A 57,291-nucleotide genomic window follows, 5' to 3' on the forward strand; every position below is an offset into this window, starting at 1 on the left:
GGTCGGCCGGCTGGTGTTCACGGAGAACGCCCTGCCCGCGATCCGCCCGGTGAACTACGTGCTCGACGGCCGCGACATCATCGTCAAAGCGTCTCCGGAAACGTGGATCAGCAGGCTTGCCGGCTCGGTCGTCGCCTTCGAGGTGGATCAGATCGACCCGCGAAGTCACACCGGTTGGAGCGTGGTGGTACTCGGCAAGGCGGAGTTCGTGACCGACATCGACCAGCTCGTTCGGCTCAGCGACCCCAACCACCGGCCCTGGGCACCTGGCAGACATGACCGCTGCATGCGGCTGCGGGCGGCGGAGATCACCGGCCGGAGACTGGCGCTTGCCGCCTGAACCAGGTCAGGCGAACGGGCGCACCTCGACACCTGCCTCGGCAAGCGCCTCACGCACCCGCCTTGCGAGTTCGACGGCTCCCGTGGTGTCGCCGTGCACGCAAAGCGACCGTGGCCGCACGGTGAGGACGGTCTCGTCGATGGCGGTAACCGTGCCGTCTGTGGCCATCCGTACGCTGCGCTTGACCACCTCGTCCGGCTCATGCAGCACGGCTCCCGGCTCGCGGCGGGAAACCAGCTTGCCGTCCGGACCGTAGGCCCTGTCGGCGAAGGACTCCGGCACGGTGGAAAGTCCGGCATCTTCGGCCTGCCGCAACAACTCCGACTCGGGCAGGCCGAGCAACGGAAGCCCCGGGTCGTAGCGGCGGACCGCCTCAACGACGGCGGCGGCCTGTTCCTCGTGGGTTACCACTGCGTTGTAAAGCGCGCCGTGCGGCTTGACGTAACGCACCTTCGACCCGGCGATCCTCGCGAACCCGTCGAGTGCGGCGATCTGGTAGATGACGTCGTTGACCAACTCGTGCGGGTCCATGTCGATGAAGCGTCGACCGAAACCGGCCAGGTCGCGGTAGCCCACCTGGGCCCCGATCACCACACCCCGCTCGGTGGCCTGCTCGGTGACCCGGCGCAGCACCGACGGATCGCCCGCGTGGAACCCGCAGGCGACGTTCGCGCTGGTCACAACGTTCAGCAGAGCCTCGTCGTCGCCGGAGAACCACGCGCCGAATCCTTCGCCGAGGTCGCTGTTGAGGTCGATCACCACGTCAGCCACACACCAAGCGTAGTCTCATCTCGTGCCCGAAAGGCACGGTCGAGGCCGGCGGCACGGCGGCGCAGCACGCTCGTGCCACCGGCGTCAGGAACTACTTGATGCGCTCGTAGGCGGGCAGCGTCAGGAAGTCGGCGAACCGCTGCGCGAGCGCGACCTCCTCGAACAGTTCAACGGCCTGGCCCAACAGATCGGCGGGGATCACGTCGGCGAGTTCGGAACGCACCTGCCCGAGTACCGAACGCACCAGTTCCTCGGTCACCTGCTCCCCGGTGTCCAGCCGCACCCCGTTGCGGACCCACTGCCACACCTGCGAACGCGAGATCTCGGCGGTCGCGGCGTCCTCCATGAGGTTGTGGATGGCCGCGGCACCGTTGCCGCCGAGCCACGACGCGATGTAACGCACACCTACATCCACGGCGCCGCGCAGCCCGGCCTTGGTGGCGCTACCTTCCGTCGCCTCGATGTCCAGCAGTTGCTCGGCGGTGACGTGCACGTCCTCACGCAACCGGTCGACCTGGTTCGGCTTGTCGCCGAGCACCTTGTCGAACTCCTCGCGGCACAGCGCCACCATGCCCGGGTGCGCCACCCACGACCCGTCGAAGCCGTCGCCTGCTTCCCTGGCCTTGTCGTCGCGGACCTTCGCGAAGGCCTTTTCGTTGACCTCCGGGTCCTTGCTGGGAATGAAGGCGGCCATGCCACCGATCGCGAAAGCGCCCCGCTTGTGGCAGGTGCGCACGAGCAGTTCGGTGTAGGCCCGCATGAACGGCGCCGTCATCGTGACGCTGTTGCGGTCGGGCAGCACGAACTTCTCGCCCGCGTCCCGGAAGTACTTGATGATGCTGAACAGGTAGTCCCAGCGGCCCGCGTTCAGCCCGGAGGCGTGTTCGCGCAGTTCGTAGAGGATCTCCTCCATCTCGAACGCGGCCGGGATCGTCTCGATCAGCACGGTGGCCCGGATGGTGCCGTGGTCGATGCCCAGCGCACGCTCGGCGTGGGTGAACACGTCGTTCCACAACCGCGCCTCGAGGTGGCTTTCCAGCTTCGGCAGGTAGAAGTACGGCCCGCTGCCGCGCTGGAGCAGTTCCTTGGCGTTGTGGAAGAAGTACAGACCGAAGTCGACCAGCGCTCCGACGGCTTTGTGGCCACCGATCTCGAGGTTGCGCTCGTCGAGGTGCCAGCCGCGCGGGCGAACCACGATGGTGGCGTGCTCGACGTCGTCGCGCAGCGCGTAGTGCTTGCCGCCGCTGTCCAGTTCGATGGTGCCCCTGATCGCGTCGGAAAGGTTCACCTGACCGGACACGACATTGGCCCAGTGCGGAGTGTTGGCGTCCTCGAAGTCGGCGAGCCATACCTTCGCGCCCGAGTTGAGCGCGTTGATCGTCATCTTGCGGTCGGTGGGGCCGGTGATCTCGACCCTGCGGTCGCGCAGGGCGGGCGGCGCCTCGGCGACCTGCCACTGCGACTCGCGGATCTCGCTGGTCTCCGGGAGGAAGTCCAGCCTGCCGGTGCGCTTGGCCTCCTCTCGCCGGTGCGCGCGAGCCTCGAGCAGCTTGTCCCGCGTCGCGGCGAAGGCGTCGTGAAGATCGGCGAGGAACCGCAGCGCTTCCTGCGTCAAGACCTCGTCGCCACGCTCGACGGCAGCGCCGAGCACGCGAACATCAGACATGCGAACACCCCAAAATAACGATCGTACTGTTTTATATCTCGGACTATAGTTTCTACATTGCGGAAGCTCAACGCGAGAGGAGTCAGTGTGGCGGCCGAGAGATCAACTGGCGGCGGCGTGCAGTCGCTCCAGCGGGCGTTCGAGCTGCTCGAGCGGCTTGCCGACACCGGAGGTGAGGCGAGTCTCTCGGAGTTGGCGACGTCCTCGGGACTACCCATGCCGACGATCCACCGGCTCATCCGCACCCTCGTCGCGCTCGGCTACGTGCGGCAGAACGCCAACCGCCGCTACGCGTTGGGAGCACGGCTGATCCGGCTCGGCGAGAACGCGAGCCTGCAGTTCGGAACCTGGGCGCGGCCGCTGCTGACCGAACTGGTGGAGGAGGTCGGCGAGACGGCCAACCTTGCCGTGCTCGAACGCGACGAGGTGGTGTACGTCGCACAGGTCCCCTCGCGCCACTCGATGCGCATGTTCACCGAGGTGGGTCGCAGGCTGCTGCCGCACGGCACCGGAGTGGGCAAGGCCATACTCGCCCACCTGCCCGCCGACGAGGTGCGGACGCTGCTGGAACGCACCGGGATGCCTTCCTACACCGAGCACACCCACACCGACCCGGACGCGTTTCTCGATCACCTGGGCATGGTCGCCAAGCAGGGCTACGCACTCGACGAAGCCGAACAGGAACTCGGTGTTCGCTGTCTCGCGGTACCCGTGCTCGGCGCCCCGACCCCCACCGCCGTTTCGGTGTCCGGCCCGGAGGGCAGGCTCACCGATGACGTCGTTGAGCGCATCGCACCGATCGTGCGGCGCATCGCGGCCGAGCTGTCACAGCAGCTCTCCGCCCGCGACCTCACCGCGTGACAGCCACGCACTGCGTGGCTTTCAGTCGAGCAGCGCGTCGACGAAGGCCGCTGCCTCGAACGGCGCGAGGTCGTCGGGTCCTTCACCGAGGCCGACGAGCTTGACCGGGACCCCCAACTCGCGCTGTACCTGGAAGACGATGCCGCCCTTGGCCGTGCCGTCGAGCTTGGTAAGCGCGATCCCGGTGACGTCGATGACCTCGGAGAACACCCGTGCCTGGGCGAGCCCGTTCTGTCCGGTAGTCGCGTCGAGGACGAGCAGCACCTCGTCCACCTTGGCCTGCTTCTCAACCACCCGCTTGACCTTGCCCAACTCGTCCATGAGTCCGGTCTTGGTGTGCAGCCTGCCCGCTGTGTCGATCAGCACTGCGTCGGCTTGGGCGTCGATCCCACGCTTCACGGCATCGAACGCCACCGAGGCAGGGTCAGCTCCTTCCTTGCCACGCACCACCTCGGCGCCCACCCGCTCCGACCAAGTCTGCAACTGGTCGGCGGCGGCGGCACGGAACGTGTCGGCCGCCCCGAGCACCACGCTCCTGCCCTGCGACACCAGCACCCTGGCGAGCTTGCCGGTCGTGGTGGTCTTACCGGTGCCGTTGACGCCGGCGATCAGCACCACCGCGGGCTGCTTCGTACCGTCCACCGTGTGCGGGAGCGCACGCACCGCGCGATCGGAGTCGGTCCCCAGTGCTTCGGTGAGTACTTCGCTCAGCAGCGCCCTCGCATCTTCAGAGGTACGGACACCGCGCGCGGACAACTGGGCGCGCAGCCGCTGCACGATCTCGGTGGTGGTCGACGCACCCAGATCCGCGACAAGCAGTGTGTCCTCGACGTCCTGCCAAGAGTCCTCGTCGAGGTCGCCCGCGCCGAGCAGGCCGAGCAGGCTCTGTCCCAACGCGGAGCGGGACTTCGAAAGCCGCCCCCGTAGCCGTTCGATACGCCCCTCGGCGGAGGGCACCTCCTCGGGTTTGGGCTCCGGCGGCGCGGGGGTTGCCTCCGGCTCCGGTGCCGGTCTCGGCTGCGGCAGCGTCCGCTCCTCGGGCAGCGTCTGCTCCTCCGGCAGGCCGACATCGACCACGCCCCGCCGCGATGCGTCCCTCGGCACCGCCGCGTCGTCGCCGATTCCTGGTTCACCGTCGGTTTCGGTGCGCTCCTCGACCGGATGCCGGGGTGGTGGCTCCTCCCCGCCAGGGGCGAGCGCTATGCCGCCGCCCGCCTGGTAACGGCCTCCCCTCGGCTTCTCCTCCCGCTCGCGCTCGAGGCTGATCCTGCGGTTACGCGCGATGATCAGCCCCGCGACCAGCGCCACCACCACGACGGCGGCAACAGCGATGACGATCCACATCAAGGTGTCAGACACGGTTGCCATCCTCGCATCCGTCGTCGTCGCAGGCAGCGTGCCCCTGATCGGCGCGGTGAAGGGTCCACCTCGGATACGAATTTCGCGGCAAAGATGCACCGAAGCCTTGCGCGGCGCCCGCACTGTGGACTAGACCACTGCCGTGGTAGCTGGCAGCGTGGCCCTGCGGGTCGTCGGACTCATCTCCGGAACGTCGGTCGACGGCATCGACGTAGCGGTGGCGGAGTTCTACCGCGACGGTGACCAGTTGGTGCTCGACCCGCTCGGAGCGCTCGAGTTCGATTACCCGGCGGACCTACGCGAGGAGCTGCACGCCGCGCTACCACCGTCCGGCTGCGACGCCTACACGCTGACCAGGCTCGACACGCTGGTCGGCCAGGCTTTCGCCGAAGCGGCCGACACCGGGGTGCGCAGGCTCGCCCTCGGCCGAGCACACCTGGTCGCCTCACTCGGCCAGACCCTCTACCACTGGGTTGAGCGCGGCACCGCACTCGGCACGCTGCAACTGGGCCGACCCGCCTGGATCGCCGAACGCACCGGCCTGGCGGTAGTGGCCGACCTGCGGGCAGCCGACATCGCGGCGGGTGGGCACGGTGCGCCACTGGCCGCCACGCTCGACGCGCTGTGGCTGCGCACACACGCCGAGGAGGCGGCGAGGCCGGTGGCCGCCCTCAACATCGGCGGCATCGCCAACCTCACCGTCGTTCACCCCGACGGCTTTGTACTGGCCTACGACACCGGGCCCGGCAACGCGCTGCTCGACGCCGCCGCTGCCGAGGTGACCGGCGGGGCACAGCGAAGCGACCTCGGCGGCGCACTCGCCACGCGCGGGCGTGTTCGCCCGGACCTGCTACGACGCCTACTGGCGGAGCCCTACTACTCGCTGCCGCCGCCCAAGTCGACAGGCAAGGAGGTCTTCCACTCCGGCTACCTGCGCGAGGCCACCGAGGGGCTGCCGCGCGTCACGGGCCCCGACCTGCTGGCCACGCTCACCGAACTGACCGCGGCGACGATCACGGCCGAATGCGGCAGGCATGGCGTCACCACCGTGGTGGCCTCCGGTGGCGGCCTACGCAACCCCGCGCTGGTCCGCGCGCTCGGTCGTGACCTCAACCTCGTGCCCAGCGACGAGTTGGGCCTGCCCGCCGACGCCAAGGAGGCCTACCTCAGCGCCCTGCTCGGGTGGCTCACCTGGCACGGGTTGCCTGCCAACCTGCCGAACGCGACCGGAGCACGTGGCTATCGGCTGCTCGGCAGCATCACGCCCGGGCTGTCACCGCTGGACCTGCCTTCGCCTTCGCCGCCCGTGCACCGGTTGCGGGTAGTGCGTAACGTTTCGACACGCTAGGAGATGCCAATGCGCGCACTCGATCTCGCGATCATCGCGGTCTTCCTGGTGGGCACACCGCTGCTGGGGATCGCGTTGAGCGGAAAGCAGCGCACATCCACCGACTATTTCGTCGGCAGCAGGCAGGTGCCGTGGTGGGCGGTGACGTTCTCCGTGGTGGCGACCGAGACCTCCACGCTGACCGTCATCAGCGTCCCCACCGTGGCCTACCTCGGCAACGTCACCTACCTGCAGCTGGCGATCGGCTACCTGATCGGCAGGGTGCTGGTCGCGTTCGTGCTGTTGCCCAGGTACTACACGGGCAACCTGGTCAGTGCCTACGGCTTCCTCGGCAAGCGGTTCGGCAACGGGCTGCAGGGAACGGCCTCGGTGACGTTCCTGGTCACCAGGCTGCTTGCCGACGGGGTGCGGCTGTTCGCCACCGCCATCCCGGTCAAGCTCGTGTTGGCTGGGCTGGGGATGGACGTGCCGTACTGGGTGATCATCGCGGCGATCGCGGTGTTCGCGGTGATCTACACCTATCTCGGCGGCATTCGGGCCGTGATCTGGGTCGATGTCGTGCAGATGGGCATCTACGTGCTCGGCGCCGTGGCCGCGGTTGTGGTGCTGGCGGGCAAGCTGCCGGACGGCTGGCTGGCGAGCGCCTTCGACGCGGGTAAGTTCCAGTTCTTCGACTTCTCGCCGGACCTGCTCACCAACCCCTACGCCTTCGGCACCGCCGTCGTGGGTGGCGCACTGTTCGCGATGGCCTCCCACGGCGCCGACCAGTTGATGGTGCAGCGACTGCTGGCCTGCCGCACGGTCAGGGACAGCCAGAAGGCCGTCATCGCCAGCGGCGGTGTGGTCTTCGTGCAGTTCGCGCTGTTCCTGCTCGTCGGCGCCATGCTGTGGTCGTTCTACCGTGGCGCGAGCCCGGAGGCTCTCGGCCTGGCAGCGACCGACGAACTGTTCCCCAGGTTCATCGTCGAGCAGTTGCCGTCGGGGCTTTCCGGACTGCTCATCGCCGGCATTCTTGCCGCCGCCATGAGCACGATCTCCTCGTCGCTCAACTCGCTGTCCACTTCGACCGTGAGCGACATCTACCAACACGTGACGAAGCGGCGGCTACCCGACGAGGTGGTGCTCAGCAGGGCGAAACTGTGGACGCTGCTGTGGGCCGGGGTGTTCGTGCTGTTCGCCTCAATGTTCACCAGCACCGAGCAACCGGTGGTGGAGGTGGGGCTGAGCATCGCGAGCTACACCTACGGCGCACTGCTCGGCGCCTTCTTCCTCGGCATCGTGGTGAAGCGGGCACGGCAGGCCGACGCCATCGTGGCCTTCGGCTGCACGATCGCGGTTTCCGCCACCTTCGTACTGGGCATCGAGTTCACCGTGGACGGAGAGCCGACCTCGCTGGCCTTCCCGTGGTACGTGCCGCTCGGTGTGCTCGTGACGTTGCTGGTGGGTGGGCTGCTGTCGCTGCGTCACTCCTCTCCCGACCCCAAGACACGACAACCGCAACACCAGGAGGCGGCCTAGAACCGGGCTAGACGCTCACCGCGTCGGCGACCGAACCGACGAACCTCGCGCGGCCGTCGGGCTGCCACTCCACCGGCACCCCCAGCCGCGTGGGTGGCCTGCGCAGCGACTCGGGAAGGTCCTCGCCGGAAACCCGCGCCAGCCGCGTCCACCTGCGGCGGATCTCGCCGAGGCGCTGCGCACCGGCGAGCAACTGGTCCCATTCGGGCACCGGGATCGCGGAGGCGGCACCGTCGAGCACCGCCTGGTCGGCGGTGGCCCAGGTGATGGGTGAGGCGTCGAAACTCCACCAGCGTCCGCTCCACGGCGCAGCGACGAAGCCGTGCAGCACGCACGGGATGCGCTGCCCGGGAACGAAATGGGTCTGCTCGCGGGCGTGGAACGTGACGAGGCGGTAGGCGAACTCGGGCGTGGCCGCTGGATCGCGGGAGATCTCGCCGAGCACCAGCATCCGCACCGTGTCGTCGGCCTGCTCCATGACCATGCCGGGAGCGAGGGGTCCACCGCGGAAGGGTTTGGTCGCGTTGCTCGCGATGAGTCCTCGCACGAACAGCAGCAGCCCGACCAGCGCGGCCAGCACTCCGAGCAGTATCCCCCACCAACCGCCGTCCACGATGGACCACGCACCGAGTGCCATCAGCCCGCACCCAACCACGATCCCGATCGCGAGCCACATCGCGCGCCGGTACACATTGGGGCTACTTTCCCGCAGGTGGACAGGGTCGATCGGGGCGTCGAAGTACCGTCGCGGGTCACCCGCGGGCCAACCGTCGTCTGCCATGCAGGGCATCTTGGCAGAACAGCGGCCGCCACGGGACCCTCCCGAACAGATCGCGAGTCCCCCGCCCATGCCCGCGAGTCCCCCGTTCCTGCCCGCGAGTCCCCCGTTCCTGCCCGCGAGTTCTGCGTTCCGATCTGAACGCACGCGCGTTGCCCGGCCGGTCGGGTGGGCCCTAGGCCTCTCACCCCGAACCCGACGCCGGAGCGCAGAACTCGCGGACGACAGCGGGGGACTCGCGGACGACAGCGGGGGACTCGCGGACGACAGCGGGGTCAGGCGGCCGGGGTCGGCTGCTCGTCGTCCTTGCGCAGCCGTTGCGAGATGACCTGCGTGATGCCGTCGCCCTGCATGCTCACGCCGTACAACGCGTCGGCGATCTCCATCGTGGGCTTCTGGTGCGTGATGATGATCAACTGGGAGTTCGCGCGCAACTGCTCCAGCAACCCGATGAGGCGTCGCATGTTGGTGTCGTCCAGCGCCGCTTCGACCTCGTCCATGACGTAGAACGGCGACGGCCTCGCCCGGAAGATCGCCACCAGCATCGCCACCGCGACCAGCGACTTCTCACCGCCGGACAGCAACGACAGTCGCTTGACCTTCTTGCCAGGCGGGCGCGCCTCGACGTCGACCCCGGTGGTGAGCATGTCGTCCGGCTCGGTGAGCACCATGCGGCCCTCGCCGCCGGGGAACAGCACGGAGAACACGGTCTCGAACTCGCGGGCCACATCGTGGTAGGCACTGGCGAAGACCTCGAGGATCTTGTCGTCGACCTCCTTGATGACCGTGAGCAGGTCCTTGCGGGTCGCCTTGAGGTCCTCCAGCTGTGTGGAGAGGAACTTGTACCGTTCCTCCAGCGCGGCGAACTCCTCCAGCGCGAGCGGGTTCACCTTCCCAAGCAGCGCCAGGTCCTTCTCCGCCCGCTTGGCCCTGCGCGCCTGGGTGTCGCGGTCGTAGGGAATGGGCTGCGGCGCCATGACCGTCTCACCGCGTTCCTTGGCCGCCTCGTACTCGGCCAGTTCTCCGGCACCTGGAGGCACGGGAACCTCCGGCCCGTACTCGGCGACGAGGTCGTCCAGCCCGATCCCGAACTCCTCGGTGATCTTGGCTTCGAGTTGCTCGAGCCGCAGCCGCTGCTCGGCGCGCAGCACCTCGTCGCGGTGCACGGCGTCGGTGAGCTTCTCCAACTCGCCGGTGAGCTCGCGTACGCGTGAGCGCACCTGGGCGAGCGCGGTCTCCCTGCTTTCCCGCCTGCGCTGCACCTCGTCGCGCTCTTCGGAGGCAAGCCGCAGCGACACCTCGATGCGTTCGAGCGCGATCTCCCCGCCGTTGACGACGGCGGCTGCGATCTCCGCTCCTCGCTTCCTCGCGATCCTGGCTCGCTCGGCCCGCTCACGCGCCTGGCGCTCGGCCTCGGCGGCCCGGCGCAGCGAGTCGGCCTTGCCCGCGATGCCGCGTGCCCGCTCCTCCGCGGTCCGCAGCGCGAGCCGGGCGTCGACCTCCTCCTGCCTCACCTCGCTGAGCGATTCAGCGGCCTCGTCGCGTTCGGTGGTGTCAGGATCCTCGTCGACCGGTTGGTCCGAGACGGCCGCCAGCCGTTCCTCCAGCTCGTTTAGCTGGGTGAGGATGTCCTCCCTGTTCCGCTCCACCTTCGCACGCTGGTCGCGCAGCCGTTCCACTTCGGACTCCGCGGAGCGGGCCGCCTGTCGCAGGCTGCTGAGCCGTTCCGAGGAGCGCGCCTTTCGCACCTTGGCCTCGTTCAGCGCCTCCTTGGCCGCTGCCACCTCCGCCCTGCGATCCTGCTGGTCGGCGCGCGCGCCCTCCAACTCGGCCGCGGTGCGCTGCAGAACGCGCTCGGCCGCGGCGAGCCGGTCCTGCGCCTCGTCCACCGCGGCCTGGACCTCGATCACGCTCTCGTCCTTGGCGGAACCGCCCACCGCCCAGTGCGCTCCGAGCACATCGCCGTCCCTTGTGACGGCTGTGACTTCCTGGTGCTCCCGCACGAAGGCGCGTGCCTGGTCAAGCGAGTTGACGACAGCAACCCGTTCCAGCGCGCGCTCAACCGCGCCCCGCAGCGCGTCGGGGGCCTTGACCACGTCGCGAGCCCAGCGAGCACCGTCCGGCAGCGCAGGCCACCCCGCGGGAGCCGCCGCTTGCTCACCGCCGACGAGCACTCCCGCCCGCCCGGATTCGGTTTGCTTGAGGTGCCTGAGCGCGGCAACGGCGTCCTCACCGCCCTGGACCGCCACCGCGTCGGCGACCGGGCCCAGCGCCGCCGCGAGCGCCACCTCGTAGCCCGCGTCGACAGTGAGCAGGGCCGCGACGGAACCCAGCAGCCCAGGCAACTCGTCGGCGGCGGCGAGTAGTGCGCCCGCGCCGTCCTTGCGGTTGAGCCCCATGGACAGGGCGTCGACGCGGGCACGCTCGGAGGCGATGTCCCGCTCAGCGGCGCGTTCGGCCTTCACCAGTTCCTCGACCCTGGCCTTGGCCGCGTTGTTCGCCTCGACGGCACGGTCGTGCCGTTCGCGCAGCCCCGCGTCGTCCGACTCCTCGACGCCACCCTCCGCACGGGCGCGCTCGAGTTCCTCCGCGGCGGTCTCGGCTCTGGCCATCGCCTCGTCGATGCCGCTGGTGAGTCGCTCGATCTCCTCGGCAGTGGCGGCGCTCTTGCTGCGCAGCGCCTCTACCTGACCGCTGAGTTTGGCGATGCCCTCACGCCGGTCGGCGATGGCGCGTACGGCTGCCATGTGAGCCCGCTCGGCGGCCTGCACCACACGCTCAAGGTGCTCGCGCCGCTCGATCGTCTCCGACAGCACCGCCCTTGCCTGCGCCACCGCCTCGTTCAGCTCGTGTTCGCGCTCGGCGGCCCGCTCCGCCTCGGCGAGCAGTTCCTCCGGGTCGCGCCCGGAGCCCCCGGTCTCGACCTCCGAGGAAAGGTGCCGTTGCCGCTCGAGGGCCAGCCGCACCGTGCCGCGCAGCCGCTCGGCCAGCGCCGACAGCTTGTACCAGGTGTCCTGTGCGGCGGTGAGTTGCGGCGCGTCCTCAGCGAGGGCGTTCTCGAGTTCGGTCTGCTCGGACGTGGCCACTTCGAGGGCCTGCTCCACCTCGGCGCGGCGAGCGCGGGCGGCCTTCTCGTCGGCCTCCTCCTTCTCGATATCCCTGCGCTGGGTGACCAGGTCGTCGGCGAACAGGCGGAGCTTGGCGTCTCGCAGTTCGGACTGCACCACCTGCGCCTTGCGGGCGATCTCGGCCTGCTTGCCCAGCGGTTTGAGCTGGCGGCGCAACTCGGCGGTGAGGTCGTTGAGCCGGTCCAGGTTGCCCTGCATGGCGTTGAGCTTGCGCAGCGCCTTTTCCTTGCGCTTACGGTGTTTGAGTACGCCCGCCGCCTCCTCGATGAAGGCACGCCGGTCCTCGGGCTTGGACTGCAGGATCTCCGAAAGCTGGCCCTGCCCGACGATGACGTGCATCTCCCGGCCGATACCGGAGTCGGACAGCAGCTCCTGGATGTCGAGCAGGCGGCAGGAGCTGCCGTTGATCTCGTACTCGCTGGCGCCGTCGCGGAACATGCGGCGGGTGATCGACACCTCGGTGTAGTCGATGGGCAGCGCGCCGTCGCTGTTGTCGATGGTGAGGGTCACCTCGGCACGGCCGAGCGGCGCGCGGCCCGAGGTTCCGGCGAAGATGACGTCCTCCATCTTGCCGCCCCGCAGGTCCTTGGCCCCCTGCGTGCCCATTACCCAGCGCAGCGCGTCGAGCACGTTCGACTTGCCCGAGCCGTTGGGCCCGACCACGCACGTGATGCCCGGCTCGAACCGCAGGGTCGTCGCTGACGCGAAGGACTTGAAGCCCTTGAGCGTCAAGCTTTTCAGGTGCACGCGGCGTAGACCTTCCCCTCACGACTCCCGTTGCCGATCGAGGCGATGCTACCCGGGTGCGCGATGAGGTCGCGGTAGCCGGGCTCCGGGCGCGCCTTCACACCACCCCAGCGGTCACATCCGCCCCAGCAGTTCCACAGGGGACGCTTTCGCTCACCCGTTCGGACTACCGGAAGCAGGAAGTCAGCGTTCCACGAAGCCGTCGAGACCGCCCTTGGGGGCCGACCATTGCTCGGCGACGTGGTCCACCTGCCCTGGCGTGTCCGCCGACCTCAGCAGCGCGAGCAGTTGTTCACAACGGTCCTTGCTGCCCTCGGCCACGACCTCAACCCTGCCGTCGGCGAGGTTGGTAGCGCTGCCGACCAGCCCGAGTTCGAGCGCGCGACTGCGCGTCCACCAGCGGAACCCGACGCCCTGCACCTTTCCGTGCACCCAAGCGGTGAGGCGGGCCGCCTGCTGTTGCTGCACCACGTCCCCATCGTGCCGTACCTCGGCGACGCTGTGTGCACGGCCCGGCACCCGGCCCGCTCCTCGGTGACCGGCCGGTGATAATGTCCGCGCGAAGTGCGCCGGTTGGTCCAACCGTCAGCGACTCCCGAAGGAGCATTGCATGGCCCAGTCGCCAGGGTCGCAACCCCGCCCAGAGGTAGCACCTCCGAGCGAGCCCGAGGGACGGCTTTCCCGCACCGGCTACCTTGCCCTCGCCGTGAGCGGGCTCGTCGTTGTCACCGCCCTCGCCGCCGTCGCGCAGGTCCTCGCCCCGCAGGACTCGCCCGCCGAGGACCGGATGACAGCCCAGACCGGTCGCACCGACAACTCCGGTGCGACCGGAGGCGCTCAGGTGGTTCCTGGAGAGGCGGTGCCGGGGCAGACGACCGTGCTGGTCGACGGCGTTGCCGTTAGCGGCACCATGCCCCCCACCACCACATCTCGGACCACCACGGTCAGCGACAGTCCGGATCGCAAGACCCGCACGAGTGAGCAGCCGCCGCCGAGCAGAACCTCGCAGCGGCCGACGTCCAGCGGCGAGAACACCACGATCCCGCCCACGAACACCAAGCCGACGACGACCACAACGACCACAACGCCGTCGCCGACGTCCAGCGAAAATACATCGCCATCGAGTGGCTCGGGGAGCAGCACCTAGGAGACTTCGGGTAGCTGAAAGCCGCCCGCTGCTGTCACCCTCGCCGGTTTCGGCTTAGGCAACCGCATGACACCCCTTTAGCTTTCAATCTTCCCGCTAACGTCTGAGGCAAACAGAAGTTTTGCGTTCTCAGATATATCATGGGAAGTACTACGCATAAGGGGGTCCGTCGTGGACGAGCCGAGCACCGAGTTGCTGGAGAGCTACGCCCGGCTGCTCGATCTCGTACGCAGCGGAAAGGCCGACACTCGTCCTGCCCTCAGCCAGCGCACCGGACTCGGACGCACCGCCATCACCCAACGCACCAGCACCCTGCTGGACGCCGGTCTACTCGAAGAGGGCGAGCTGAACCCGTCCACGGGTGGCAGGCAGGCAAGAACGCTTCGCTTCCGCAAGGACGCGGGGCGCATCCTCACCGCGGAACTGGGCGCCACGAGCTTCACAGCCGGAGTCACCGACCTGATGGGAACTGTGCTGGCCAAGCGGCACCGCGACTGCGACATCGCGCAGGGACCCGACCCGGTCCTCGATGAGGTCGAGACCGTGCTTGAGGACCTGCTGCGCGAGGTCGGCGGCCGAAGTGACGAGGTATGGGGCGTCGGGATCGGCCTGCCGGGTCCGGTGGAGTTCGCCACGGCGCGGCCGTCCGAGCCGCCGATCATGCCGGGCTGGAACAACTATCCAGTCCGAGAACGATTCATCCGGCGCTACAACGCCCCGGTGTGGGTGGACAACGAGGTGAACCTGCTGTGCCTCGGCGAACTGCGCACCCCCGGCGCCGTCGCGGAACTCGGAGACCTGCTCTACGTCAAGATCGGGACCGGTATCGGCGCGGGCATCAGCAACGGCGGCAGGCTGCACCGAGGCGCACAGGGCTGCGCGGGGGACATCGGTCACGCCGCCGTCTCCGACGACAGCTCGATCGTCTGCCGCTGCGGCAAGACCGGCTGCCTCGAGGCGGTCGCAGGCGGTGCGGCACTCGCCCGCGACGGTGCGGAACTGGCCCGGTCGGGCAAGAGCCCGGCACTGGCGGCCGCCCTCGAAGCCAACAGCGCCGTCACCGGGGCCGACGTGACGGCGGCGGCGCGTGCGGGCGATCACCACGCCGTGCGGTTGCTGGTGAACGCGGGAAGGCGGATCGGCTCGATGCTCGCCACCATGGTCAACTTCTACAACCCGTCGACGATACTGCTCGGTGGCAAGGTCGCGGGCGCAGGAGATCTGTTCCTGGCGACCATCCGCGAAACCATCTACCGCCGCTCGCTGCCGCTTTCCACCCGCGAGCTGCGGATCGAACGGGCACGACTCGGCGAGGAGGGCGGCCTGATCGGCGCGGCCTATATGGTGCTGGACGAGCTGTTCTCGGTCCGCTACTTCGGGCTGTGGCTGCCGGAGGGCTCGCCAAGTGGCATGCCATGGCTGCACACGGCCAACGGCAAGGCCGGGTCCGGCAACTGAGAGGCGGCTGTGAATTCCGTCAATTCCGTCTCCTCGGGCACTGTTTTGCCGGATCGAAACGTTGTAGCGGGTGTAAGCAACCTAGTTTCGCCCCCGAGGTGAGAGCACATGACCACAGCGTTTTCGCCAGCAGCGTTCAGCAGAGCGCCCAGGATGCCGCAGCTGCCGACCATGCCGACCGGCTGGCCCATCGGCTCCTACGACACCTACGAGGAAGCGCAGCGCGCCGTCGATCACCTCGCCGACGAGAACTTCCCGGTGCACGACGTGACCATCGTCGGCGTCGAACCACTGCTGGTCGAGCGCGTCGCCGCCCGGCTGACGTGGGGCAAGGTTCTTGGCAGTGGCGCGATGTCGGGCGCCTGGTTCGGTCTGTTCGTCGGGCTGCTGCTGAGCCTGTTCACACCAGGCGCCGGGTTGCTTCCGATCCTGATCGGCCTGGTCTCAGGTGTGGCCTTCGGGATGGCGTTCGCCGCAGCCGGGTACGCCGCCACCCGTGGTCGGCGGGACTTCGTCTCACACAGCCAGCTTGTCGCGAGGCGCTACGACGTGCTGTGCCAGCCACGCAACGCCGAGAACGGCCGCGAGATGCTGGCCAAGTTCAACATGGGCAGCCACGCCACAATCTAGCAGCAGGGCCCTGCTCACCGCCGCTGCCGAGGCCTCGGCTGGCAACGCGGGCAGAAGAACGAGGAGCGGTTGGTGAACGCCTCCCGCCGGATCGGCGTTCCGCAGCGACCGCAGGGCACGCCCGCACGGCCGTAGGCCGCCAGCGAACGCTCGAAGTAGCCGGACTGTCCGTTGACGTTGACGTACAGCGCGTCGAACGACGTTCCGCCCACGGCCAACGCTTCGGCCATCACCTCGGCGGCGGCCGCGAGCACGGTGTCCGCCTGCCCGGTGGTGAGCCGGTCGGTCGGCCGCGCCCAGTGCAGTTTCGACCGCCACAGCGCCTCGTCGGCGTAGATGTTGCCGATACCAGACACCAGTGTCTGGTCGAGCAACGCGCGCTTCAGCTCGGTGTGCCGCGACCGCAGCGACCTGCTCACCGTGGCACGGTCGAACAGCGGGTCCATGGGGTCGCGGGCAATGTGCGCGATGGTCTCGGGCACCGGTGTGCCATCCACTTCGGTCAGCTCGGACAGTGAGAGCCCGCCGAAGGTGCGCTGATCGACGAACCGCAGCTCGGGCCCACCGTCGGCGAACCGGAACCGCACCCGCAGATGCGACTCGTCAGCGGTGCCTTCCGGCTGGACGAGCAACTGCCCGCTCATGCCGAGATGAGCCAGCAGAGCCGCGCCGTCGTCGAGGTCGAGCCACAGATACTTGCCGCGCCTGCGAGCGGCCGTGAGCTTCACGCCGACGAGCCTGGCCGCGAAGTCAGCCGCACCGGGGACGTGCCGCCGAACGGCCCTCGGGTGCAGCACGTCGACGCGGCAGACCACTCGCCCGCAAACGTGTCGCTCCAGACCCGCGCGCACCACCTCGACCTCGGGAAGTTCGGGCACGTGAGTCGCCTTCTCCTCGCCTATTCTTCGGGTTTGAGTTCCTCGGTCAGCGCGCGCCAGGCGAACTCGGCAGCCTTCTGCTCGGCCTCTTTCTTGGTCGTGCCCTCTCCGTGACCGAGGTCGCGCCCGCCGACGAACACGACGGCGCTGAACTCCTTGCGGTGGTCCGGACCGGTGTCCTCGACCTTGTACTCGGGGACGCCGAGACCGGCCGAGGCGGTCAGCTCCTGCAGGCTCGTCTTCCAGTCCAGACCCGCACCGCGCAGCGGCGCCTCGGCGAGCAAGCCGTCGAACAGCCGGTGCACTAGTTCGCGCGCCGTCTCGATGCCGTGCGCCAGGTAGGTCGCGCCGATGACCGCTTCCAACCCGTCGGCGAGGATGCTGGCCTTGTCCCGGCCTCCCGTCAGCTCCTCACCCTTGCCGAGCAACAGGTGGGCGCCGAGGCCGCCATCCCCCAGCTCGCGGGCGACGCCTGCGAGCGCGTGCATGTTCACCACGCTCGCCCGCAGCTTCGCGAGTTGCCCCTCCGGCAACTCGGGGTGCTTGCGGTAGAGGTAGTCGGTCACCACAAGGCCGAGCACCGCGTCGCCGAGGAACTCGAGCCGTTCGTTCGGTGGCAGCCCACCGTTCTCGTAGGCGTACGAGCGGTGGGTGAGCGCGAGCGTGAGCAGCTCGTCGTCGAGTTCGACGCCGAGCGCGTCAAGCAGCGATGCGGGATTCTCGGCCGGACCCGTCGGCGACTTACCCCCCATAGCGTGCGCCCTTAAGCTGGCTCGACAACCTGGCGACCGCCGTACTGGCCACAGGACGGGCAGGCGACGTGCTGCGGCTTGGGCTGCTTGCACGCGCGGTTGGGGCAAGCCACCAACTGCACCGGGCGCGCCTTCCACTGGGACCGGCGCGAGCGGGTGTTGGAACGCGACATCTTCCGCTTGGGGACGGCCACGACTGGGTCTCCTCATCAGGCTCTGCTCGCTGCGCGAGCGTGCTTGCGATCTGAGTCGAGCAGCTGCTCCTCAGCTTTGGTCGGAGCCGTTCGCCGTGTTGTCGCCGGGAGTGCTCTCCAGGCGCTCGACAAGCGCGGCCCACCGAGGATCTATGGTCTCATGCCCGTGTCCGGGCTCGAGATCGGCCCACTTCACACCGCACTCCGCGCACAGTCCCTCGCAATCCTCACCGCACAGCGGCACCAGCGGCAGGGCGAGCACGATCGTGTCCCTGACGAGCGGTTCGAGGTCGATCCTGTCGTCGACGATCCTGCTGACCTCGTCCTCATCCGTGGTGGCCTCGGTGGTGGAGTCGGGGTAGGCGAACAACTCCGTCAGCGCCACCTCCACCTCGTCGGCTATGGGGTCGAGGCAGCGGGCGCACTCACCGGAGGTTCGCGCCGTGGCGGTGCCCGTGACGAGCACCCCTTCCACGACCGACTCCAGCAGCAGGTCCACCGTGATCACGGAACCCTTAGGCACCGTGATCACGTCGGGGATGCCCATCGGCGTGTCGACCGGCAGCTCGCGTAGCAGCGACCGGCTGGAGCCAGGACGCCGGCTCAACTCATGGGTATCGATCAGCCAGGGGTTACGCGCATCGGCGCGCCCATGGGCGGCACTCTTCTCAGGCATCGGATTTCCGCACAGATCGATGTGTCAGGACGGCAGGGCGATCACACGTACCCGGCCTTGCTGGGTCCAGGGTACGTGAGTAGCGCCGATCAGTGGACCTGATAGTCGTATCCGGCTGAGCGAGCGTTCGGGTAGGGCACGCCCCGTAGCTGGTTGCGTCCCGAGTCGACCGTGCGCAGTGTTGCCGCCAGCAACTCGGAGAACTCGGCGAGCTTGCCGTCGACGTAGGCGTCGCACTCGACTCGCTGCCGATCGGCCTCGGAGTGCGCCTCGTCGACGATGCGTGCCGCCTCGCCGTGAGCGGCCTGCACCACCTCAGTCTGCGCGACCAGCAGGGCCTGCTCGTGCCTGCCCTCCTCCACCGCGCGGTCGTAGGCGTCGCGGCCCGCCTGCACCATCCGGTCCGACTCCGCGCGGGCGCGCTCGGTCAGGTTGCGGTACTCGACCTCGCCCTCGGCGATCGTGCGGTCGGCCTCGTCCCTTGCCTGGGCGACGATCTCTTCGGCCTCCGCGCGGGCCTGCGCGACCAGCCGTTCGGCCTCGGCGTTGGCCGAAGCCAGGGTCTGCTCCGCCTCCTCGCGGGCCTTCGAGACGATCTCGTCGCGCTTGTCCAGCACATCCTGGGCGTCGTCGACCTCGCCAGGCAGGGCGTCGCGCACGTCGTCGAGCAACTCCAGCACATCACCACGCGGTACGACGCAACTGGAGGTCATCGGAACCCCGCGCGCCTCCTCGACGATCGTTACGAGTTCGTCGAGCGCCTCGAACACCCGGTACACGGCAACTCCCTCGCGGCCACGGCTCCATCCCCACGTACAGCCTCCAAGTCTGCCCGGTCCGGGTGGATTTGCCGCGAAGGAGTGCCGTGCGGGCGTGTCAGCTGACGTCGATGAGCACGAAGCTGGCGTAGTGGTCCGCGGTGTAGAAGTACTCGCCCGCGTCACCGGTGACAATGCGCCGCGCCCCTCGGTCCGGGCTGCCGGGGGTCTCGACCGTGTACTCGTGGTAGTAGCCGGTGTCGCAGTCGGGCAGCAACCCCTCGCGGTTGTAGAACACGCCGCCGTCCTGCGGATACGGGAACGGCCCGCCTGCCTCGATGAGGTCGTAGGTTTCGCCTGCCTCCTCCGGCAGCTCCCGCAACGGCACCTGCTCGAAGGAGGAGGTGTCGCCGCACTCGGCGGAGGGGCTGAGTTCGGCGGCGGCCACGTTCGCGCCGCCTGCCACGAACGTGGCCAGGAACGCCAGTAAGATCGCGACGATTCGCGCAGAGTGGTTGGTCATTTTCGAACCGTAGCGAGTACGCGTGATCGCCGGGTGGCTTCCGGGTGAACTACTCCGGACACGGCAGCCGCTGGGCCAGCCGCTCGTTCACCACCTCGGGCACCATCTGGGAAACGTCCCCGCCGTAGATCGCGACCTCCTTGACCAACGAGCTCGAAAGGAAGCTGTAGGCGGGGTTGTTCGACATCAGCAGCGTCTCCACTCCGGAGAGCTCCCGGTTCATCTGCGCCATCTGCAGCTCGTAGTCGAAGTCGCTCACCGAGCGCAGTCCCTTCGCGATCGCCACGATGCCGTGCTGGCGGCAGTAGTCCACCAGCAGGCCGGGCCAGGAGTCCACCCGCACGTTCGGCAGCTTCTCGGTGATCTCGCGCAGCATCTCCATCCGTTCCGGAATGGAGAACAGTCCCTGCTTCTTCTTGTTGACCAGCACGGCTACGACGACCTCGTCGAACAGCTGCGCCGCTCGCTCAATGATGTCGAGGTGCCCGTTGGTCACTGGGTCATAGGAACCGGGACAGACCGCTCGCCGCATGGTGCGGACGCTACCAACCGGCGCACGGTATCGCCCGAGATGTGACGCACCGCTCGTTCACGGCTGTGCGGCGTGTTCGGCGAAGAACAGCGCGGTGTCTCCGTAGCGCTTCGACCGCACCTCGCGAAGCCGGTCCGGCCACGGCGGCGACCCGTTCCGCACCGCCCGCTCGACGATCACGAGCCCGCCGGCGGCAAGCCATCGGCCCGTGACGAGCGCGCTCAGCACGGTGGCGAGCACCTCCTCCGGCATGCCGTACGGCGGGTCGGCGAGCACCAGATCGAACGGCTCCTCCGCGGGCCGCGCGAGTACCGACTCCACCCGGCCGTGGCGCACGCTTCCGCCGAGACGAAGCGAGGTCACATTGACCCGCAACGACTCAACGGCCCTACGGTCGGACTCGACGAACAGCGCCGTCGCCGCGCCCCGCGAGAGGGCCTCCAATCCCAGCGCGCCGGAACCCGCGTACAGGTCGAGCACCCGCGCACCCTCGAGTTCGCCCGCCGCCTCCAGCGCGTTGAACAGCGCCTCACGCACCCGTTCCGACGTGGGCCTCGTGCCGTGCGCGGGAACCCGCAATACTCTGCCGCCCGCTCGGCCCGCGACGATCCTGGTCATCGTCGCATCCTCGCAAGCGGCGTGAGAAGCGGCGGGACGTGGTGATGCCGTTTCCCGAGGCGCGTAGAGTCGTTCTTCCCCTTTCCCGGCAATTGAGCTGCGAGGAGCGCTGAGTGTCGGAACCTCGGGTCAGACGGGCCGAGATCGCCAACGAACAAGTCCACGTCGACCGGGTGTACGCCCGGCTCGCGACACTTCGCGAACAGGCGGAAGCCATGCGCGCGAAGGGGTACGAGATCGGCCACGGCGCTCAGCGTGAGGCCGTATTCGAGCAGGCCTCGATGCTGTTCGAGCGCGACATGATGGTGCACCACGCCAACCAGACGCTGCAGACGCTGGACGCCGAATACGAGGGGCTGGTGTTCGGCAGGCTCGACCACCACGGCTCCGAAACCGTCTACGTTGGCAGGCTCGGCATCCGCGACGCGGAGTTCAACAACCTCGTCACCGACTGGCGCGCGCCCGCGGCGGCGCCGTTCTACCAGGCCACCGCCGAGGACCCGATGGCGGTGGTGCGGCGCAGAGTCATCCGCTGCTCCGGCCAGACGGTGCTGGATGTCGATGACGACGTGCTCATGCCCGAGGCCGTACCCGACGACATGCGGGTCGTCGGCGAAGGCGCGCTGATGGCCGCACTAGGCCGCGCCAGGGGCGACCGGATGCGTGACATCGTCGCCACCATCCAGAAGGAGCAGGACGAGATCATCCGTGCGCCGTGGCGGGGCGTGACGGAAATAACCGGAGGTCCGGGCACCGGCAAGACGGCCGTCGCACTGCACAGAGCCGCGTACCTGCTGTACCGCTACCGGCGTCAGCTCGGCGGCGCGGGAGTGCTCGTGATCGGGCCCTCTGGAGTGTTCACCAACTACATCTCGCGGGTACTGCCGTCGATGGGCGAGACCAACGTGGAACTGCGCGCGCTGGGACAGCTGCTCGACGGCATCGAGGCCACCAGGCACGACCCAGCGCCGCTCGCCGCGATCAAGGGTTCGCTGCGGATGCGCAAGGTGCTGGCCAAGGCGCTGCGCGACACCCCGCCGGACGCACCCACCGAGATGCGCATCAGCTACCGGGGCGAGGTGCTGAAACTGACCGCCAAGGAGCTGGAACGCGTGCGCCGCCGGGTGCACAGTCAGGCGGGCCCTCCCAACAAGTCCCGCGTGCGCGCGGCCGAGACGTTGCTGGCGGCGCTGGCCGACAAGGCGCAGGAGTACGCAGAGGCGGACGGGCGCGGTTTCGACAGGGCCGAGCTGATCACGGAGTTGGGCGAGCGAATCGACTTTCACCGGTTCCTCGTGGTGTGGTGGCCGGTGCTGTACCCGGCGCAGGTGCTGCGCTGGCTCGGCGACGAGCGCAGGCTCACCCGCGCGGCCAGATCCGTGCTCAGCGCCGAGGAGATCACCCTGCTCGCCCGGTCGGTCGCGCAGGCACCTGCCGGCTGGTCAGTTGCCGACATCGCGCTGCTGGACGAGCTTCGAGTGCTGCTGGGTCCGCCGCCGAAGCGGCGTCGACGCTCGACGCTCGAACTCGATGCCGAGCAGGCGAGGGACAGCAGGACCACCGGCGCCCGGCAGCGGCCCGAACACTACGACGAGTACTCCCACATCGTGGTGGACGAGGCCCAGGACCTCTCCCCGATGCAGTGGCGGATGGTGGGCAGGCGGGGCCGCTACGCGAGCTGGACCGTGGTGGGCGATCCGGTGCAGAGCTCATGGCCGGACCCTCCGGAGGCACAGCAGGCGCGCGACCAGGCTTTCGGCGCACGAACCGCGCGCAGGCGATACACGCTGCGTACCAACTACCGAAACTCCGCGGAGATCTTCGAACTGGCACAGCGGGTGGTGGCGGGCCACGCCGAACCCGACGAGCTGCCGAGGGCGGTGCGCGAAACCGGGCTGGTGCCACAGCTTCGCACCGTCGAACCGGCGACTCGGGAAACGGCTGTGCAGGCCGCGGCGAAGGAGATGCTGGAGGCGGTGGAGGGCACCGTAGGTGTCGTCTGCGCCATGGGCAGGGTCGAGCAGACCCAGCAGTGGCTGACCGCGCAGGCCGACGAGCGGCTGCGGGTGGTCGGCAGCCTCGACGCCAAGGGGCTGGAGTACGACGCGGTGGTGTTGCTCGAACCGACCGAACTGATCGAGGAGTCGCTCACCGGCAGGCGAGTGCTGTACGTGGCGCTCACGAGGGCAACTCAGCAGTTGGTGATCCTGTCCTCGCGGGACGGCTGGCTCCCCTCGGCGGCTCACGGGAATGCCGACCCCGCGCCCACGCGTTGATCAGCGATGTGACTTCGCTGCGTGACACCCGGCTGTCGGTGCTCGACCTGTCCCCCGTCGTCAGCGGCTCCGACGCCGCCGCGGCGCTTCGCAACACGCTGGATCTGGCCAGACATACCGAAGCGCTGGGCTACCACAGATACTGGCTCGCCGAGCACCACAACATGCCTGGCATCGCCAGTTCGGCGACGGCGGTGCTCATCGCGCACGTCGCCGACGCGACGGGTCGTATCCGGGTCGGCTCAGGTGGCGTGATGCTGCCCAACCATGCGCCGCTGGTGGTGGCCGAGCAGTTCGGCACGCTGGAGGCGCTGCATCCCGGACGTATCGACCTCGGCATCGGCAGGGCTCCCGGCACCGACCCGCGCACGGCACGCGCTCTGCGTGGCTCCGACTCGGCGGGCGCCGAGGACTTCCCGCAGCAACTGCGGGAGCTGCTGGCCTACTTCGAGCCCGATCCCGGCCGCCCTGTCAACGCGGTGACCGCCGAGGGCAACCGGCCACCGGTGTGGCTGCTCGGCTCCAGCGGTTACAGCGCACGGTTGGCGGGAGCGCTCGGCCTGCCGTTCTCGTTCGCGCATCACTTCGCCCCGGAGAACACCCTGCCCGCGGTGCGCCTGTACCGGGAGTCGTTCCGACCGTCACCGGTGCTGGCCGAGCCGTATGTGATGCTCGGCGCGGCCGTGGTCTGCGCCGAGACCGACGAGCGGGCCCGGTGGCTCGCGGCGCCGAGCGGGCTCACCTTCCTCAGCCTGCGCAAGGGCAGGCCGATCCCGCTGCCGACGCCCGAGGAGGCGGCCGAGTACCCCTACACCGACGTCGACAGGGCGTTTCTGGAGCAGCGGCAGGCGAGCAACGTGGTGGGTGCGCCAGAGACGGTCCGCAAAGGACTGGAGGCGCTCGCGACCGATACCGGTGCCGACGAGCTCATCGTCACCACGATGGTGTACGACCACGAGGACAGGAAGCGCTCGTACGAGCTGGTGGCCGAGCTGGCGAACTGACGGCCACGCGCCACCCGAACGGGTTACGATGCGCCGGTGTCTTGCCAAGTGGGAGGCGACCGGAGGCGTTGAGTGAGCAGCCGTGAAACCACCGAGCGTGCGTTGGCGGTACACCGGCTACTGAACTCTCAGCGCCCGGTGCCAGCCCAGCCGCTGCCGGATGGCCGCCGTATCCCCCTACCCGATGTCCACCCGCCGAAAGCTGACCTGGTGGCGACGCTGGCGAGGAGGCGGTCGACCTACTCCCGCGTGGATCGAGACCTCGAGCTGCCAGCACTGAGTGGGCTGCTCCGGTTCTCGGTAGGTGTGCAACGCTTCGTTCCCGCGTTCGGCGTCGAGGAGTACCCGCTGAGCATGGCCCCCAGCGCGGGCGGGCTCGACATCCTGCGCGCCTACGTGCTGGTGCGCCGCGCCGAGCGGGTCGAGCCGGGGGTGTACCGCTACGAGGCCCTTTCCCACGAGCTCATCGAGCTGTCCTGCGCCGATCCGGTGCCCGCGCTGCAGCACGTGTACCTGCAACACGAGTTCGTCTCCAACGCGGCGGTGTCGGTGGCACTCACCGCGCGGCTCGACGTGGCCTTCGACAAGTACCCGCTGCGGCACTACCGCACGCTGCACGTCGACTCCGGTGTCGCCGTGCAGAACCTATATCTGGTTGCCACCGCGCTCGGCCTTTCGTGCTGCGCGGTCGCGGGTTTCGACGATGCCGCGCTCGGCGTGCTGCTCGGACTCGGCGACGGCGAGATCCCGACGATGCTGTTCGCCGTCGGCCACTCCGACTGAAGCAGGCGGAACACCACCTACCGTTCACCTCGCCAGCAGCCGACCCAGCACTTCGAACAACGGACGCAGCGGCTCCACCTGGTCATGCGTGCTCGCGGCGCACTCGGTGACCGCCGCGCCGACGACCTCCAGCTCCGCAAGCCCAGCCACGGCCGCGACCAACCACGCGAGGCTGATCCCGCCTGGTTCGTGGTAGCCGGTCCAGCCGAACTCGCTCGGGTCCAGCACATCCAGATCGATATGCAGGTAGACCTTCGTGGCGGCGGCTTCGCGCAGCACGGCGAGGAGGTCGCGCGGGTCGGTGGGTGGCGGCACATGGCACACGAGCCCTGCCTCGACCACCTCCCGCTCGGCCGCGTCGAAGGTGCGCGTGCCCGCGAGCACCACCCGGCCCGTGGCCACGGCCGGGCTGGCGGCGAACTCGGGGTCACCCTCGCCGAGCAGCGCGCGCAGCACCATGCCGTGGAACGCGCCAGATGGTGAACTGGCCGGGGTGTTGCAGTCGGCGTGCGCGTCGAACCAGACGACGCCGAGATCCTCGCCGTAGCGGTAACGGGCGACGCCTGCGGGCACCAGGTCTGCGCCGCAGTCGCCACCGATGGTGAGGACCTTTCCCTCGGGAACTTCAAGAGCGGCCAGTTGCGCGTCCCGGTTTCGCACCAGCACGGACCTGTTGCCGACGCCGTCCACAGTGTCCGATCCGGCCGACTCCACCGGCACGAAGTGCACCGGCTCCGCGAGCACCTCGGCCGCGAGCCTGGCCAGTGTCCGGCAGCCGTCGGGCAACCGTCTCGCGGCGCCTTGCCACAACGCTCCCTGCCATTGCGGCACAGCGTGAATGCGCATCGGCCGATCGTAGCGGTGTTGAGCCGGACGGTCGGTGTACCTCGTGTTCGCGGGGTGGTGTGCTGCCAACGCCGCACCGCTGCCCGCGAGCCCGAGCCGGAACGCGGAACTCGCGGGCAGGAGCGGGGGACTCGCGGGCAGGAGCGGGGGACTCGCGGGTTACTCCAGCACGAGCAGCAGGTCTCCGCCTTCCACCTGCTGCACCGAGTTGGTGGCGAGCCGTTGCACGGTTCCGCTCACCGGGGCGGTGATCGCGGCCTCCATCTTCATCGCCTCGATGGTCGCCACGGTGTCGCCCGCCTCGATGGTGTCGCCTTCCGCCACCGAAGTGGTGACCACGCCCGCGAAGGGAGCCGCGATGTGCTTGGGGTTGTTCTTGTCTGCCTTCTCCTTCGCGGGCAGGTCGGAAGCCACCGAGCGGTCGCGCACCTGGATCGGACGCAGTTGACCGTTGAGTGTGGCCATCACCGTTCGCATGCCCCGCTCGTCGGCTTCCCCGATCGCCTCCAACTCGATCAGCAGCCGAACCCCCGGCTCGAGATCCACGGCGTACTCCTCACCCGGACGCAAGCCGTAGAAGAAGTCCTTGCTCGGCAACACGCTGGTATCTCCGTAGGACTCCCGATGGCCCTGGAACTCCTTCGTGGGCCCGGGGAAGAGCAACCGGTTCAGCGCGACCCTGCGGTCGGAGGCCAGCTCAGCCTTGTCCTCTTCGGACAATGGCTGGACCGGCCGCGGCTCCGCGCGCCCGCGCAATGCCTTGCTGCGGAACGGCTCCGGCCAGCCGCCCGGCGGGTCACCGAGTTCGCCGCGCAGGAATCCGATGACCGAATCAGGAATGTCGTACTTGTCCGGCTCGGCCTCGAAGTCCTCGGGCGACACTCCCGCACCCACGAGGTGCAGCGCCAGGTCGCCGACCACCTTGGACGAAGGTGTGACCTTCACCAAGTGGCCCAGAATCCGGTCCGCGGCCGCGTACATCGCCTCGATCTCGTCGAACCGGTCACCTAGGCCGAGTGCCCTCGCCTGGCTGCGCAGGTTCGAAAGCTGCCCGCCGGGGATCTCGTGGTGATACACCCGCCCGGTCGGTGAAGCCAGCCCTGCCTCGAACGGCGCGTAGATCTTGCGCACGATCTCCCAGTAGGGCTCCAACTCGCCGATGGCTTGCAGGTCGAGGCCCGTCGGCCGGTCCGAGTAGTCGGTGGCCGCGACGATCGCCGAAAGCGAAGGCTGCGACGTGGTGCCCGACATCGACGCCACCGCCCCGTCCACGGCGTCGGCGCCCGCCCCGATGGCCGCGAGGTAGGTGCCCAGCTGCCCGCCCGCGGTGTCGTGGGTGTGGATGTGCACCGGCAGGTCGAACTCCCTGCGCAGCGCGGTCACCAGCTTCACGGCCGCCGGCGCGCGCAGCAGCCCGGCCATGTCCTTGATGGCGAGCACGTGTGCACCCGCCCCGACGATCTGCTCCGCCAGCTTGAGGTAGTAGTCCAGCGTGTAGATCTTCTCGGCCGGATTGGACAGGTCGGAGGTGTAGCACAGCGCTACCTCCGCCACGGCGGTGCCGGTGGCGCGGACCGCTTCGATCGCAGGACGCATCTGTTCCACGTCGTTGAGGGCGTCGAAGATGCGGAAGATGTCGATCCCGGTGGCCGCGGCCTCCTCGACGAACGCATCGGTCACCTCGGTGGGATACGGCGTGTAGCCCACGGTGTTGCGGCCCCGCAGCAGCATCTGCAGACACAGGTTCGGCATGGCCCCGCGCAGCGCGGCCAGCCGCTCCCACGGGTCCTCCGCGAGGAAGCGCAGGGCGACGTCGTAGGTCGCGCCACCCCAGCACTCCACCGACAGCAGCTGCGGCACCGTCTGGGCCACCACGGGCGCGACGGCGAGCATGTCCTTGGTGCGCACCCGCGTGGCCAGCAGCGACTGGTGGGCGTCACGGAAGGTGGTGTCGGTGACACCGATGTGGGGTGACTCGCGCAGCCACCGCGCGAACCCCTCCGGCCCCAGTTCGGTCAGCTTCTGCTTGGAACCGGGTGGCGGCTCACCGTCGCGCAGCGCGGGAAGTTTCCGCTCGGGGTCGATCAGCCGGGGCCGCTCGCCGTTGGGCTTGTTCACGGTGACGTCGGCCAGGTAGGTCAGCAACCGGGTACCTCGGTCGGCCGAGTGACGCGCGGTCAACAGGTGCGGGCGTTCCTCGATGAACGCCGTGGTGATCCTGCCCGCCTGGAAGTCGGGGTCGTCGAGCACCGCCTGCAGGAACGGGATGTTCGTGGCCACACCCCGAATCCGGAACTCGGCGACGGCGCGGCGGGCTCTTCCCACGGCGGTGGCGAAGGTGCGACCCCGGCACGTGAGCTTCACCAGCATCGAATCGAAGTGCGCGCTGATCTCCGTTCCGGCGAAAGCGGTGCCACCGTCGAGCCTGATGCCCGAGCCGCCCGGCGAACGGTAGGCGCTGATCATGCCGGTGTCCGGCCGGAACCCGTTTGCCGGGTCCTCGGTGGTGATGCGGCACTGCAGCGCCGCGCCGCGCAGGTAGATCCGCTCCTGCGACAGGTCAAGGTCGGCCAGTGTCTCGCCCGCGGCGATCCGCAGTTGCGACTGCACGAGGTCGACGTCGGTGACCTCCTCGGTCACCGTGTGCTCGACCTGGATGCGCGGGTTCATCTCGATGAACACGTGGTTGCCGTCGCGATCGACGAGAAACTCCACGGTGCCCGCGTTGCGGTAGCCGATCTGCCGGGCGAACCTCACCGCGTCGGCGCAGATCCGGTCCCGCAACTGTGGGTCCAGGTTGGGCGCGGGCGCCAGTTCCACCACCTTCTGGTGGCGCCGCTGCACCGAGCAGTCCCGCTCGTAGAGGTGGATCACGCCGTCCTCGCCGCCCGTGCCGTCCGCGAGGATCTGCACCTCGATGTGCCTGGGTTGCACGACGGCCTTCTCCAGGAACACCGTCGGGTCGCCGAAGGCGGACTCGGCCTCGCGGGAGGCGGCCTCGATCGACTCCCGAAGCGTGCTCGCGTCCGAAACGAAACGCATCCCGCGGCCGCCGCCGCCCGCGACCGCCTTGACGAAGACGGGGAAACCCAACTCCTCGGCCGCGGCCGCGAGAGTATCCACATCAGATGACGGCGCGGAGGAACCGAGCACGGGTACGCCCGCCTGCCTTGCGGCCGCCACCGCCCTAGCCTTGTTACCTGTCAACTGCAGGATCTCCGCGCTGGGGCCGACGAACGTGATCCCCGCCTCTTCGCACGCACGGGCCAGTTCCGGGTTCTCCGAAAGGAAGCCGTATCCGGGGTAGATGGCGTCGGCGCCCGCCATGCGGGCGGCGCGGACGATCTCCTCCACGGAAAGGTAGGCGCGGACGGGGTGTCCTTGCTCACCTATCTCGTAGGCCTCGTCCGCCTTGAGTCGATGCAGCGAGTTGCGGTCTTCGTAGGGAAACACCGCGACCGTTCCCGCGCCCAGTTCGTAGGCGGCACGGAACGCGCGGATGGCGATCTCACCACGGTTGGCGACGAGCACCTTGCGGAACATGAACCGGTCCTTCCCGTTCTGCGGATCGGCTGGCCTTTGGGACGTTACCCCGCGGTTGTCGCCTCGTGGGAGGTCGCTCTCACGTACTGGACCGCGAGGCAGTCACCGACCGGCCACGCTCACGACTTCTCCAGGTACTCGGCCCTGTCGATGTCGATCGTCTCCGCGACCATTCGCGCGAGGCCGGTGTGGTCGGCCAGCGCCGGGTCGGCCGCCACGATTCGCCGCGCCACCGTGCGTGCGCTCGTGATCACGTCCTCGTCGCGCAACAGGGACAGCAACTTCAACGCCGATCGCTTGCCCGACTGGGCGGCACCGAGGATGTCGCCCTCCCTGCGCTGTTCCAGGTCGAGCTTGGACAGCTCGAAACCGTCCAGCGTCGACTCCACCGCCTCGAGTCGTGCCCGCGTCGATGTACCCGCGACGGCCTCGGTCACGAGCAGGCACAGCCCGGGCACGTCACCCCTGCCGACACGGCCGCGCAACTGGTGCAGCTGGCTCACCCCGAACCGGTCGGCGTCCATGATGACCATCATGGTGGCGTTCGGCACGTTCACGCCCACCTCGATCACCGTGGTCGCCACCAGGACGTCGAGCGATCCGGTAGCGAAAGACCGCATCACGGCATCCTTCTCGTCGCTTGGCAGCCTGCCGTGCAGCACACCGACGCTCAGCCCGTGCAGCGGCCCCTCCGCCAGCTGTGGGGCCAGCTCCAGCACGGCGATCGCGGGGCGCCTTTCGCCGGTGTCCGACGGCGGCTCGTCGCCGATCCGCGGGCACACGACGTAGGCCTGGTGGCCCTTGCCGACCTCCTCCCGAACCCGATCCCATGCCCGCTCCAACCAGGCGGGTTTCTCCGCCACGGGAACGACCGTGGTCGAGATCGGCGAGCGACCGGCAGGCAGTTCCCGCAGCGAGGAGGTCTCCAGATCGCCGTACACGGTCATCGCCACCGTCCTGGGAATGGGGGTGGCCGTCATCACCAGCACGTGTGGAGTCGTGGAGCCCGCACCCCTCGATCGCAGCGCGTCGCGCTGCTCGACCCCGAAGCGGTGTTGCTCGTCGATGACCACGAGTGCGAGATCGGCGAAACCGACGTGCTCCTGGATCAGCGCGTGGGTGCCGACCACGATCCCCGCCTGCCCGCTCGCAGCCTCCAGCAGTGCCTGCTTGCGTTGCCGCGCGGGCAGCGACCCGGTGAGCAACGTGACCCGCGTGGCGTTGTCGGCGCCGTCCAACTCCCCTGCCCGCCCCAGCTCGCCGAGCAGTTCGCGCAACGAGCGCGCGTGCTGTGCTGCGAGCACCTCCGTGGGCGCGAGCAGCGCGGCCTGCCTGCCCGCGTCCACCACCTGCAACATCGCGCGCAGCGCCACGATGGTCTTGCCGCTTCCGACCTCGCCCTGCAACAGCCGGTTCATCGGGTGCTCGCCGGAAAGGTCGTCGGCGATACTCTCGCCGATCTCCCGCTGGCCGCTGGTCAGTTCGAAGGGCAGTCGGGCGTCGAACGCCTCGGCGATGCCTCCCGCCTTGGGCGGGCACGCGGGCGCGGGCCGGACATCCGCGGAATGCCTGCGTTGCGCGAAGACGAGCTGGATCGACAGCGCCTCGTCCCACTTCAGCCGCGTGCGCGCGGCGTCAAGCGCGTCCCAGCTCGGCGGCCGGTGAATGTGGTGCAGTGCCTCGTTCAAGGAGACGAGCCCGCGCTCCTCGCGCAGCTCCTCTGGCAACGGGTCGGCTTCCACCTCCAGCGTGTCGAGCACCTGCCGGACCGCCCTGGCGATGGACCACGACGGCAACCCCTGCGCCGCCGGGTAGACCGGGATGATCTCGGCGAGGAAGCTGTCCACCTCCGCCGCGTCGTCGTCGGGGTTGATCAGCTCGTACTCCGGGTTTGCCAGTTGCAGCGTGTTGCGAAACGCCGTGACCTTCCCGGCGAACAACCCGGTCCGGCCGGGCCGCAACTCCCGTTCCCGCCACACCTGATTGCCGAAGAACGCACACGACAACCTGCGGTACCCGTCGGTGATGGTGACCTCGAGGATGGAGCCCTTCCTCGCTCGCATCGGCTTCTTGGTCACCCGCTCCACCCGCGCCAGCACGGTGGCGTGCTCGCCGACTTCCAGCCCCGCGATGTCGGTCAGCTCTCCCCTGCGCGCGTACCGGCGCGGGTAGTGCCGCATGAGGTCACCCACGGTGTGCAAACCCAAGGCGTTGTCCAGCGCTCGCGCGGTCTTCGTACCGACAACCGAGGTCAGGTTGTCCCGCAGCACGGTCATGTCACTCCACACCCATCAGCAGCAGCGCGTCCGTCTGCCCACCGGGATAGCACACCAGTTCGACTTCCGGGTGTATCGCGTGCAGCCGTTCGGCGATCACCTCGGCGATACCCTCCGGTGCCTGGGCGCCGGTCAGCACCGTCACCAGCTCACCGCCGACGGCCAGCATCCGCTCCAGCACCGCCACCGCCGCCTCCGCGACCCGTGAGCCCGGTTCGATCAGCACGACCTCGCCGTCCACCAACCCCACCAGATCGCCCGCCTGCGCCCTGCCCACCCAGGTGATCGACTCCTGCTGTGCGACGGCGATGTCGCCGCGGTGAGTGGCCGCGGCCGCCTCGGCCATCGCCACCACGTCGGCGCCCGCGCGCCGTCGCGGGTCGTGCACCGCCAACGCGGCAAGCACCTGCACCGGCGAGGCACACGGCACCACGACGACGTCGAGATCGGCGAGCATGGGGTGGCCGGAGATCCGTTCGGCCGCCGAGGTGAGCGCGACGCCCCCGGGCAGCACGGTCACGTGCCTCGCGCCGGTCTCGGTGACGAGCCCGAGAAGTTCCTCGGCGCTGGGCTCCAGGCCGTCGCCGACAGCTAGCACGGGGACCCCTTCGGCGGCGACCAGTTCGGCGAGCGCGGCTCCGTGCACGACGGCGACCACGGCACGCTCGCCCCCCGTCACACCGCTGTCGGCGGGTGCCGGACTCATCAGCGGCTCGACGCGGATGTCGTGTGGCGTGCCGTGTCGCAGTCCCGCCTCGATGGCGGCGCCGATATCGGCACAGTGCACGTGCACAGCGTGCTCACCCGCGCCGTCGGCTGCCACCGTGACGCTGTCCCCGAGGCCCGACAGCGCCCTGCGCAACGTGGGGAGCTCCTCGTCGGCGATCCCGGACAGCAGGTACATGACCTCCCACGCGCGCGGCGGCGCCTGCTCGGGCGCGGCGACGGCGTTGAGAACGTGCTCCGGCTCCACCGTTTCTCCGGTGACGACACGGGCGAGCGCGTCGAGTACCGCAAGCAGCCCGCGCCCGCCCGCGTCGACAACTCCCGCCACGGCCAGGGCGGCGAGCTGCTTCGGAGTCTGTGCCAGCGCGTCGGCCGCCGCTTTGGCCGCGCTGGTGGCCACCTCGTCGAGGTCACCCTCACCCGCGCCCGCGGCGGCGGCATGCAGCACGCTGAGCATCGTGCCCGCCACCGGCCGAGCGACCGCGCCCGTCGCGACCCCGTCGGCTCTGCGCAGTGCCGCCGCCAACGCGGGCCCGTCCAGCTCACGCGCCTCACCCGCCGACTCGGCGATGCCGCGCAGCACCTGCGAGATGATCGTTCCGGAGTTGCCCCGTGCGGCGCGCACCGCGGCTCTGGCGAGCACGTCGAGCGCCGCTCCGGCACCGTCGGGCTCGGCGTGCGCGGCCAGCGCCGAGTGCGCGGCCGTGAGAGTGTGCAGCAGGTTGCTCCCGGTGTCGGCGTCGGCGACCGGGTAGACGTTGATGCCGTCGATGTCCTCCCGCAGCGCTTGGAGGCTCGACACGCACGCACCGGCCCATGCCCGCACGGCCGCCGAATCCAAGGCCCGCACCGCGTATCCTCCATGGCTGGATCGAGGGTTTCTCGCGAGGGTAGCGACCCGGCGGTAGAAGCCGGGAACGCACCGGTTACCCTGTTCGAGTTGCCCGGCTTCGCCGGGACGTTCGTGATACCTATTTCTTCGAGGAGTGTTCGACGTGGCTGCCGTGTGCGACGTCTGTGGCAAGGGGCCGGGCTTCGGCAAGTCGGTCTCGCACTCTCACCGGCGCACCAACCGCCGGTGGAACCCGAACATCCAGACCGTGCACGCGAAGGTCGGGCTTTCCCAGAAGAAGCGCCTGAACGTGTGCACCTCCTGCATCAAGGCGGGCAAGGTCGTTCGGGGCTGACGCCACAGGTTTTCAAGAAGGTTCTTCCGAGAATCGGCCCGGTGACCCGCGTGGTCGCCGGGCCGATTTTGTCGCGCGGCGGGATCGAATTCAGGGCAGCTTCCAGTCGATCGGCTCGGCATTCTGGCTTCGCAGCAACTCGTTGGTCCTGCTGAACGGGCGTGAGCCGAAGAAGCCGTTGTGCGCCGACAACGGGCTGGGGTGCACCGACTCCACGCACGGCACCGAACCCAGCAACGGCTTGAGCTTGCGCGCGTTGCTACCCCACAGGATCGCCACCAACGGCTTGTCCCTTGCGGCCAGCGCCGTGATGGCCTGCTCGGTGATCTCCTCCCACCCCTTGCCCTGGTGGGAGTTGGGCTTACCCGGCCGGACGGTGAGCGCCCGGTTGAGCAGCAGCACGCCCTGCTCGGTCCACGGGGTGAGGTCTCCGGTGGACGGCTGCGGGTGCCCGAGATCGTCGCAGTACTCCTTGAAGATGTTGACGAGGCTCTTCGGCAGCGGGCGAACGTCGGGCGCCACCGCGAAACACAGTCCGATCGGGTGACCGGGAGTCGGATAGGGGTCCTGCCCGACGATCAGCGCACGCACCTCGTCGAATGGCTGTTTGAACGCGCGCAGGATGTTCTCTCCCGAGGGGAGATATGTACGGCCCTCGGCGACCTCGGCGCGGAGGAACTCCCCCATCGCCGCGATCCGGTCAGCGACGGGCTCGAGGGCGGTTGCCCATCCGGGATCGACGATTTCGTGCAGCGGTCGCGCGGTCACGGCACGCGAGCTTAGCTCACCCGAGGGAACCAACCGAACGCCCTCCGCGAGTCCCCCGCTCCTGCCCGCGAGTCCCCCGCTCCTGCCCGCGAGTCCCCCGCTCCTGCCCGCGAGTCCCCCGCTCCTGCCCGCGAGTCCCCCGCTCCTGCCCGCGAGTTCCCCGTTCCCGTCGGCGACGGCGTTCAGTCCAGCCTGCGCAACTCGGCGCGGAACCGCTTGGCCCTGGCGACATAGCTATCCACCACGGCGGCGATCTGCTCCGGGCCGAACGCCGTGTTGGGTCTGGTCTTGGCGGGCACGCCGAGCGCGATGTGGCCGGACGGCACCCGTGAGTCATACGACAGCACCGCGCCCGCGCCGACCATTCCGCCGTCCTCGACGACGGTCCCGTTGAGCACCACCGAACCCGATGCGATGAGGCAACCGGTACCGATGGTTGCGCCCTCGACGTGCACCGAATGCCCGATCGCGGAGTTCTCCCCGAGAATCGTGGGGTGGCGTTGTGTGCAGTGCAGCACGCAGCCGTCCTGCACGTTGGAGCGCGAACCCAACTCGATGTAGCCGTTGTCCCCTCGCAGTACGGTGCCCGGCCACACCGACGCCCCCGCGGCGATGCGCACGTCACCGATCACTGTCGCGTCCGGATGAACGTAGGCATCGGGGTGGATGCTCGGCTCCAACTCCGCGAGCGCGTAGATCGCCATGCCGCTCTACAGTCCCTTCGCGAGGCAGACACTCAACGGGTCGTCACGGTAGTGCCCGAACTTGGCGATGTCGGTGTAGCCGCTGGAGCGGTAGAGAGCGATCGCCTCCGGCTGCCGGGTGCCCGTCTCCAGCACCACCCGCTTCCTGCCCGCGTCCACCGCGGTGCGCTCCAACTCCGCGAGCAGCACCCGCGAAAGTCCCCTCCCCCTGGCCGATGGCACCACGTACATGCGCTTCAGCTCCGCATCACCGGGCAGGAACTGGGGCGAGGGTCCCTCATGCGCGCGCCAGCCGCCGCACGCCACCGGCGCGCCCTCGAGGTAGCCGATGATGAAAAGCCCGTTCGGTGGCGCGAACTCCGACACGTCGACGGGCGTCACATCCGGATCGCCGTAGCGGGTCACGTACTCCTGCTGCACCTCGTTGATGAGCTTCACCGCGTCGGGGTGGTCGAACGGCACGGTACGGATGTCCAACCCGGTCATCGGCTCCTCCCACGGCGTCGGCGCGGTGGGGCCACCGCGCCTTTCGAGTCATCCAACCGGATCAACGCCAGTGTTCCCAACCTGTTTCCCGTTCGTAGGGCGCGCCGTCCACCGTCACACCGCTTTCCGGCATCAGCGTGGCACCGATTCTCGTCCAACCCTGCGGCAGGTCCACGGTGGAGGGGAATGTCGCGGCCAGCGCGTGATCCTCGCCACCGGTGAGCACCCAGTGCAGCGGGTCTGCCCCGAGCGCGGTGCCCACATCCACGAGTTTCGGGGCGACGGTGAGCAGTTCGGTGCGCACGTCGAACCCCACGCCGGACGCCCGCGCGAGATGCCCGAGGTCGGCGAGCAGCCCGTCGGAGACGTCGATCATCGAGGTGGCGCCCGCGATCGCGGCCTGCGGACCCGCCGCGTAGGGCGGTTCCGGGTAGCGCTGGGCGTTGACCACCCCCACCGGCGACCGGAAACCACGTCCGAGCACCGCGAGTCCCGCGGCCGCCCAGCCGAGCCTGCCGCAGAGGGCGAGGACGTCACCGGGCCTGGCGCCGGATCTGGTGACCGGTGGCCGCCCGCCAAGGTCGCCCAGCGCCGTGATGCTGATCACGATCTCCTTACCGCTCACCATGTCTCCGCCGACCACGCCGACGCGCGCCCGCTCCGCTTCCGCCGCGATGCCGTCGAACAACTCGGTCACCACCGACAGCGGCGTCTCGGGCGGGCACGCCAGGCCCACAACCACCGAGGTCGCCACCGCGCCCATCGCGCAGATGTCGGCCAGGTTGACCGCCACCGCCTTGCGACCGACGTTGCCGGGGCTGGACCAGTCCAGCCGGAAATGCACACCCTGCACAAGGGTGTCGGTGGTGACGACGACCCTGCCGTCGGGCGCCGCCACGACCGCCGCGTCGTCACCAGGACCGAGCAGCGTGGTCGACGGCTGTGCCCTCCCGGCCGTGACCTCACGGATCAACCCGAACTCGCCGATCGCCGAGACGGTCTGCCCGCCCGGCGTTGGGCTGCCGTCCACTCCCACCTCCGTTGTTACACAGGGCGCCAACTACTCGGATATCCGATCGTTGCTGCACTGAGGTACGTTGCTGCCAACGTTCCTATCCTGAGCACACCGTCGCAGACGAAGGGGCGCGCCGTGGTTCACGCATACATCCTCATTCAGACCGAGGTCGGGAAGGCGGCATCCGTCGCCGCCGAGATCGCGAACATCCCCGGCGTCACCAGTTCGGAGGACGTGACAGGGCCATACGACGTGATCGTGCGTGCCGCGGCGGACAACGTGGACGAGTTGGGGCAACTCGTCGTGGCGAGGGTGCAGAACGTCGAAGGCATCACGCGCACGCTGACCTGCCCCGTGGTCCACCTGTGAGTGTTACCGCGGCGGTGTGATGTGGTGGAGGCGTGACCGAGACCGGCGCACCTCCGAGGGCGTTTCTCATCGCCGCCGTGGTCCTGGCCACCGCACTCGCGGTGACGGTCGCGGTGTTCGGGCTCACCAGCAACGGCGACGAGGAAGGGCAAGGCGGTGACGTTGGCCCGCTTGCTCTGGTACCCGTGCCCGCACCGCAGGCCGAAAGCCCGCAGTGCGCCGAACTCGTGCGCGCGGCACCTCGCACACTCAAGTCGGCGGGCCGGATGCTGCCGCGACGCGAACTCGCCGAACCCGCCCCTCCCGCGACACTGGCGTGGGGCCAGCCGAACCCGATCGTGCTACGTTGCGGGCTCGACCGACCAGGAGAGCTGATCCGGACCTCGCCACTGCGCGTCATCAACGGTGTGCAGTGGTTGGAGGTCCCCGGCGACGGCTCGGCCACCTGGTACGTCGTCGACCGCGAGGTTTACGCTGCGCTCACCGTGCCAGCCGACGCGGGAACGGGCCCACTGCAGGACATCTCCGACACGATCTCGGCCACGCTGCCCGCCGTGCCGCTGCGGTTCGGCTGAGCGGCGACGACACCGGGTTCAGCGCAGGCCCGTTCCGCGCGCGAGCGCGGTCTCCACCAGCGTGGACAGCAGTGTCGGGTAGTCCATCCCTGTGACCGCCCACATCTTCGGGTAGGCGGACGTGGTGGTGAAGCCTGGCATCGTGTTGACCTCGTTGATGGTCAGCTCACCGTCGCTGCCGACGAAGAAGTCGACCCGCGCCAGCCCCTGACAGTCCAGCGCCTGGAACGCCCGCACGGCAAGGGCACGCAACCGCTCCGTAACGGAGTCGTCCAGCTTCGCGGGAATGTCCAGCTCGGCATCCTCGCCGAGGTACTTGGTCTCGAAGTCGTACCAGGCGTCCTCACCCTCGGCGAGCACGCGGATCTCGGCGGGCAGCGACGCCTCCACCCTGCCGTCGGGGAACTCCAGCACCCCGCACTCAACCTCACGCCCCACAACCGCCGCCTCGACGAGCACCTTCGGGTCGGTCTTCCTGGCAAGCGCCACCGCCTCGTCGAAGCGGCTGTAGTCGGTGACCTTGCTGATACCGATGGAGGAGCCCGCTCGTGCGGGCTTCACGAACACCGGAAGGCCCAGCCGCTCGCGGGTCTCCTCGTCCAGCGTGGATTGTCCACGCCGGATGGTCGCGTACCTGCCGACCGGCAGGCCCTCCGCGGCCAGCAACTTCTTGGCGTACTCCTTGTCCATGGCCGCGGCGCTGGCCAGTACGCCCGCCCCCACGTACGGGATCTCGGCCAGCTCGAGCAGGCCCTGGATGGTGCCGTCCTCGCCGAACGCACCGTGCAGCACGGGGAAGACGACGTCGACACCGCCGAGCACCTCGGCCTCCTGCCCTGGCTCGAGGCTCACCAACCCCTTGTTGGTCGGGTCGCCCGCCAGCACGAGGGACTTGCCCCCCTCCACCGAAGGCAGCTCCTTGCCCTGGATCCGCAGCGCCGCCGGGTCGCTGGTACCGAGCACCCAACCGCCTGCGCGGGTAATGCCGACCGGCACCACCTCGAAACGTTCGGGGTCCAGGTTGGCCAGCACGCTGCCCGCCGACACACAGGAAATGGTGTGCTCGGTGCTGCGGCCCCCGAAGACGACGGCCACTCGCGTCTTGCGGCTACTCATGGCCGGTCACCCTACCGCCGCACCGGCCGCAGGACCTCGACGAGCACCCCGAGCGCGTTCCGCAACGTGTCCTGGTCACATCCGGCGTAGCCCACCGCGATGCCGTGTGCGCTCGGTTCGCCGTCGAAGTGCCTGGCCAGGCCGTCGAGCAGGAGCCCACACCTTCGCCCTTCGGCCAGTCGCCGCCGTTCCTGCTCCGCCGAGCCGACCGGCACCACCAGGTGCGCGCCCGCGTCGTCGCCGAGCACCGGCACCCGCTCGCGCCTCAGCGCGTCGACGAGCAATGCCCTGCGCTCGGCGAGCTCCCTGCGCAGCCTGCGCAGGTGCCTGCCGAGGTCACCGTGCCTGGCCAGCTCCACCAACACCCGCTGGCCCGCGGGCGAGGGCCTGGTGCCGGTCGCGTCGCGGTAGTCCAGGATCGCGGAGGCGACACCGGCAGGTGCGACCATCCAGCCCGCGCCGAGCGTAGGTGTGAGGATCTTGCTCGTGGTGCCGAGGTGGACAACGACGTCCGGCGCGAGCGAGGCGAGCAGTGGAAGCGGCGCGACGTCGTAGCGAAGCTCGCCGTCGTAGTCGTCCTCGACGACGAGGAAACCCTCCGCGCGAGCCCGCTCCACCAACTCCACCCGCCGGGACGCGCTCATCCTGCTGCCCATCGGGTACTGGTGTGCGGGTGAGCAGTAGACCGCGGCGACCCCTGGCGGGACGGTGTCGGGGCGCAGGCCCTCCGAGTCGACGGGCACCGGTGCCACCCGCAGCCCGGCAGCGCGAAACGCCCGCACCGCCCGCTGGTACCCGGGCTCCTCGACGGCGACAAGCTGTCCAGGACGCAGCACGGCCGCGGCGAGTTCGACCACGGCCGCCGTGGTGCCGCCGGTGGCGAGCACCGAGTCGGTAGCCGCGTCGAGGCCACGGTGGCGCAGCAGATGCTCTGCGATCACCCCGCGGTACTCCGGCAGCCCTCGGCGGTGTGCCCGCCACAGCGGCGGGGTGTCGGCGGCGGCACGCCAGGCGCGCCGCCATGCCGCCCGGTCGATGCCGTCGGCCCACGGCACGCCCGGCGTGAGCACGAGCAGATCCGACGCGGGCTCGTCGTCGGGAACCGGGTGGTCACGCCGCGAGGCCGGGGTCGGCGGCGACGTGGTCACGTAGGTGCCGGAACCGTGCCTGCCCACGATCCAGCCTTCGGCGTTCAGCTGCTCGTATGCGGCGGAGGTGACGGTCCGGCTCACACCCAGCCTTCCAGCGAGCGCCCTGGTTGAAGGAAGCCGGTCGCCGCCTCGCAGGTGCCCCGTGGACGCGGACTCCCGCAGCGCGTCGGCGAGTTGCACGGCAAGCGGGACGGCGGAGTCCCGATCGAGCGTGACCGGCAGCGCGGTGTCACCCCTCGCCAACAAGTGGCCTCCTGATCGAATTCCTGTGTGGCTATTCCATGATGCCACTACCGGGTCGCAGACTTGCCGCATGCCGAGCCTTCCACCACTCTCGCCGACCACACGCAGCACGCTGACCCGCAACCGCGACAGGGCACTGCACGACCGCCAGGCCCTGTACTCCCTGCTCGACCAGGCGCTGGTGTGCCATCTCGGTGTCGTACTCGACGGCTCGCCCGTGGTGGTACCCACCGGGTTCGGCCGCGACGGGGACACGCTGTACCTGCACGGCTCCACGGGTTCGGCGAACCTGCGTGCGGCGCGCGGGGCCGACGTGTGCGTGGCGGTGACGGTCCTGGACGCGATCGTCTACGCCCGGTCGCTACAGCATCACTCGATGAACTACCGCAGCGCGGTGATCCACGGCACGGCTCGCCCAGTCACCGACGAACGCGCCAAGCTGCACGGGCTTCGAGTGCTGACCGAACACCTTTCGCCCGGTTCCTGGCAACATGCCCGCCACCCGAACGACAAGGAACTGGCCGCTGTGGCCGTGCTCGCGCTTGACCTGACGGAGGCTTCGGTGAAGCAGCGAAGCGGTGAGCCCACCGAGGAGCCCGCCGACCTCGCCGACGGCACCGCGTGGGCGGGCGTGCTGCCGGTGCAAACCACGTTCGGCGACCCGGTCCCCGCCACCTACGTTCCGCCGGGGACCGGTGTGCCCAGCCATGTGGCGGGACGCACGATCCGGCCTCCGGCGCGGTAGACGTGCACGCTGATGACGGGGTCGGGCCCCTCGTTGCTCACGCGGTGCACGTACCCGGGGCCGAACACCCGCGACTGCCCGGCTGACAGCAGGTGCACGCGCGCGACCGGATCGGCGTGGTCAGCGTGGTAGACGGTCTCGGTGAGCCGCCCACAAACGACGGTGAACGCGCCGGTGGTGTGGCCGTGGTCGTGCGGCTCGGCGAGCTGGCCGGGAAGCCAACTCAGCAGCCACACCTCCTGTTCGTGGTCACGTTCCAGCGGTACGGCGAAGCGCTCTGCGGGGTCGTAACGCAGCAACCCGCGCCAGCGGTCCCGGTTGGCGGCGTACTGCAGCGCGGTGCGCACCGGATGGCGCAGCGAGGCATCGGCACCGGAGGCGGGCACGATGGTGTTCTCGGGAACGGCGAACATGGGTTTCCTTGTCGGCGAGGAGGTCGAGCGGCGAAGTTCGGTGGTAGCCAGTCACCGACAGCGACAAGGACAGGCCGCGCAGCCGAGCCTGCCGGGACGGACAGCGCCCCGGTGTGCGGTCTCGACGTAGGTCAACACGGCAGCGAGCCAACCAGCGGCGGTGGGTCGCGTCAAACCGGTTCCAGTCCATGGACACGGTGCACCGGGAACGCAGAACTCGCGGGCAGGAGCGGGGGACTCGCGGGCAGGAGCGGGGGACTCGCGGGCAGGAGCGGGGGACTCGCGGGCAGGAGCGGGGGACTCGCGGGGGGTTAGGACCACTCGTGCTTCTGTTGGCGGCCGAGTAGTTCCGCTCCGGCCCGCGCCGGTGCGCAGCCTTCGTGACACACGCGGTACATCGCTTCGGTGATCGGCATGTCCACGCCGACCTGCGCGGCGAGCGCCCTGATGGAAACGCAGGAGGCTACGCCTTCCGCGACCTGACCGCCCTGCGCGGCCTTGGCCTCCTCGATGGTCTCCCCTCTGCCCACCCGCTCGCCGAACGTCCGGTTGCGTGACAGCGGGGAGGAACAGGTCGCCACCAGGTCGCCCACACCCGCCAGCCCGGCGAAGGTCAACGGGTCGGCTCCCAGTTTCGCGCCCAGCCGCGCCATCTCGGCCAGCCCGCGAGTGATGAGCGTCGCCATCGTGTTGGCCCCGAACCCCAGTCCCGCCGCCATCCCGCAACTGAGCGCGATCACGTTCTTGCAGGCGCCGGCCAGCTCACAACCGACGACATCGGTGTTGGTGTAGGGCCGGAAGTAGGAGTTGAACGCGGCCTGCTGGATCGCCACCGCCCTGTCGTGATCGGCGCAGGCGAGCACCGCCGCCGCGGGCTGCCCCTGCGCGATCTCCCTTGCCAGGTTGGGTCCGGACACGGCGACCACCTCGCCGGAGGGCACTCCGGCGATCTCGCTGATCACCTCGCTCATCCGCAGCAGCGTGTCCAACTCCACACCTTTGGCGAGACTGACGAGGATGGCGCCCTTCGGCAGCAGGTCGCGCCAGCGCACCAGGTTCGCCCGCAAGCTCTGGCTCGGCACGGCCAGCACGACCGCATCGGCTCCCTCGAGCGCCTTCGCGGGATCGGAAGTGGCACCGATCTGTTCCGGCAAAGTGATGCCAGGCAGGTATGCCTCGTTGCTGTGCCGCTGGCTGATCTCCTCCGCGACCTCGGGCCGGCGCGCCCACATGGTGACATCGCGGCCCGCGTCGGCGAGCACCTTGGCGAAAGTCGTCCCCCACGAGCCGGCCCCCAGGACGGTGACCCGCCGCACCTGTGGCTGAACTGGCTGAGATTCCGGAGACATCCGAAGCTTCCCCTGCGCGGCTCAGCCGTTGCCCGCGGGCTTGGCGGGCGGCCGCTCACCACGGATCTCGACCAGCAGGTCGAGCACCTCCCCCATCAGCAGGTCAGTGACCTCCCTGAGCACGGCAGGGCTGCGGTCCTTCTCGCGGTAGGCCGAGAGGTCCACCGGCTCGCCGACGGAATGCACCACGGTCTTGCGGGGCAGCGGGCGGAACTTCTTGCTGTAGCCGTTCCAGATGTCCTGGGTGCCCCAGCGTGCGACCGGGATCACGGGAACGTCGTTTTCCAGTGCCAGCCGCGCAACCCCGGTGTAGGAACGCTTGGGCCAGCCGAGCGGGTCCTTGGTGATCGTCCCTTCGGGATAGATGACCACCACCTTGCCCTCGCGAAGCGTCTCGTGGGCGGCCTTGAGGCTGTCGCCCGCCTCCGAGGTGCCGCGCGACACCGGGATGCCGCCGGAACCGAGCAGGATCTTGCCGAAGATCGGCACCCTCGTCAGGCTCTCCTTGGCCATGAACCTGGGCACCCGCCGGTTACGGTGGACGAACACCGCGTCGACGGCCGGGTCGAGGTGCGAGACGTGGTTGAGGACCAGCAGCGCAGGGCCCTGTCTGGGAATGCGCTCCGCCCCACGGTAGACACTGCGTCCCAGCCAGGTCAGCGGGTAGAACAGCACGGCGGCCGCCCCGACCCAGAAGCCGCCCTTCTCCCGATCAGCCAAGGCTGCTCCCTTCCCGTCCCTTTCCGGTCCGTTGCCGAATACTTCCACGTCGCACGCGAAACCTCGGCCGATCATCCCACAGCCGTACCGGAGCCGACGTAGGCGTCGGTTGCCGTAGTTGGAAGGGCAGGGGCGCGTTGACGTGGGATTCGGTCATGATGGTGGCGTGGCTGTTGACCTGATCGTGCCGATGAAGCCTCCTGCGGGCGGCAAGTCGCGGTTGCGGGGCGCGCTGCACGGCCCGTGGGATGAGCGGCGTCACGCCGCGCTCGTGCTGGCACTCGCCCGCGACACTCTGCTGGCCGCCACGGCGAGCGCGGGAGTCAGGCGCGTGCTCGTGGTCGGCTCGGCGCCAGCCACGCTGGACGCGTTGCGGGATCTGGATGTGGAAGTCATCGGGGAAGAGGCCGCGCTGGGCCTCAACGGTGCGCTGCGCGCCGGGGAGCGCCTGCTGCGGGTCTCCGACCGGGGGGCCACCGTCGGCGCCTTACAGGCCGATCTGCCCGCCCTTCGAGCCGAGGAACTGGCCGCGGCACTCGCCGAGGCCGGTGACCGCAGGTGCTTCGCGGCCGACCGGCACGGCACGGGCACCACGCTGCTGGTGTCCGCGCCGGGACAGCCACTCGACCCCCGGTTCGGCCGCGGCTCCGCGCGGGCGCACGCGGAGTCCGGAGCGGTGCCACTTACGGTGGCCGTGCCCACGCTGCGCGGCGACGTGGACACCCCCGCCGACCTGGAGCACGCCCGGCTGCTGGGGCTGGGCACTCACACCGCCGCGCTGCTCGGGCGGGAGTGCGTACCCCACTGACCCCACTGACCCCGCTGACCCCCAGTTGCCCCGCTGACCCCGCTGACATGGGCAGGACCGAAAATTCGGTATGCGCGGCACTCGCCCGGGTGGGGAACAATGCGGGTGTGAGCAACGACGAGAGCCGGCGCGGCGACGAACCGGGAACGCGCAGGCAGGTCACCACGACGCCACCGCCCGCGAGGACGAGCGGCAACGGACGCTCCTCGGAGATCCACAACCTGCCCTCCGCTCCGCCCGCCGCGACAGGGGGAGCACAGATCCCCGACGCCCTGCCGGACGATCGCTACTTCAACCGGGAACTCTCGTGGCAGGACTTCAACGCCAGGGTGCTCGCGCTCGCCGAAGACGAGTCCCAGCCGCTACTGGAACGGGCCAAGTTCCTCGCGATCTTCGCGTCCAATTTGGATGAGTTCTACATGGTTCGCGTCGCGGGCCTCAAGCGCAGGGAGAAGACCGGCCTTTCCGTGCGCAGCGCCGACGGGCTCACACCCCGCGAGCAGCTTTCCTACATCGCCAAGCGCAACAAGGACCTAGTGGAGCGGCACACGCTCGCCTTCGAGCGGGGGGTGCGGCCCGCCCTCGCCGCGCAGGGTATCCGGATCGTGAGGTGGTCGCAGCTCGAACAGGCCGACCGCGTCCGGCTGTCGGCCTACTTCACCGAGCAGATCTTTCCCGTACTCACCCCGCTCGCTGTCGACCCCGCGCACCCCTTCCCCTACATCTCCGGCCTTTCGCTGAACCTGGCCGTCACGGTCGGCGACGCCGAGGACGGCACCGAACGCTTCGCCAGGGTGAAGGTGCCCAACAACGTGCCGAGACTGGTGCGGGTAGACCGTCGGCAGGACAACGCGACCGCGACCTTCCTTCCGCTGGAGGAGCTCATCGCCGCCCACCTCGGCGAGTTGTTCAGCGGCATGAACGTGATCGAACACCACGTGTTCCGTGTCACGCGCAACGCCGACTTCGAGGTGGAGGAGGACCGCGACGAGGACCTGCTGCAGGCGCTGGAGCGCGAGCTCGCGCAGCGCAGGTTCGGGCCGCCGGTGAGGCTGGAGGTCGCGCAGGACATGAGCGAGCACATGCTCGAACTGCTGCTGCGTGAGCTGGAGGTCGATCCGCAGGACGTGGTGGAGGTGCCAGGCCTGCTGGACCTCAACTGCCTACTCCAGCTGCATTCGGTGGACCGCAAGGAACTCAAGGACCGCCCGTTCGTCCCGGCGACCCATCCGGCCTTCGGTGAGCGCGAGACGCCGAAGAGCGTGTTCGCGACGCTGCGGGAGGGCGACGTGCTCGTGCACCATCCCTACGACTCGTTCTCCACGAGTGTGCAGCGCTTCATCGAGCAGGCCGCGGCCGACGACAAGGTGCTCGCGATCAAGCAGACCCTGTACCGCACGTCCGGCACGTCGGGAGACTCCCCGATAGTCGACGCGCTCATCGATGCCGCGGAGGCGGGCAAGCAGGTCGTCGCGCTCGTGGAGATCAAAGCCCGGTTCGACGAGCAGGCAAACATCACATGGGCGCGCACTCTGGAACGCGCTGGTGTGCACGTAGTCTACGGTCTCGTGGGCCTGAAGACCCACTGCAAGGTCGCTCTCGTCGTACGCCAGGAGGGATCGACGATCCGCCGCTACTGCCACCTCGGCACTGGCAACTACAACCCGAGAACCGCGCGGCTCTACGAGGACGTCGGGCTGCTGACCGCCGATCCGGCCATCGGCGCGGACCTGACGGACTTGTTCAACGTCCTCACCGGCTACTCGCGGCAGCAGACCTACCGCAACATCCTCATCTCCCCGAACGGTATCCGTCGCGGCATCCTCAGATACATCGGCGACGAGATCGAGGCCGCGAGGGCGGGCAGGCCCGCGGGGGTGCGAATCAAGTGCAACTCCCTTGTCGACGAGCAGATCATCGACGGGCTGTACCGGGCGTCGCAGGCGGGTGTCGAGGTCGACATCGTCGTGCGTGGCATCTGCGCGCTGAAGCCCGGTGTGCCCGGTCTGAGCGACAACATCTCCGTGCGCTCGATCCTCGGCCGCTTCCTGGAGCACTCGCGCATCTTCCACTTCCGTGGCACGGACGCCTACTGGATCGGTAGCGCCGACATGATGCACCGCAACCTCGACCGCAGGATCGAGGCACTCGTGCAGGTGAAGGACCCACGGTTGACGGCCCAACTCGACGACGTGCTGAACTCCGCGCTCGACCCCAGCACGCGATGCTGGGTGCTGCGCTCCTCCGGTGAGTGGCTGCCGTTCCCGTCGGACGGCACGACGGTGCGCGACCACCAGGTCGAGTTGCTGCGCAAGCACGGAGCGACCGGGTGAGTGGACGGGTTCGAGCCGCGGGTGCGGTGTTGTGGCGCCGGTGTCCGCACGGACATGTCGAGGTCGCCCTGGTGCATCGGCCCCGCTATGACGACTGGTCCCTGCCCAAGGGAAAGCTCGATCCCGGTGAGACCGCTCCGGTGGCCGCGGTGCGGGAACTGAGGGAGGAAACCGGCTTCGAGGCCGTATTGGGGCGATTCCTGACCCGCGTGGAATACGACTTGGGCGGCACCACCAAGGTCGTCGACTATTTCAGCGCGAGGGCGAATTGCGGGCGATTCACGCCGAACGACGAGGTCGACGAACTGCGCTGGCTTCGCCAGGAGGAAGCCGCGAGGATGGTGCACTACGACACCGACAGGCAGGTGCTCGCACGGTTTGCCGCCCTGCCCACCGAGCTGACGACGCTGCTGCTCGTCAGGCATGCCAAGGCGGGTAAGCGCGACGCGTGGACAGGTGACGACGACCTGCGCCCGCTTTCCGAAGCCGGAGTGCGGCAGGCACGGGCGTTACGTGTACTGCTGCGAAGCTTCGGCCCGGATCGGGTGCTCTCCGCGCCACGCCTGCGTTGCGTCCAGACGGTGCGAGGGGTGGCTGAGGACGCGGGTGTGGAGGTTGAACACGAACCGCTGATGTCGGAGGAGGTCTACTGGGCCGATCCCGCCACTGGGCTGCGCCGACTCCGCGACATCGTGGCGGCGGGTGGCACACCCGTTGTGTGTAGTCAGGGTGGTGTGATCCCGGACGTGGTGAACGCCTTGGCCCAGCAGGACGGTGTGGTGTTGCCCGCCACGAAAGCGGACGGGGTGGCGAGTAAGAAGGGCTCGGTATGGCTGCTGTCGTTCGCCCTAGGGCCCGACCGCGAACCTCGGCTTGTCGCCACTCATTACCTGCCGAGCCCGCTGCCCGCCCCCGTTCCGGCGGGCGGTTGAGCACCGGCACCCAGAACGCGGCAGGGCCCCCACGAGTTCGCGGGGGCCCTGCCGAGAGGTAGTCGCGTCGTGTGCGGACGCCTACTTCTTCTTCCTGGCGGCGGTGGTCTTCTTCGCCGTCGAGGCCTTGGCGGTGGAAGCCTTGGCGGTGCTCTTCGGCGCGGCCTTGGTCGCCGCCTTGGTGGTCTTGGCGGGAGACTTCTTCGCCGTCGTCGACTTGGTCGCCGCCTTGCTCGCTGTCGACTTCGTGGTGCTCTTCGGCGCGGCCTTGGTGGCCGTGCTCTTGGCTGTGCTCCTGCTCGGTGCCGCCTTCGTGGCCGTGCGGCTGGAGGCGGTGCCGCGCGTCGTCGTCGCTCGCGTACGAGTCGTGGTGCTGCGAGTCGCCGAGGGCCGCGTGGTCGCCGTCTTCGCGCCAGTGGCCCGAGTGGCGGTGGCGCGCTTGGTGGTTGCCTTCGGCAGCTTCTTGGCGCCGCTCACGACGTCCTTGAAGGTCGTACCCGCGCGGAAAGCGGGAACGTTGGTCTTCTTCACACGCACGGTCTCGCCGGTGCGTGGGTTCCTCGCGGTCCGGGCGGCCCTGGCGCGCTTCTCGAACACACCGAAGCCGGTGATGTTGACCTTCTCGCCCTTGTTGACCGTACGGATGATGATGTCGACGAGGTTGTCGACAGCTTGCGACGCGACCTTCTTGTCGCCCAAACGCTCGGAGAGCGCTTCGATGAGTTGGGCCTTGTTGGCCATTCCAGTCCTCCAAGAAGAACTACTTGTTACCCGGCCACACCGGCCGACATGCGCACACGGTATTACCAACGCAGCACAAATTCCAAACGGCACGCGGATTTTTTCCTTATCGGGTGCGCTTCCGCGCCCCCGGGCCCCCTCGCGGTCCCCTTCGAAGGGCCGTCTCGCGTGACATCGTCGTACCGGAGCCGGAGCACGGATTCCCTTTTCGAGCAGGGAATCCGTGCCCAACGCGGCTACACCGGCGTGGTGGAAGGCTTCCAGGAGGGTCGCTTCGCCTCGAAGGCCTCGATGTCGTCGGCATGGCGCAGTGTCAACGCGATGTCGTCGAGTCCCTCGAGCAGTCGCCAGCGGGTGTAGTCATCGATCGAGAAGGTGGCGACGAAGTCCTTGGCCCGTACCGTCTTCTCCCGCAGGTCGACGGTGACCTGGGTGCCCGGCTCGCTCTCGAGGATCTTCCACAGTTGCTCGACATCGGCCTGCTCGCACTCGGCGGCGAGCAGGCCCTGCTTGCCCGAGTTGCCCCGGAAGATGTCGGCGAACCGAGAGGAGATGACCACCCGGAAGCCGTAGTTCAGCAGTGCCCAGACGGCATGCTCCCTGGACGAACCCGTACCGAAGTCCGGCCCGGCGACGAGCACGCTGCCCGCCCGGTACGGCTCCTGGTTGAGCACGAATTGCTCGTCGCCGCGCCAGGCGGCGAACAGACCGTCCTCGAAGCCCGTACGGGTCACGCGCTTGAGGTAGACGGCGGGGATGATCTGGTCCGTGTCCACGTTGGACCTGCGCAGCGGCACTCCGACCCCGGTGTGCTTGGTGTAGGGCTCCATGTTCTGTAACGCTCCTTCAGTCCAGGTCTTCCGGCGAGGACAGGGTGCCCCGTACGGCCGTCGCGGCCGCCACGAGCGGCGAGACCAGGTGGGTGCGACCACCCTTGCCCTGCCGACCCTCGAAGTTGCGGTTCGAGGTCGACGCGCTGCGCTCACCGGGCTTCAACTGGTCGGGATTCATCCCGAGGCACATCGAGCAGCCTGCCTGCCGCCACTCGGCGCCCGCCTGCGTAAAGATCTCGTGCAGCCCTTCGGCCTCCGCCACCTGGCGCACCCGCATCGAGCCGGGCACGACAAGCATGCGCACCCCGTCGGCCACCTTGCGGCCACGCAGCACCGTGGCCGCGGCACGCAGGTCCTCGATCCGGCCGTTGGTGCACGAGCCGAGGAACACGGTGTCCACCGCGATCTGCCGCAGCGGGGTCCCCGGAACAAGATCCATATAGGACAGGGCCTTCTCGGCGGCCACGCGCTCGGTCTCGTCCGTGATCCGCTCGGGGTCGGGAACCGACTCCGAAAGCGGCAACCCCTGGCCGGGGTTGGTACCCCAGGTCACGTACGGGGTGAGCTGGGCGGCGTCGATGTCCACCTCGGCGTCGAACTCGGCTTCGGCGTCGGTGCGCAGTTCACGCCAGTTGGCCACCGCGGCGTCCCAGTCGGCGCCCTTCGGCGCGTGCGGGCGGTCCTTGAGGTAGGCGAAGGTCGTCTCGTCGGGCGCGATCATGCCCGCTCGGGCGCCTGCCTCGATGGACATGTTGCAGATGGTCATCCGCGCCTCCATCGAGAGCGACTCGATGGCGCTACCCCGGTACTCGAGCACGTATCCCTGCCCGCCACCGGTGCCGATCTTGGCGATGACGGCGAGGATGACGTCCTTGGCGGTAACGCCCGGGCGCAGGTCGCCGTTGACGTTGATCGCCATGGTCTTGAACGGACGCAGCGGAAGCGTCTGCGTGGCGAGCACGTGCTCGACCTCGGACGTGCCGATACCGAAGGCCATCGCGCCGAAGGCACCGTGTGTCGAGGTGTGGCTGTCACCGCACACCACGGTCATACCGGGCTGCGTCAGGCCGAGTTGGGGGCCGATGACGTGCACGATGCCCTGCTCGTCATCTCCCATGGGGTGCAGGCGGATGCCGAACTCCGCGCAGTTGCGGCGAAGCGTGTCCACCTGGGTACGGGAGACCGGATCGGCGATGGGCAGGTCGATGCCCGTTGTGGGAACGTTGTGGTCCTCGGTCGCGATCGTGAGGTCGGGCCTGCGAACCTTCCTGCCAGCCAGGCGTAGCCCGTCGAACGCCTGCGGGCTGGTGACCTCGTGCACGAGGTGAAGATCGATGTAGAGCAGGTCCGGCTCAGCGCCTTGGCCGCGGCGCACGGTGTGCGCGTCCCACACTTTCTCTGCCAGTGTGCGGCCCCGCTTGATTGTCATCAGGGCTCCTTACGTGAGCATGCCGATTCTGGACTTCCCAAACTGCGAGATTATAGTATCGCTTTGTGGGACAGCCCAATGTTAGCAACCAGCAGACATCTGAAGCTCGGGCCAGCGGCATCGGTGTTCTCGACAAGGCGGTCGCCGTGTTGCACGCCGTGTCGGAGGAGCCGTGCGGGCTGGCGGAGTTGTGTTCACGCACCGGGCTACCGCGCGCGACCGCGCACCGGCTGGCCGTAGGGCTGGAGGTGCACCGGATGCTGCGCCGCGGTCCCGACGGGAGGTGGCGGGCGGGGCCTGCCCTCGCCGAACTGGCTGGCGGCACGGTGGACCCGTTGCTGGATGCCGCGAGCGTGATACTGCCGAAGCTGCGCGACATCACCGGCGAGAGCGTCCAGCTGTACCGCAGGGACGGTGTCCAGCGGGTGTGCGTGGCCACGGCGGAGCCGCCGAGCGGGTTGCGCGACACCGTGCCGGTTGGCGCGCGGCTGCCGATGACGGCCGGGTCGGGGGCGAAGGTGCTCGCGGCGTGGGCGGACGAGCACACCCAGCGAGCGATCCTGGCCGACGCCGTCTACGGCGAGCGGACCCTGCTCGAAGTGCGCAGGCGGGGGTGGGCGCAGAGTGTCGCCGAACGTGAGCCGGGGGTGGCGAGTGTGTCGGCGCCGGTTCGCGACACGACCGGCGCGGTGGTGGCGGCGGTGTCGGTATCAGGGCCGGTCGAGCGCATCGGCCGCAAGCCCGGCGGGCGGTGGGCCGCGGATCTGCTGGCGGCGGCGGAGGCGCTGCAAGACCGACTCTGAGGCGTCCGGTTCGCCGGTCCCCGCCCGCGAACCGGACTCGCGGGCATTTGACGGCGATATCGAAAAAGCGAGGGCCTTGTTCGAGATTTTCTCTCGAACAAGGCCCTCGCTTTTGGCGTACCCCCGATGGGATTCGAACCCACGCTACCGGCGTGAGAGGCCGGCGTCCTAGGCCGCTAGACGACGGGGGCTTGCTGTGTTGCCTGAGACAACCTACCAGGTGGTGGTTTTCTCTGAGCAGCTGGGGTACCAGGACTCGAACCTAGACTAACTGAACCAGAATCAGTCGTGCTGCCAATTACACCATACCCCAAGAGATGCCTCACCCAAGCGCACTCCGGCTCGGCACCGCTGGAAAGAAATACTAGACCACGGCGAAGCCTGCCCGATAACCGGCCCTTGCCCTCAACGGGGAACGGGCACCCCCACCCTGGCGAACTCCGAGACCAGCAGCTCAGGCAGATCGGCGAGGGTGTAGAGCACGTGCACGTCCGACGGGACGTCAGCAGCCGTCCCTGTCCGGTCGAGCCACACCCCACCCAACCCCGCGTCGCGGGCACCAACGGCGTCGGTAGCCAGCTTGTCCCCCACGTGCACGGCTTGCGCCGGTTCGCAGTCGAGCTTGAAGCAGACCGTCTTGAACATCACGGGGTCGGGTTTGGCGACACCGACCTCGCCCGCGATGGCGACGTAGTCGAAGAAGCGCGCGAGCCCCAGCATCGCGAGCTTCTCCCGCTGGTGGGCGCCGGAAGCATTCGTGACGGCCGCGAGCCGCACACCCGCCGCCGTCAGCCATTCCAAACAGGGCAGGACATCGTCGAAGAGCCGCCACGAGCGGCGCAGCATCTCCTTGCGTTTCTTCTCGAACCCGGCGACGTCCGCCATGCCGACGCTGATACCCAGTTCGGCCAGGAACGCCTGGGTACGCCTGCCGTGCATGTCGGGGTACTCCAACTCGCCCGTGACGACCCTCGCCACGTGCTCGTCGGTGATTCGCTCCCACACCGGCCACATGTCGGTTCTGCCGATCAGCGCTTCGAGCGATCTTCGACTCGCCGCGGAGAAGTCGATCAACGTGTCGTCGATGTCAAGGCAGACCAACCGCAGTTCCGGCGGTGTCCAGGGGGGAGCGTCGTCGTGTTCGGAAACTCTTTGCGATGCCGTCGGGGAGCCAAGCGCAAAAGCCACCCCGAGAGGCTAGGGCACTTTCGCTTTGATCGACTCGGCTGACGAGGTGAAAACCCGGCCGCTGTTTCGGTCCAGCCCCCTACGCTGAGTTGCCCGTGAGGGCCCGCCGCAAGCGTGCGAGTGACACCTGGCGTCCGAGTAGTTCCATCGACTCGTACAGCGGGGGTGAAATTGTCCGCCCTGTAACGGCGACGCGTATCGGAGCGAATGCCTTACGGGGTTTGAGCCCGAGTCCATCCACGAGCGCCTGCTTGAGCGCCTGCTCGATGGCGGCACTGTCCCACGAGGGCAATGTGTCGAGTGCCTCGACGGCGGCGCGCAGCACCGGCTCCGCGTCAGGACCGAGCGCCTTCGCCGCGGCGGCCTCCTCCGGCGCGAACTCCTCCTCGGCGACGAATAGGAATCGGACGAGATCGACCGTTTCGGACAACACGGTGACGCGCTCCTGCACGAGCGGGGCGATCGCTCGCAGGGTGGCCAACTGCTCGTCGCTCGGTGTCGCCGGGAGCACGCCCGCGGAACTCAGGTAGGGCGTGACTCGCCGGGTGAACTCCTGCACGGGCAGCGCACGGATGTGCGTGCCGTTGATCGCCTCGGCCTTCTTGATGTCGAACCGGGCCGGGTTCGCGCTCACCTTGGTTATCTCGAACGCCTCGACCAGCTCGTCGACGCCGAACACGTCCCGATCCTCGGCGATCGACCAGCCGAGCAGCGCGAGGTAGTTCAACAGCCCCTCGCGGATGAAGCCGCGGTCGCGGAGGTTGAACAGGTTCGACGAGGGGTCTCGTTTGGACAGCTTCTTGTTGCCCTCCCCCAGTACGTATGGCAGGTGACCAAACTCGGGCACGAAGTCGGTGACGCCGATCCGGCGCAGCGCCTGGTACAGCGCGATCTGCCGGGGGGTCGACGGCAGCAGGTCCTCGCCGCGCAGTACGTGCGTGATCCGCATGAGCGCGTCGTCGACCGGGTTGGTGAGCGTGTAGAGCGGCTGGCCGCTGGCTCGCACGAGCACCGGGTCAGGGATCGTGCCCGCCCTGAACGTGATGCCCCCGCGCACCAGGTCGGTCCAGGTGATGTCCTCCTCCGGCATGCGCAGCCGCAGCACGGGCTCGCGGCCCTGCTCGCGTAGCCGCTCCTTCTGCTCGCCGGTCAGCTCACGGTCGTAGTTGTCGTAGCCCAGCTTGGGGTCCTGGCCCGCCTCCCTGCGCCGCTGCTCGACTTCCTCGTTGGTGGAGAACGCCTCGTACAGCTCGCCCGCCTCCAGCAGCCGGGCGGCGATGCCGGCGTAGACCTCACCGCGCAGGCTTTGCCGGTACGGCCCGTACTCGCCGCCGACCTCAGGGCCCTCGTCCCAGTCCAGTCCCAGCCAGCGCAGCGCGTCGAGCAGAGCCTCGTAGGACTCCTCGGTGTCCCTTGCCGCGTCGGTGTCCTCGATCCGGAACACCAGGCTGCCGCCGTGATGCCGCGCGAACGCCCAGTTGAACAGGGCAGTGCGGATGAGGCCGACATGCGGCATCCCGGTGGGGGAAGGGCAGAAGCGGGCGCGTACGGCGTTCGTCTCACTCATAGCCGCTCCAGCGTATCGCTCTTGACGCGGGCGTGAATCCGGTGCATCGTGAAGATATTCAACACTCGATGAATAAGGGGGCGGCCATGGCCGAACGGACGGCATGCGTCGTGATCGGGGGCGGGCCCGCCGGAATGATGCTGGGCCTGCTGCTGGCACGAGCCGGGATCGAAGTGACCGTGCTGGAGAAGCACGCCGACTTCCTTCGGGATTTCCGAGGCGACACGGTGCACCCTTCGACGATGCGGTTGCTGGACGAACTCGGCCTCGGTGAAGCCTTCGCCAAGTTGCCGCAGAGCCGGATGGAACAGATCGCCTTCCCCATCGACGAACGGGAGTACGTCGTCGTCGGTGATCTGCGACGGCTGAAGGTGCCCCATCCATACATCGCCATCACACCGCAGTGGGATCTGCTCAACCTCCTCGCCGAGGCGGGCAACCGGGAGCCCACCTTCCGGTTGCGGATGCGCACGGAGGCGACCGACCTGATCCGTGAGGGTGGCCGGGTGCGGGGGGTGCGCTACCGCACCGACGACGGCACGACCGGTGAGGTCAGAGCCGAGCTGACCGTGGCCTGCGACGGGCGATGGTCCATCGCGCGGGAGCTACCAGAACTGCGCTACAAGGAACTGCCCGTGCCCATCGACGCGTGGTGGTTCCGGCTCAGCAGGAAGCCCGAAGAGGACCACTCCTCGCTACGGCCGACCCTGCGCGACGGTCGGTTCGCGATCGTCATCCCGAGGACGGACTTCTATCAGATCGCCTACATCGGCAAGAAGGGCATCGACCCGATGCTGCGCGCCCGCGGCATCGAGAGTTTCCGGCACGAGGCAGGCAGGCTGCTCGTCGACCTTGCCGACCGCCTCGATGAGCTGGCGTCGATGGACGACGTCAAACACCTGGACATCCGGCTCAACCGGCTGAGCCGCTGGCACCTCGACGGCCTGCTGTGCATCGGTGACGCCGCACACGCGATGTCGCCCATCGGCGGCGTCGGCATCAACCTCGCCGTGCAGGACGCCGTGGCAGCGGCCACGCTGCTCGCCGGTCCGCTACGGCGGGGCCGCGTCAGCGGCCGGACACTAGCGAAGGTCCGGCGAAGGCGGCAATTGCCGACCGTCATCGTGCAGGCGCTTCAGCACCTCCTGCACCGCACGGTCGCCGCGCCGCTCGTCGAAGGCAACCGGGCTGGCCCGCCGAAACCGGTCACCACGGCGCTGCGACGGATGCCGTGGTTGTCGTTCGTGCCCGCCTACCTCGTCGGGGTTGGCCCCCGGCCGGAACACGCTCCCGCGTTCGCGCGGCGGCCGCCCGGCTGAGGGCGCGGCAAGTTCAGGCTGCCTGTACCGGGTTGGTTAGTGTGCCGATCCCCTCGACCGTGATCGACACCTGCTGGCCGGCCGTGATCGGTCCGACGCCCTCCGGGGTGCCGGTCAGGATGAGGTCGCCTGGCAACAGCGTCATCACCGCCGAGACGAATTCCACGAGTTCGGGCACCTTGTGCACCAGTGCCGAGGTCCGCGCGTCCTGCTTGACCTCGCCGTCCACCTCGGAACGGATGGCGAGGTCGGCGGGATCGACAGCGGTCTCGATCCAGGGACCGACAGGGCAGAAGGTGTCGAAGCCCTTGGCCCTTCCCCACTGCCCGTCGGACTCTTGCAGATCCCGTGCGCTGACGTCGTTGGCGATCGTGTAGCCGAGGACGGCGGCCCCCGCGCGAGCGGCGGGCACGTTCTTCACCGGCTGCCCGATCACCACGGCCAGTTCGCCCTCGAAGTCGACCCTCGTCGACACCGCGGGCAACTTGATCGCCGCGTTGGGGCCGATCACGCTGGTGGACGGCTTGAGGAAGATCATCGGTTCGCCGGGAACCTCGTTGCCGAACTCCTGCGCGTGGGCGGCGTAGTTGCGGCCGACCGCGATCACCTTCGTGGGCAGGATGGGCGCGAGCAGCCGCACGTCCGCGAGCGGCCACCGCCGTCCCGTGAAGTTCGGCTTTCCGAACGGATGATCGGCGATCTCGAGAACCTGCGCTTCGTCACCGTCCCCCTCGATCGAGGCGAACGCGACACCATCGGGGTGAGCAATTCGAGCCAGTCGCACCGTCGAATCCTAACTCGGGCCATGGGCGCGTGCCGTAGGCAACGGGTCGGGCCGGTGCCGATCGGCGCTGGCACGCGCCGCCTACTTCCGCAGGCTCTTGTGCACCAGGGCGTCGCACAGAGCGAGCCAGCTCGCCTCGACGATGTTGGCGTGAACACCGACGGTCGTCCATTCCCGCTCGCCGTCGGACGACTCGACCAACACCCGCGTGACCGCGTCGGTACCCGGATGGCCTGCGAGGATGCGCACCTTGTAGTCACTCAGCTCCACGCTGTCCAACCAGGACAGGTGCGGCGAGAGCGCCTTGCGCAGGGCGGCGTCCAGAGCGTGCACCGGGCCGTTTCCTTCCGCCGTGGCGATCACCCGCTGGCCACCGACGTGCACCTTGACCGTGGCCTCCGATCCGACCTCGCCACCCACACGGTGGTCGAGTACCACCCGGTAGGACTCCAGCGTGAAGGGCGGCTCCGCGGGTGCCTTCCCCGTCTCGGCCAGCAGCAACAGCTCCAGCGACGCGTCGGCGGCCTCGAACGACCAGCCCTGCGCCTCCATGCTCTTGACCTTCTTCACCGCGCTGGAAAGCGCCTCCGGCTGTGCGGCCAGGTCCAGCCCGAGCTCGCGTCCCTTGAGCTCGAGGCTGGCCTTGCCCGCCATCTCGGTGACCAGCACCCTCATGTCGTTGCCGACCAGAGCCGGATCGATGTGGTTGTACAACAACGGGTCCACTTTGATCGCGCTCGCGTGCAGCCCCGCCTTGTGGGCGAAGGCCGACGACCCGACGTAGGCCTGGTGGGTGTCGGGCGCGATGTTCGCGATCTCGGCAAGCGCATGGGAGACGCGCGTGAGCTCGGCGGCACCGCCCTCGGGCAGCACCTCCATGCCAAGCTTGGCAACCAGGTTTCCCGTAACGGCGAACAGGTCGGCGTTGCCTGCCCGTTCCCCGTATCCGTTCGCGGTGCACTGCACGTGGGTCGCACCCGCCTGCACCGCCGCGATGCTGTTACCGACCGCGCAGGCGGTGTCGTCCTGGCAGTGGATACCGAGTCGCAGGCCGGTGCGCTGCGCGACCTCCCTCACGGTCTCGGCGATGCCCAGCGGCAGTTGGCCGCCGTTGGTGTCGCAGAGCACCACCACGTCGGCTCCGCCGCGGCCCGCGGCGTCAAGCACTCGCAGTGCCGTCTCGGGGTCGTATGCGTAGCCGTCGAAGAAGTGCTCCGCGTCAAGGAAGACCCGCCTGCCCTCACCGACGAGGAAGGACACCGTGTCCTCGACCATGGCACACGCCTCTGCGACGTCCACGCGCAGCGCCCGCTCGATGTGCCGGACATCCGACTTGGCGACCAGCGTCACGACCGGTGCCCGCGAGTCGAGCAGCGCGCGCACCTGTGAGTCCTCCTCGGCCCGAACGCCTGCCCTGCGCGTGGAGCCGAACGCGACCAGCACCGCGTGCCGCAGCGCCAGTTCGCCCGCGGCGGCCCTGGCGAAGAACTCGGTGTCCTTGGGCATCGCACCCGGCCAGCCACCCTCGATGTAGCCGACACCGAGCTCGTCGAGCAGGCGCGCGACCGCCAACTTGT

The 57,291-nt window shown here is 68.9% G+C and carries 53 protein-coding genes and 2 tRNA genes (2 of these 55 only partly in view); 19 read left to right on the top strand and 36 right to left on the bottom strand.

The features are described 5' to 3' along the window. Positions 1-340: the 3' portion of a pyridoxamine 5'-phosphate oxidase family protein gene (locus tag FHU38_RS19585; RefSeq protein WP_167176319.1), read on the top strand. It extends 68 nt beyond the left edge of the window; 340 of the gene's 408 nt are visible here — the last part of the coding sequence; its start codon lies beyond the left edge, outside the window; it ends in the stop codon at positions 338-340. Positions 341-346: 6 nt separating this feature from the next. Here the strand turns inward: FHU38_RS19585 and FHU38_RS19590 are convergent, their stop codons facing one another. Together FHU38_RS19590 and aceB are read right to left on the bottom strand one after the other, a co-directional pair. Then, positions 347-1,102 (bottom strand): LamB/YcsF family protein, encoded by a 756-nt coding sequence (locus FHU38_RS19590; RefSeq protein WP_167176321.1) that lies wholly within the window; start codon positions 1,100-1,102, stop codon positions 347-349. 100 nt (positions 1,103-1,202) lie between these two features. Then, on the bottom strand, positions 1,203-2,777 hold the full coding sequence (aceB, locus tag FHU38_RS19595; protein ID WP_167173511.1) for a malate synthase A: 1,575 nt from the start codon (positions 2,775-2,777) through the stop codon (positions 1,203-1,205). An 87-nt stretch (positions 2,778-2,864) separates the two neighbouring features. Between aceB and FHU38_RS19600 the strand changes: the two genes are divergently transcribed. Then, positions 2,865-3,638 carry an IclR family transcriptional regulator gene (locus FHU38_RS19600; RefSeq protein ID WP_167173513.1) on the top strand — a complete coding sequence of 258 codons (774 nt, stop codon included), beginning with the start codon at positions 2,865-2,867 and terminating at the stop codon, positions 3,636-3,638. A 21-nt stretch (positions 3,639-3,659) separates the two neighbouring features. On the opposite strand, the gene ftsY is transcribed toward FHU38_RS19600, so the two are convergent. Continuing rightward, positions 3,660-5,006 carry a signal recognition particle-docking protein FtsY gene (ftsY, locus tag FHU38_RS19605; RefSeq protein WP_167173515.1) on the bottom strand — a complete coding sequence of 449 codons (1,347 nt, stop codon included), beginning with the start codon at positions 5,004-5,006 and terminating at the stop codon, positions 3,660-3,662. A 133-nt stretch (positions 5,007-5,139) separates the two neighbouring features. Between ftsY and FHU38_RS19610 the strand changes: the two genes are divergently transcribed. Continuing rightward, positions 5,140-6,345, top strand: coding sequence for an anhydro-N-acetylmuramic acid kinase (locus FHU38_RS19610; RefSeq protein ID WP_313886834.1), 1,206 nt, complete (start codon positions 5,140-5,142; stop codon positions 6,343-6,345). A 9-nt stretch (positions 6,346-6,354) separates the two neighbouring features. Further along, positions 6,355-7,863 (top strand): sodium:solute symporter, encoded by a 1,509-nt coding sequence (locus tag FHU38_RS19615; protein WP_167173517.1) that lies wholly within the window; start codon positions 6,355-6,357, stop codon positions 7,861-7,863. Between the two features lie 7 nt (positions 7,864-7,870). Here the strand turns inward: FHU38_RS19615 and FHU38_RS19620 are convergent, their stop codons facing one another. The 3 genes from FHU38_RS19620 to FHU38_RS19630 form a co-directional block, all read right to left on the bottom strand. Beyond that, positions 7,871-8,644, bottom strand: coding sequence for a DUF3239 domain-containing protein (locus FHU38_RS19620; RefSeq protein WP_390623310.1), 774 nt, complete (start codon positions 8,642-8,644; stop codon positions 7,871-7,873). 272 nt (positions 8,645-8,916) lie between these two features. Next, complete coding sequence (smc, locus tag FHU38_RS19625; RefSeq protein ID WP_167173521.1) at positions 8,917-12,516, bottom strand: chromosome segregation protein SMC; 3,600 nt, start codon at positions 12,514-12,516, stop codon at positions 8,917-8,919. A 183-nt stretch (positions 12,517-12,699) separates the two neighbouring features. Further along, positions 12,700-12,987 carry an acylphosphatase gene (locus FHU38_RS19630; protein WP_167176324.1) on the bottom strand — a complete coding sequence of 96 codons (288 nt, stop codon included), beginning with the start codon at positions 12,985-12,987 and terminating at the stop codon, positions 12,700-12,702. A 139-nt stretch (positions 12,988-13,126) separates the two neighbouring features. Here FHU38_RS19630 and FHU38_RS19635 point away from each other — a divergent pair, with 139 nt between their 5' ends. The 3 genes from FHU38_RS19635 (at position 13,127) to FHU38_RS19645 (ending at position 15,751) form a co-directional block, all read left to right on the top strand. Then, positions 13,127-13,663 (top strand): hypothetical protein, encoded by a 537-nt coding sequence (locus FHU38_RS19635; protein WP_167173524.1) that lies wholly within the window; start codon positions 13,127-13,129, stop codon positions 13,661-13,663. A 171-nt stretch (positions 13,664-13,834) separates the two neighbouring features. Beyond that, positions 13,835-15,121 (top strand): ROK family protein, encoded by a 1,287-nt coding sequence (locus FHU38_RS19640; protein ID WP_167173526.1) that lies wholly within the window; start codon positions 13,835-13,837, stop codon positions 15,119-15,121. Positions 15,122-15,229: 108 nt separating this feature from the next. Then, entirely contained in the window at positions 15,230-15,751 is a 522-nt protein-coding gene (locus FHU38_RS19645) for a general stress protein (protein ID WP_167173528.1), read from the top strand. 14 nt (positions 15,752-15,765) lie between these two features. On the opposite strand, the gene mutM is transcribed toward FHU38_RS19645, so the two are convergent. The 8 genes from mutM to rsmD form a co-directional block, all read right to left on the bottom strand. Next, positions 15,766-16,629 carry a bifunctional DNA-formamidopyrimidine glycosylase/DNA-(apurinic or apyrimidinic site) lyase gene (mutM, locus tag FHU38_RS19650; RefSeq protein ID WP_167173530.1) on the bottom strand — a complete coding sequence of 288 codons (864 nt, stop codon included), beginning with the start codon at positions 16,627-16,629 and terminating at the stop codon, positions 15,766-15,768. Between the two features lie 20 nt (positions 16,630-16,649). Beyond that, the gene (gene rnc / locus FHU38_RS19655) at positions 16,650-17,381 is read right to left on the bottom strand and encodes a ribonuclease III (protein WP_167173532.1); all 732 of its coding nucleotides are present in this window, start codon (positions 17,379-17,381) and stop codon (positions 16,650-16,652) included. A gap of 11 nt (positions 17,382-17,392) precedes the next feature. After that, positions 17,393-17,575 (bottom strand): 50S ribosomal protein L32, encoded by a 183-nt coding sequence (gene rpmF / locus FHU38_RS19660; RefSeq protein WP_009152978.1) that lies wholly within the window; start codon positions 17,573-17,575, stop codon positions 17,393-17,395. Between the two features lie 70 nt (positions 17,576-17,645). Then, a complete protein-coding gene (locus FHU38_RS19665) occupies positions 17,646-18,251 on the bottom strand; it encodes a YceD family protein (RefSeq protein WP_167173534.1) in 606 nt (201 codons plus the stop codon). An 89-nt stretch (positions 18,252-18,340) separates the two neighbouring features. Continuing rightward, a complete protein-coding gene (locus FHU38_RS19670; protein WP_167173536.1) occupies positions 18,341-19,030 on the bottom strand; it encodes an ATP synthase F0 subunit B in 690 nt (229 codons plus the stop codon). A gap of 97 nt (positions 19,031-19,127) precedes the next feature. Then, positions 19,128-19,532 (bottom strand): ribonuclease domain-containing protein, encoded by a 405-nt coding sequence (locus FHU38_RS19675; protein WP_167173538.1) that lies wholly within the window; start codon positions 19,530-19,532, stop codon positions 19,128-19,130. Positions 19,533-19,581: 49 nt separating this feature from the next. Beyond that, complete coding sequence (gene coaD, locus FHU38_RS19680; RefSeq protein WP_167173540.1) at positions 19,582-20,064, bottom strand: pantetheine-phosphate adenylyltransferase; 483 nt, start codon at positions 20,062-20,064, stop codon at positions 19,582-19,584. A gap of 57 nt (positions 20,065-20,121) precedes the next feature. Continuing rightward, complete coding sequence (gene rsmD, locus FHU38_RS19685) at positions 20,122-20,682, bottom strand: 16S rRNA (guanine(966)-N(2))-methyltransferase RsmD (protein WP_167173542.1); 561 nt, start codon at positions 20,680-20,682, stop codon at positions 20,122-20,124. 113 nt (positions 20,683-20,795) lie between these two features. On the opposite strand from rsmD, the gene FHU38_RS19690 reads away from it, so the two are divergent. The 3 genes from FHU38_RS19690 (at position 20,796) to FHU38_RS19700 (ending at position 24,745) form a co-directional block, all read left to right on the top strand. Beyond that, positions 20,796-22,958 (top strand): HelD family protein, encoded by a 2,163-nt coding sequence (locus tag FHU38_RS19690; protein ID WP_167173544.1) that lies wholly within the window; start codon positions 20,796-20,798, stop codon positions 22,956-22,958. An 8-nt stretch (positions 22,959-22,966) separates the two neighbouring features. After that, on the top strand, positions 22,967-23,962 hold the full coding sequence (locus FHU38_RS19695; RefSeq protein WP_167173546.1) for an LLM class flavin-dependent oxidoreductase: 996 nt from the start codon (positions 22,967-22,969) through the stop codon (positions 23,960-23,962). A gap of 72 nt (positions 23,963-24,034) precedes the next feature. Beyond that, positions 24,035-24,745, top strand: coding sequence for a SagB/ThcOx family dehydrogenase (locus FHU38_RS19700; RefSeq protein WP_167173548.1), 711 nt, complete (start codon positions 24,035-24,037; stop codon positions 24,743-24,745). A gap of 24 nt (positions 24,746-24,769) precedes the next feature. Here FHU38_RS19700 and FHU38_RS19705 read toward each other — a convergent pair whose 3' ends face one another. The 4 genes from FHU38_RS19705 to FHU38_RS19720 form a co-directional block, all read right to left on the bottom strand. Next, a complete protein-coding gene (locus FHU38_RS19705; protein WP_167173549.1) occupies positions 24,770-25,591 on the bottom strand; it encodes an arginase family protein in 822 nt (273 codons plus the stop codon). 159 nt (positions 25,592-25,750) lie between these two features. Then, on the bottom strand, positions 25,751-29,134 hold the full coding sequence (locus FHU38_RS19710) for a pyruvate carboxylase (protein ID WP_167173552.1): 3,384 nt from the start codon (positions 29,132-29,134) through the stop codon (positions 25,751-25,753). 119 nt (positions 29,135-29,253) lie between these two features. Next, on the bottom strand, positions 29,254-31,410 hold the full coding sequence (gene recG, locus FHU38_RS19715; protein ID WP_167173554.1) for an ATP-dependent DNA helicase RecG: 2,157 nt from the start codon (positions 31,408-31,410) through the stop codon (positions 29,254-29,256). 1 nt (position 31,411) lies between these two features. Continuing rightward, on the bottom strand, positions 31,412-32,986 hold the full coding sequence (locus tag FHU38_RS19720) for a DAK2 domain-containing protein (RefSeq protein ID WP_167173557.1): 1,575 nt from the start codon (positions 32,984-32,986) through the stop codon (positions 31,412-31,414). A 145-nt stretch (positions 32,987-33,131) separates the two neighbouring features. On the opposite strand from FHU38_RS19720, the gene rpmB reads away from it, so the two are divergent. Then, a complete protein-coding gene (rpmB, locus tag FHU38_RS19725; RefSeq protein ID WP_009152965.1) occupies positions 33,132-33,323 on the top strand; it encodes a 50S ribosomal protein L28 in 192 nt (63 codons plus the stop codon). A gap of 90 nt (positions 33,324-33,413) precedes the next feature. Here rpmB and FHU38_RS19730 read toward each other — a convergent pair whose 3' ends face one another. The 4 genes from FHU38_RS19730 to FHU38_RS19745 all read right to left on the bottom strand — a co-directional run bounded on the left by FHU38_RS19730 (position 33,414) and on the right by FHU38_RS19745 (position 36,311). Further along, positions 33,414-34,091, bottom strand: a complete 678-nt coding sequence (locus FHU38_RS19730; protein WP_167173559.1) for a uracil-DNA glycosylase — start codon at positions 34,089-34,091, stop codon at positions 33,414-33,416. Between the two features lie 182 nt (positions 34,092-34,273). After that, on the bottom strand, positions 34,274-34,795 hold the full coding sequence (locus tag FHU38_RS19735) for a gamma carbonic anhydrase family protein (RefSeq protein ID WP_167173561.1): 522 nt from the start codon (positions 34,793-34,795) through the stop codon (positions 34,274-34,276). Between the two features lie 6 nt (positions 34,796-34,801). Further along, a complete protein-coding gene (locus FHU38_RS19740; protein ID WP_167176326.1) occupies positions 34,802-35,272 on the bottom strand; it encodes a GNAT family N-acetyltransferase in 471 nt (156 codons plus the stop codon). A 70-nt stretch (positions 35,273-35,342) separates the two neighbouring features. Continuing rightward, the gene (locus FHU38_RS19745; RefSeq protein WP_167173563.1) at positions 35,343-36,311 is read right to left on the bottom strand and encodes a thiamine-phosphate kinase; all 969 of its coding nucleotides are present in this window, start codon (positions 36,309-36,311) and stop codon (positions 35,343-35,345) included. Positions 36,312-36,431: 120 nt separating this feature from the next. Here FHU38_RS19745 and FHU38_RS19750 point away from each other — a divergent pair, with 120 nt between their 5' ends. Beyond that, a complete protein-coding gene (locus FHU38_RS19750; protein ID WP_009152960.1) occupies positions 36,432-36,665 on the top strand; it encodes an Lrp/AsnC family transcriptional regulator in 234 nt (77 codons plus the stop codon). 32 nt (positions 36,666-36,697) lie between these two features. Next, positions 36,698-37,240: a DUF3515 domain-containing protein gene (locus FHU38_RS19755; protein ID WP_167173565.1), complete on the top strand. Its 543-nt coding sequence runs from the start codon at positions 36,698-36,700 to the stop codon at positions 37,238-37,240. Positions 37,241-37,258: 18 nt separating this feature from the next. On the opposite strand, the gene FHU38_RS19760 is transcribed toward FHU38_RS19755, so the two are convergent. Beyond that, the gene (locus tag FHU38_RS19760; protein ID WP_167173567.1) at positions 37,259-38,356 is read right to left on the bottom strand and encodes a D-alanine--D-alanine ligase family protein; all 1,098 of its coding nucleotides are present in this window, start codon (positions 38,354-38,356) and stop codon (positions 37,259-37,261) included. Between the two features lie 11 nt (positions 38,357-38,367). Next, positions 38,368-39,750 (bottom strand): MocR-like pyridoxine biosynthesis transcription factor PdxR, encoded by a 1,383-nt coding sequence (gene pdxR, locus FHU38_RS19765; RefSeq protein ID WP_167173569.1) that lies wholly within the window; start codon positions 39,748-39,750, stop codon positions 38,368-38,370. Positions 39,751-39,820: 70 nt separating this feature from the next. On the opposite strand from pdxR, the gene FHU38_RS19770 reads away from it, so the two are divergent. Continuing rightward, positions 39,821-40,495 carry a pyridoxamine 5'-phosphate oxidase family protein gene (locus tag FHU38_RS19770; protein ID WP_167173571.1) on the top strand — a complete coding sequence of 225 codons (675 nt, stop codon included), beginning with the start codon at positions 39,821-39,823 and terminating at the stop codon, positions 40,493-40,495. Here FHU38_RS19770 and FHU38_RS19775 read toward each other — a convergent pair. From FHU38_RS19775 to FHU38_RS19785, 3 genes are all read right to left on the bottom strand, one after another. Continuing rightward, complete coding sequence (locus FHU38_RS19775; protein ID WP_167173573.1) at positions 40,426-40,908, bottom strand: cysteine dioxygenase; 483 nt, start codon at positions 40,906-40,908, stop codon at positions 40,426-40,428. The two genes, FHU38_RS19770 and FHU38_RS19775, sit on opposite strands and share 70 nt — an antisense overlap. Positions 40,909-41,219: 311 nt before the next feature. Then, positions 41,220-42,257, bottom strand: a complete 1,038-nt coding sequence (locus FHU38_RS19780; protein WP_167173575.1) for an NAD(P)H-dependent glycerol-3-phosphate dehydrogenase — start codon at positions 42,255-42,257, stop codon at positions 41,220-41,222. A gap of 21 nt (positions 42,258-42,278) precedes the next feature. Continuing rightward, positions 42,279-42,977, bottom strand: coding sequence for a lysophospholipid acyltransferase family protein (locus FHU38_RS19785; protein ID WP_167173577.1), 699 nt, complete (start codon positions 42,975-42,977; stop codon positions 42,279-42,281). Positions 42,978-43,143: 166 nt separating this feature from the next. Between FHU38_RS19785 and cofC the strand changes: the two genes are divergently transcribed. From cofC to FHU38_RS19800, 3 genes are read left to right on the top strand one after another with little or no spacing between them, the layout of a single operon-like run. Further along, positions 43,144-43,785, top strand: coding sequence for a 2-phospho-L-lactate guanylyltransferase (gene cofC, locus FHU38_RS19790; RefSeq protein ID WP_167173579.1), 642 nt, complete (start codon positions 43,144-43,146; stop codon positions 43,783-43,785). Between the two features lie 47 nt (positions 43,786-43,832). Further along, positions 43,833-46,118, top strand: coding sequence for an RNA degradosome polyphosphate kinase (locus FHU38_RS19795; RefSeq protein WP_208415747.1), 2,286 nt, complete (start codon positions 43,833-43,835; stop codon positions 46,116-46,118). Further along, positions 46,115-47,050, top strand: a complete 936-nt coding sequence (locus tag FHU38_RS19800; protein ID WP_167173581.1) for an NUDIX hydrolase — start codon at positions 46,115-46,117, stop codon at positions 47,048-47,050. Before FHU38_RS19795 ends, FHU38_RS19800 begins: the two co-directional genes overlap by 4 nt. 81 nt (positions 47,051-47,131) lie before the next feature. Here FHU38_RS19800 and FHU38_RS19805 read toward each other — a convergent pair whose 3' ends face one another. The 3 genes from FHU38_RS19805 to leuC all read right to left on the bottom strand — a co-directional run bounded on the left by FHU38_RS19805 (position 47,132) and on the right by leuC (position 50,053). Next, positions 47,132-47,791, bottom strand: coding sequence for an HU family DNA-binding protein (locus FHU38_RS19805; RefSeq protein ID WP_167173583.1), 660 nt, complete (start codon positions 47,789-47,791; stop codon positions 47,132-47,134). 236 nt (positions 47,792-48,027) lie between these two features. Beyond that, on the bottom strand, positions 48,028-48,621 hold the full coding sequence (gene leuD, locus FHU38_RS19810) for a 3-isopropylmalate dehydratase small subunit (RefSeq protein ID WP_167173585.1): 594 nt from the start codon (positions 48,619-48,621) through the stop codon (positions 48,028-48,030). A gap of 16 nt (positions 48,622-48,637) precedes the next feature. Then, positions 48,638-50,053, bottom strand: coding sequence for a 3-isopropylmalate dehydratase large subunit (leuC, locus tag FHU38_RS19815; RefSeq protein ID WP_167173588.1), 1,416 nt, complete (start codon positions 50,051-50,053; stop codon positions 48,638-48,640). A 65-nt stretch (positions 50,054-50,118) separates the two neighbouring features. Between leuC and FHU38_RS19820 the strand changes: the two genes are divergently transcribed. Continuing rightward, positions 50,119-50,856, top strand: a complete 738-nt coding sequence (locus FHU38_RS19820) for an IclR family transcriptional regulator (protein WP_167173590.1) — start codon at positions 50,119-50,121, stop codon at positions 50,854-50,856. 118 nt (positions 50,857-50,974) lie between these two features. On the opposite strand, the gene FHU38_RS19825 is transcribed toward FHU38_RS19820, so the two are convergent. The 4 genes from FHU38_RS19825 to gltX form a co-directional block, all read right to left on the bottom strand. Beyond that, positions 50,975-51,047, bottom strand: a tRNA-Glu gene (locus FHU38_RS19825). A gap of 50 nt (positions 51,048-51,097) precedes the next feature. Continuing rightward, positions 51,098-51,169 (bottom strand) — tRNA-Gln (locus FHU38_RS19830). Positions 51,170-51,261: 92 nt separating this feature from the next. Next, on the bottom strand, positions 51,262-51,957 hold the full coding sequence (locus FHU38_RS19835) for an HAD family hydrolase (protein WP_167176331.1): 696 nt from the start codon (positions 51,955-51,957) through the stop codon (positions 51,262-51,264). A gap of 166 nt (positions 51,958-52,123) precedes the next feature. Further along, on the bottom strand, positions 52,124-53,611 hold the full coding sequence (gene gltX, locus FHU38_RS19840; protein WP_167173592.1) for a glutamate--tRNA ligase: 1,488 nt from the start codon (positions 53,609-53,611) through the stop codon (positions 52,124-52,126). An 86-nt stretch (positions 53,612-53,697) separates the two neighbouring features. On the opposite strand from gltX, the gene FHU38_RS19845 reads away from it, so the two are divergent. Continuing rightward, positions 53,698-54,930: an FAD-dependent oxidoreductase gene (locus tag FHU38_RS19845; RefSeq protein ID WP_167173594.1), complete on the top strand. Its 1,233-nt coding sequence runs from the start codon at positions 53,698-53,700 to the stop codon at positions 54,928-54,930. 13 nt (positions 54,931-54,943) lie between these two features. Here FHU38_RS19845 and FHU38_RS19850 read toward each other — a convergent pair whose 3' ends face one another. Further along, entirely contained in the window at positions 54,944-55,714 is a 771-nt protein-coding gene (locus tag FHU38_RS19850; RefSeq protein WP_167173596.1) for a fumarylacetoacetate hydrolase family protein, read from the bottom strand. Positions 55,715-55,795: 81 nt separating this feature from the next. Further along, positions 55,796-57,291 carry the 3' portion of a citramalate synthase gene (cimA, locus tag FHU38_RS19855; RefSeq protein ID WP_167173598.1) on the bottom strand. 109 nt of this gene lie beyond the right edge of the window, so only the last 1,496 of its 1,605 coding nucleotides appear in the window; its start codon lies off the right edge, out of view; the stop codon is at positions 55,796-55,798.

It is taken from the genome of Saccharomonospora amisosensis, assembly GCF_011761185.1.
GTDB lineage: Bacteria > Actinomycetota > Actinomycetes > Mycobacteriales > Pseudonocardiaceae > Saccharomonospora_A > Saccharomonospora_A amisosensis.

What these genes read in the sequence shown, in the direction of transcription:
- FHU38_RS19795 (WP_208415747.1), top strand. Translation starts at nt 43,833, where the DNA reads ATGGGCAGGACCGAAAATTCGGTATGCGCGGCACTCGCCCGGGTGGGG.
- FHU38_RS19615 (WP_167173517.1), top strand. Translation starts at nt 6,355, where the DNA reads ATGCGCGCACTCGATCTCGCGATCATCGCGGTCTTCCTGGTGGGCACA.
- leuC (WP_167173588.1), bottom strand. Translation starts at nt 50,053, where the DNA reads ATGACAATCAAGCGGGGCCGCACACTGGCAGAGAAAGTGTGGGACGCG.
- FHU38_RS19845 (WP_167173594.1), top strand. Translation starts at nt 53,698, where the DNA reads ATGGCCGAACGGACGGCATGCGTCGTGATCGGGGGCGGGCCCGCCGGA.
- recG (WP_167173554.1), bottom strand. Translation starts at nt 31,410, where the DNA reads ATGACCGTGCTGCGGGACAACCTGACCTCGGTTGTCGGTACGAAGACC.
- FHU38_RS19705 (WP_167173549.1), bottom strand. Translation starts at nt 25,591, where the DNA reads ATGCGCATTCACGCTGTGCCGCAATGGCAGGGAGCGTTGTGGCAAGGC.
- FHU38_RS19675 (WP_167173538.1), bottom strand. Translation starts at nt 19,532, where the DNA reads ATGACCAACCACTCTGCGCGAATCGTCGCGATCTTACTGGCGTTCCTG.
- rsmD (WP_167173542.1), bottom strand. Translation starts at nt 20,682, where the DNA reads ATGACCAGGATCGTCGCGGGCCGAGCGGGCGGCAGAGTATTGCGGGTT.
- FHU38_RS19770 (WP_167173571.1), top strand. Translation starts at nt 39,821, where the DNA reads ATGCCGAGCCTTCCACCACTCTCGCCGACCACACGCAGCACGCTGACC.
- FHU38_RS19735 (WP_167173561.1), bottom strand. Translation starts at nt 34,795, where the DNA reads ATGGCGATCTACGCGCTCGCGGAGTTGGAGCCGAGCATCCACCCCGAT.
- FHU38_RS19760 (WP_167173567.1), bottom strand. Translation starts at nt 38,356, where the DNA reads ATGAGTAGCCGCAAGACGCGAGTGGCCGTCGTCTTCGGGGGCCGCAGC.
- FHU38_RS19780 (WP_167173575.1), bottom strand. Translation starts at nt 42,257, where the DNA reads ATGTCTCCGGAATCTCAGCCAGTTCAGCCACAGGTGCGGCGGGTCACC.
- FHU38_RS19635 (WP_167173524.1), top strand. Translation starts at nt 13,127, where the DNA reads ATGGCCCAGTCGCCAGGGTCGCAACCCCGCCCAGAGGTAGCACCTCCG.
- FHU38_RS19665 (WP_167173534.1), bottom strand. Translation starts at nt 18,251, where the DNA reads ATGCCTGAGAAGAGTGCCGCCCATGGGCGCGCCGATGCGCGTAACCCC.
- rnc (WP_167173532.1), bottom strand. Translation starts at nt 17,381, where the DNA reads ATGGGGGGTAAGTCGCCGACGGGTCCGGCCGAGAATCCCGCATCGCTG.
- ftsY (WP_167173515.1), bottom strand. Translation starts at nt 5,006, where the DNA reads ATGGCAACCGTGTCTGACACCTTGATGTGGATCGTCATCGCTGTTGCC.
- gltX (WP_167173592.1), bottom strand. Translation starts at nt 53,611, where the DNA reads ATGAGTGAGACGAACGCCGTACGCGCCCGCTTCTGCCCTTCCCCCACC.
- aceB (WP_167173511.1), bottom strand. Translation starts at nt 2,777, where the DNA reads ATGTCTGATGTTCGCGTGCTCGGCGCTGCCGTCGAGCGTGGCGACGAG.
- leuD (WP_167173585.1), bottom strand. Translation starts at nt 48,621, where the DNA reads ATGGAGCCCTACACCAAGCACACCGGGGTCGGAGTGCCGCTGCGCAGG.
- FHU38_RS19805 (WP_167173583.1), bottom strand. Translation starts at nt 47,791, where the DNA reads ATGGCCAACAAGGCCCAACTCATCGAAGCGCTCTCCGAGCGTTTGGGC.
- FHU38_RS19645 (WP_167173528.1), top strand. Translation starts at nt 15,230, where the DNA reads ATGACCACAGCGTTTTCGCCAGCAGCGTTCAGCAGAGCGCCCAGGATG.
- FHU38_RS19710 (WP_167173552.1), bottom strand. Translation starts at nt 29,134, where the DNA reads ATGTTCCGCAAGGTGCTCGTCGCCAACCGTGGTGAGATCGCCATCCGC.
- FHU38_RS19620 (WP_390623310.1), bottom strand. Translation starts at nt 8,644, where the DNA reads ATGGCAGACGACGGTTGGCCCGCGGGTGACCCGCGACGGTACTTCGAC.
- FHU38_RS19775 (WP_167173573.1), bottom strand. Translation starts at nt 40,908, where the DNA reads ATGTTCGCCGTTCCCGAGAACACCATCGTGCCCGCCTCCGGTGCCGAT.
- coaD (WP_167173540.1), bottom strand. Translation starts at nt 20,064, where the DNA reads ATGCGGCGAGCGGTCTGTCCCGGTTCCTATGACCCAGTGACCAACGGG.